Below are 49,888 nucleotides of genomic sequence, written 5' to 3'. Positions count from 1 at the left end.
CAAGGGTGGGACTTTCACCCACATCCTGAGGATAGTTAGGATTTTTGAGGTTAGACCTCACGAATCCCCCTAATCATACCCCTTTCTATTACGAAAGGCTCCTATTAGGAACGAGCCGCACTACTACTGACGGAATGCCCTACCGCCAAATTTAATACATTGATCGCCGCATTCACATCCCTATCTGCTGTGTATCCACAATGAGGACAAGAATGAATGCGGTCTTTAAGTTTTTTTGGTACCTTTTTCCCACAATTTGAACAGTTTTGGCTAGTATTTCGAGGATTCACTGCAACTGTAAGTAACCCAGCATTTTCGGCTTTGGTTGACAGTATAGACAGGAATTGACCCCAGCCAGCGTCTAGTACAGACTTGGCCATTTTAGTCTTAGCCAAACCCTTAATATTTAACTTCTCATGAGCAACTAGGTCGTGATTGTCTAGTAAGTTTTTCGCTGTTTTGAAGTGAAAATATTTTCTAGTATCGGCAACTTTTTTATGAGCTTTCCCTAGTTTAATAACAGCCTTTTTTCTGTTGTTGCTACCTTTTTTGGATCTGCTAACGGCTTTTTGAATCTTCTTTAGTCGTTTTTGAGCTTTCCGATAGTATTGAGGAATTGGCACCTCAGAGCCATCCGACTTAACCAGAAAGGACTTAAGACCCATATCTATCCCAACAGGACTAGAGGCGCTATCTACTGGGATAATATTTGGAACAGAATCATCCTGAATAGATAGTGTGACGTAGTACCCGTCAGCTTTTCGGGTTATGGTAGCCGTTTTGACTTTAAACCCTTCGGGGATAGGCCGATGGTAAATCATTTTGACCTTCCCAAATTTAGGAAGAGTCAAAATACTCCCAGTTATCGGGTTCTTAGAAAGAGCGGGGAAAGTAAACGATTTGTATCTATTTTTACTTTTAAATCTTGGCCTGCCACTTTTCTTTCCGTTACTGTCTCCTTTCAGGAAACGTTTAAAGGCTAAGTCTACCCGTTTAACGCAATCTTGCAAAACTTGAGACTGAACTGCCCCGTACCAAGGTCTATCCTTTTTTAGTTGAGGTAAAGTCTTTTTCTGAGAAAAGTAATCAGGATTATTTCTTAGTTCTGGCAAGTGACACACCAAAGGACAGGAGTTTATAGAACAACGATTTTGCTCATACCAGCTAAACCGATCAGCCAATAAGTAGTTATATTGATGACGGAGCATATCCAACCATCTTTCTACTTCCGCTTCTTGTGGCTTTGTTAATCTTAACCGGTACTGATAAGCTGACCTCATTGTTGCTATCTCCTATTTTTCGACCTACTATAAAGGTAATAAATGTTATAACATTTGTCAATTCAAAAATAAAATATCAACAATTTGTAATCAGAATGAATAATTTTGAAAAACACCAGTTAAAACAGGAAGCCGACCGAAGGGGGATGACTTCATCTGAGTTGCTAAGAAGTTTAATAGCTCGTTTCCCTGAGCCAAAAAATACCTAGTCGGCAATTCCGTTTCACTTCATTGCCCCGCTATCATCCTAGGGACGAAACCTTAGAATAGTGGAGCCTTAATCAATAAGTTTTAACTCTTTTATGCATAGCCTGCCAACCATAAAGGCTCCACTATTCTTACGGTAACTTCAAGACGCTCACCTTATCAGGTAGAGCGCGGGGCTTCTCGCGGACTAGCTAATAATACGGTATTACAACTGGAATTGAATTTATAACTCAATAATTTGATATGATCAAGCCGATTGATAGGTTGGTTTGAAGGACAAAGCCCAACAAGACCCCAGCCATCCCTAGCCGTGTTAACAGGGTGACAATGGGCAGGTCGAAGCTGGAGATTATTATAGGGATTCCCAGTTATGCTCCCAGTTACCGCCTTTTTACTCCCCTTGAAAAATTGGTCACCAGTGGCTACTGTAGCATTAATCCTGTCACCTCAGCACTAGGGCAGAGGGACTTTCACCCTCACGGTTATTCAGTTACAAGGCGCAAGTCCTTGCAATTTTTCCCTAAGTCATAATAGCCTAATTTAGGATGAACGAATCGTACACACCTGGCTGCACCTGAAGCTTGGTATTTCAAGGCGTCCGGGCACATTTCTCAAACTTGTCCACCCAGGTAAACCCCATCGTTAGACGGAATGGCAGCGTAAGCATTCAGCACTCAGCCGTCAGCCGTCAGCCGTCAGCCTTGTGGCACAGGCTTTGGCCTTGGCCGTTGGCCACGCTACGCGAATGGCCACGCTGTGCGAACGATGCTGGGAGGTAACTCAGCATTATTCCAATGCTTACCGGTTTTATTCAAAAGCTGTTCGCTTAGCGTGCGAGGAGTAGCGCATTAGCTGATACGCGACACGCTGATAGCTGAATACTTACATGGCAGCAGATTTCCAAGCTGACAAAAGAGCGCCGCTAAATATTTGGCGTTTTGGTATATAATACAGAAATAAAACCTAATTTTCTGGAAAATTGTGTGTTTAAAGCTTAATGTATAACCTTAATGATTTTTTAAAATATGCTAATGTTTCACAGCGCCCAATCCTAGAAATTGCCTTGGAAGCTTTGAGGCTCCGATTCTCCTCCCCTTATCTCGATCTATCCGAGTATCTAGATTTTAAACTATACCTTAATGACCTTACTTTATCCGAAAAGGCAGCCTTTTGTGGACATCGCATGCAATCTACTCTTATAGAGATACTAGTCGATGAATACTCTAAATTTATGAGTATTGACAAGGTAACAATGTACTTATTGTTTCGTGCTAGTGGTTTTCCAACACCCGAGATTCATGCAATTTATCGGTCTCGTCGCCCAAGTGTTTTACTAAATATTGCTACACCACAAGACCTTGAAGACTACCTTAGAAAGCCAGGATCATTACCGATTTACTTTAAGCGGTCTTCAGGTTCCTATGGTCACGGTAATACCTTGGCTGATCACTTAAATGGCGACATGCTCCACCTTGGTACGGGTTCTTCAGAACCACTCAGGGATTTTTGTTGCTCCCTTGATGACGGAGGAACCCTGGGATGGATTTTGCAGGAACCTCTCACTGCTCATTCTGAAATTGCTGAGATTTCTGGTACAGAGAAAATTTCGAGCATCAGAATACACACTATTTTATTGGACTCTGGCCCGCAAATAATGAAAGCAATCTTTAAAGTAAATGTGGGCAATTTAGACTGTGACAATTTTCTGAATGGTACAAGTGGAAATCTGTTGGCGGCTGTAGATATCAAAACGGGTAAAATCTTCCGTATTATCTCTGGTACTGGCCTGGATCAAATTGAAAATCCTTTACATCCGAAAACTGGCAGGAATCTACTTGGATTTCAGATCCCCTACTGGAACAAGGTAGTCGAACTTGTAATCGAAGCACATCTGGCCTTTCCAGGCTATCTTTGTCCTTCTTGGGATGTTGCTATTTGTGAGACTGGACCAACAATACTTGAGCTTGGCTACTTTGGTGATGCTAACGTTTCTCAGCATGCCTATCGGCGTGGATTTATGGATCCAGAATTCATGAATTTTCTCCAGATTTGGAAAATTAATAAAATGCTCTACATGACACCAAAAAGAAGACGAAAACTCCTAGCTTCATCTGGGGCATCATCAATTAAGGGACATGTAGGCATAAAAAGATATCATTGGCAATGGTAATTAATAACAAATTTTCAGGTTAAAAAAAATCAACTAAACTAATACAATAAAATGAAAATTCTATCTCCAAAAGCGTCATTTGATGAGTATTATACCCTTTATTATCCTAAGCGTTATGTTCCTGCCTTGCTCAAAGAAAAAAATTATTACTTACCATTTTATGCTATGGAGCTTCTCGGAACCTATCTGAGACAGATGAACTCTCCAAAAATTTTGGAAACAGTCTTTCTTGGAAGTGGGCATGGCTTAGAGGTTACAGCATTAAAATAACGAATCGCACCCTAAACTATGCATCGCATCGCCGCAACTCCAGGAGGATGGAACCCTGAAGCTGAAGGGGTTATCTTCATCGAACAAACCCCAGCACCAATTATTTTCCTGACTGCTGCTGACACCGATATCCAAACCCTAGCCGCATCGGTATCCCAACTTCCCCCAGATTTCCCAGCTATCCGAGTCGCTAATCTGTTGCAGTTGCAGCAACAACTAACCATTGATACCTATGCTGAGGATATCTTGGGCAAAGCACGGATTATCATTATCAGATTATTGGGGGGACGCTCGTACTGGTCTTATGGCTTAGAAGTGGTGAAAGAAACAGTAGAACAAACTGGCGCTACATTATTTGTTTTACCAGGGGATGACCGACCAGATCCGACGTTAACTAGTCACTCCACAGAAACTATTCCGATAGTGAATCAATTATGGCGCTACTTTACAGAAGGCGGTGTTGAGAATTTCACTAACGCTCTGAAATTTGTAGCAGATGTATGCCTAGACCAAACTAATAATCCACCACCACCAAAACCTGTGCCTCGGGTTGGGGTTTATCCATGGAAATCGGAGATAACTGCAGAAGCTACTGGCAATGTTACAGGAAATTTCGCCCCCCTAGCCCCCCAGCGAGCAATCCCTCGCTGGGGGGAAATGAAGTTAAAGTCCCCCAGAATTGGGGGATTTAGGGGGCTTGCAGCTAAAGGTAGTGAGGTAAATTCATCTGAAAACGGCTGTAAAGCCAATCTTAAAGTAGGTATCCTGTTCTACCGTGCCCATTACTTAGCGGGAAATACAGCACCGATTGATGGGTTATGTCAGGCTTTGGTAGAACGGGGGTTGGAACCGGTGCCAGTATTTGTCTCTTCTCTACGGGATCTAGAGGTACAACGGGAATTGTTAGGCTATTTCCAAAATCCCGATAGCTCTAGTAGTGCGATTGAGCTTTGCTCACGCTACGCGATCGCAGTGTTGCTGAATACGACAAGTTTCTCGGTAGCTAAGTTGGATGCTGAGGTACATCAGTTGGAGTTGTGGGAAGGGCTGGATGTACCTGTGTTGCAGGTTATTTTAAGTAGTGGCACGGTGGAACAGTGGGAGTCTGGGTTTCAGGGATTGATGCCTAGGGATACTGCTATGAATGTGGCGTTGCCGGAAGTGGATGGGCGAATTATTAGCCGTGCGATTTCCTTTAAGTCGGCGCAACGGTGGAATCCTGCTCTGGAAACGGATGTGGTGGTTTATGAGCCGGTATGCGATCGCATTCAGTTCGTAGCAGATTTAGCCATGAATTGGCTACGGTTAGGGCAAACCCTACCGAATCAGAGAAAAGTTGCTCTGATTTTAGCTAATTATCCTAATCGAGATGGCAGGCTGGCCAATGGCGTAGGATTAGATACCCCGGCCAGTTGTGTAGAGATTTTAAAAGGGTTACGGGATGCTGGGTATTGGGTTGAGAAGATTCCGGAAAGTGGCGATGAGTTGATTGAGTGGTTAACCGCTGGGGTGACCAATGATCCGGAAGGATGGCAGTTACGTTTGGTACGACAAGAGTTGAGTTGGCAGGAGTATTGGGACTATTTTCAAGAGTTACCGATAGCGGTTCAAAAAGGAATCCGTGAGCGTTGGGGAGAGTTTGATCTTAACGGTAATGACAACAAAGATGGCCAGGGAGAGATAACAGAGATTTCAGCATTTCCCATTTCAGGGATTCAGTTGGGAAATGTGTTTGTAGGGATTCAACCCTCTCGGGGTTATGATATTGACCCAGCTTTGAATTATCATGCTCCCGATTTGGAACCAACTGATGGGTATTTGGCATTTTATTATTGGTTGCGGAAGTGTTTTGGTGCCCAAGCGATTGTTCATGTGGGCAAGCATGGGAATTTAGAGTGGTTACCGGGTAAGAGTGTGGCCTTGTCAGAGTGCTGTTATCCAGAAGTCGCCTTAGCAGCCATGCCTCATTTGTATCCATTTATTGTTAATGATCCCGGAGAGGGAGCTCAAGCAAAGCGTCGCGCTCAAGGGGTGATTATTGATCATTTAACCCCTCCCATGACTCGTGCTGAACTTTATGGTCCTCTGCAACAGTTGGAGGGATTGGTTGATGAGTATTATGAAGCGCAGAGTTTGGATTTGTCTCGGTTACCAATTATTCGCGTCCGCATTGTTAAACTTATCCTTGATGAGCACTTGCACGAAGATTTGGGGATTGCAGTAGATGACATCGAAGCTGGAGAATCGGAAATTACTAATCAAATTGATGCTTATCTTTGTGAATTGAAAGAAGCTCAGATTCGAGATGGTTTACATGTGTTTAGTCAATGTCCCCAAGGACGTCAATTGCAGGATTTAATAGTAGCAATTGCTCGTCATCCAGGAAAGAATCGCATCGGCTTAACTCGTGCTTTGGCTCAGGATTTAGGTTGGGATTTTGACCCCCTAACGGAAGAGTTTTCAGTGGTTAAGGATATCGCAAGAAGTAGTATAGATTCGATATCAAAATTAATGACAAGGGAAGAGGCAACAGAGGAATGCTATACTGGGAAATATACTGTTGGTGATTTGGTTGAAGTATTGGAAGAAGAAGCATCTGAATTAGTAGAACAAATCATCACTAATTCCCCAATAGCGATTACTGATTACCGATTACCGATTAGTAAAACAACAAAACAAGAATTAGATTGGATACGCGATCGCCTGTTACCAGCACTGCAACAAACTAATCAAGAACTCACCCAATTGTTAAGGGGATTAGATGGGAGATATGTACCCAGTGGGCCATCTGGTGCGCCGACTAGAGGACGACCGGACGTTCTGCCCACAGGTCGCAATTTTTACTCTGTTGATATCCGTGCCATACCCACAGAAACAGCGTGGGATGTGGGCAGAAAGGCAGCTGAAGTGCTAGTGGAGCGCTATACCCAGGAAAATGGTGAGTATCCCAAAACCCTAGGGATTTCCGTATGGGGCACATCTACCATGCGTACCGGGGGAGATGATATTTCCGAAGCCCTGGCGTTGTTGGGAGTGCGACCGATTTGGGATGGGTCCTCACGGCGGGTGGTAGACTTTGAAATATTGCCAGTGTCTGTGTTACAACGTCCCCGGGTGGATGTGACCCTGCGCATTTCTGGCTTCTTTAGAGATAGTTTCCCCAATTTAATCGACCTATTTCACAATGCAGTAGTTGCTGTGGCAAGCCTGGATGAATCACCATCAGACAATCCTCTAGCAGCCCAGGTGAAACAGGAAACAGACTCTTGGTTACAGGTAGGGTTGAGTCAGTCCCAAGCCCAAATGCGATCGCACTACCGCATCTTTGGCTCAAAACCAGGAGCCTATGGTGCCGGGTTACAAGGTTTGATTGAATCTCAAAACTGGCAAGATGAGCAGGATTTAGCTCGCGCTTACATTAACTGGAGTAGTTACGCCTACAGCTCATCTTCCCCCAAAGGAGCCCCAGAAGCCTTTGAGCAGCGTCTCAAACAGATGCAAATTGTATTACACAATCAGGATAATCGGGAACATGATTTACTTGATTCAGATGATTATTACCAGTTTCAGGGGGGGTTAACCGTAGCGGTGCGGGGGTTGACTGGCAAAAATCCTCAAACCTACTTTGGGGATAATTCTATCCCTGAAAAGCCCAAAGTTCGACAGCTAAAGGAAGAGATTGCCCGAGTGTACCGTTCTCGTGTCGTGAATCCTAAGTGGATTGAGGGAGTGATGCGCCATGGTTACAAAGGAGCATTTGAAATGGCAGCAACAGTAGATTATTTGTTTGCCTATGATGCTACCGCTAATTGTGTGGCAGACCATATGTATCAAGGAGTAGCTCAAGGGTATTTATTTGACCCAGATGTCCAAGAGTTTGTCCAACAAAAGAATCCATGGGCATTGCGAGATATGGCAGAACGGTTACTGGAAGCCAATCAGCGGGGATTGTGGCAGTCAGTTGAACCAGATACTTTAGAAAAATTGAGAGCGATCGCATTAGAAGCAGAAGCAGTGATTGAAGGGGAAAATTTTGGCATTGTATAGCTCCGGAAGTCTAGTTAGATGCTTAGTAAGCATTCAGCCGTGAGCCAAAGCTCACCCTACTTGAGGTGCGGTCAGCCGTCAGCTTATTTTATTCAAAGGTGCGCTTGCGCGTAGCCCATTAGCTGATAGCTGATAGCTGATAGCTGATTGCTGATAGCTGATAGCTGATTGCTGATAGCTGATTGCTGATTGCTGATAGCTGATTGCTGATAGCTGATAGCTGATTGCTTACGACGCTTACATCTATTTAACATAAAATTGTTTTAACTTAGAAGCTACGTCTTCTGGATTTGTCCGATCAGGAAACACTAAAATAGCCTTAATTTTATTATTAGCCACTATTTCTGGCAAGCGATGGAATTGTTGATCAGTAATAGCAATTCCATCATAGGTTTCGGCATAATCTACTTCTTTGGTAAAATTTTTATCATTATAAGCTTGAATAAAAACTCGATCTACATTCCATTTTGGCCAGTCGGCAGCAAAATATTTTTTAGCCCAATAAGGATTATGATGACAAAGATCAAAACTAACCTTTGGGTTAGCTTGTTTCATAGCACCGATCATTTCTTGTGAAAAAGTGGTTAGCTTCTTAGTGCGATTTACTTTCCCTGGTAACTCGGCATGGTAACCCAGATAATCGTCCCATTGGACTGCATCAATTTTAGGATATTTTTGGACAAATTCCACTAAAATATCTCTAAAGAAATTAGCAACTTCAGGAATTTCTACATCCAGAATATAATGCTCGATTCCTGGATAGGTGCGGTCAACGCCAGGTACAACCCATTTGCGTTCAATAGCTAAATCAAAAATCGGGCTATTTTTATCTATTTTGATACCTTTTTCAAAGTAAGCATGAACTTCCATGCCGTGTTTGTGTGCTTCATCAATTAGCCAAGTTAACCAGCGGTCGCGAAACTGATTGGGACAACTTTTATAACCGAAAGTTTTTTGCATCACTTCACTAGTGTACATAGGACAAATATTACCCCATACACCATGAATAATCGTATTAATTCCTTGAGAGTGATAATGACGAACTTGTTTTCTAATTTTCTCTTCACTAGCATTATTAGTTACGTTATAACGACTTATATAAATTCCTCTGATTGCTTTTTTCTCCAAAGGAGTTTGAGTTGTTGGTGATGCTGGCTGATGATTAGGTTTAACAATTGGTGTTTTTAATTTTTGAGCTGTTTGAGGTTTTTGAGGTTTTTGAGCTGTTATTGGTGTTGGTGAAGGTGGCTGATGATTAGGTTTAACAATTGGCGAATTTGGGAAGGAAGGTGCAGTGGTTACAGAAGGCTTAGTAGGAGCCGAAGGTTGTGGTTCGGCTGGTGTCGAATTTAAACCAGGAATAGCTATTGGTAGATTTTGAGGAATAGCTATGGGGAGATTTTGAGGTAATTTGCTAATAATAGCGAAACCTCCTTGATGGTTCAACCACCAATAACCACCGCCTAAAACCAGTAAGATTACAGAAATGGGAATATTTGCGCATCCACATCCACTGTTTTCCTTTGACTTTTTATTAGACATGGTGAAATTCTTGCCTAGCAAGAGTTTGGGACATTAGTTTAAGTTAGTTTAAGCGGCTGAAGCAAAAAATCGTAAGCATTCAGCCGTCAGCCGTCAGCCGTCAGCCGTTGGCCACAGGCCCAAAGCTGATACGCGACACGCTGATAGCACCTCAAGTAGCGTGGCACAGGCTTTGGCCTTGGCCGTTGGCCACGCTACGCGAATGGCCACGCTGTGCGAACGACGCTGGGAAGTAGCTCATTAGCTGATAGCTGATACGCGACACGCTGATAGCTGAATGCTTACAAAAAATCGAGATATAGCTAGGGTTTTAGTCGCTTAAACTAACAGTATATAATACTAAGTCAGGAATAGCAAAATTGTTTACTATCGGGACGCAGATTCTCTAGTTGTTTGGTAACCCATTCACGATTAAAAATTGCTTTGTATATAGGGTTGTTCACCCTTAGCCGTCCTTGTTGATTAACCACCAAACCCGATAGCAACAATTCGTTGCACTCTTCGCTGTTATCCATCGGTACATCATCTCCAGCTAAAATCTGCTGATAACGTCCCAGCAATTTGTCAGCATAATATTTATTACTCAAATTATTACTCAAAAGGCGAGCCGAGATACTTCGTAAATGCTCGGGTTCATCCTGGGATTCCCAATGATCAATAATTTGATTATGTACGATTTGGCTAACCCAAGATTCCTCATTACCAGGAGCAATAGTCAACCCGACCCTTACTGAGTCTACTACCAACTGACATAGTTTTTGGGTCAGAAAGGGTTGTCCTCCTGTCCAAGCCAGTATCTCCTTGAGAATCCTTGTAGGGTTACCCCCTGTTCCCTCTAATCCCTTGGCAAGGGGATATGCTTCATGGAATTCAAAGCCATGTAGTTCTATGGCTTTCCCGATATTAAACAGTGTCCGCTTTTTGCCAGTAATCAAATCCCTTGGCTTAGCTACTCCGAACAAAGCAAAGACAATGCGATTATAGTCGGGATTAGTTGCTCTTTGGTTATAGCAGAATCGGATCAGGGCCAAAAAATCCTCAACCGGAAAAGGTAAGTTGAGAATAGTATCAATTTCATCAATGAAGATAACAATTCGTTCAGTAGTAAATTTTACCAGCAGGATATCTTCCAGGAAATTACTCAATCGCTGAAGCAGTGAAAGATACTTTTCCTGGTGCCACCAGGATTGGAAATTAAAGTGACCGAATAACTTCAACCCTCGTACTAACTCAGCCACCACTCCTTTGTACCACTGAGTTGGGGTAATTATTTCGCTACCGATGCGCGTCATATCAATAGTACTGCATTTAAATCCTTCTTGTTCTAGCTGATGTCTGATTCGCACCGCTAGAGAAGACTTACCCATTTGTCGGGGAGCCATAACATAACAAAACTCACCCCTTTTTAAGGCGTTATAGAGTTGGACATCTGCTTGTCTTTCTACATAGCTAGGCGAATCACTGGCTAGACTACCACCGACTTGGTATCGAGGGTAATTATTAATCATATTGTTTTATTAATTATGGTCTGTTATTCCGACATAAATCAAAGGATTTTACTTTGATCAAAAAAATAACTCATAACCAGATTACTATAACGTTACTAGATAAAAAATATAATCATAGCTTGTGAATAAAGTGTGAAAATACCGTAGTAATTGGAATTGTAAAGTTTACTATTTTAGGGAACGGGGAACTTAATATCGGCGAAAATAGAATTATATCAAGTCCGGTTAATCATTTGGAAAATAGCCGATTTAGCAGCAATAGCAATCAAGAGGTTAGATTATCCGGAATAGACCCACAACGTAACGAAAAAATATTTAACAAAGGAATTTAACTGGGCTTTCCCTAGGTCGAGCTTAGATCAAATCCGGTTGACTAATCATCCTATGGCTGACCGGGTAGAGTGCATCTCATTAAAGCTGTTTGACCCGGTGAGTGGAACCGGCATCTTTTAGGTGCGCTTTCCGCATCTAATTATTAAATTCGCCACGGGTCGCACCTGTGGAACGGGCATCAGGCGTGGAACGGGCATCTTGCCCGTTTCAATTTCCGGGCAGCAACCTAACACTGGCGGTGCGTTACGGGGCGGACTATCCCAAGGCTGGCGGTCGAGGCGAACAATAAGGGCAAGTCCGCTCCTAACACACCCTACGCACCCTACGCAACTAATTACCAACATTTAATAACAAGAAATTATGTATCAGCGCATCAATAACACCGTTTTCTTAGCTTTAGTGTCCAGCATTATGGCACTCACCAATCCAACTAAAGATGCTTATCTTGATCATGCGTCATGGCACTTACACGATACTTACTGCCAGCAGAAATCCCTTCCTCTTGGGGTAAAAGCAGCTTGTTTTGTCGGTAAACCTTTACCACCTGGTGCAGTTAAGCCAGTGATCGAAAGCTACACTCGTCACCAAAACTATTTTCTTTTCAGTATCTATACCACCAACTTCTGGGGGAAAAAATTCCACACTGTTGGGCTAGGGGGCAAATTTTTTGTGTTTTAATTATATAAGCATTCAGCTATCAGCTATCAGCTATCAGCTATCAGCTATCAGCTATCAGTTATCAGCTATCAGCTATCAGCTATCAGCTATCAGTTATCAGCATATGCCCTAGGCGCATATGCTTACTTAATTCTATCAGAATTGCAGCCCTATAAGAAACTATGATCGTGGAAAATCTTCTATATCAAGGGATTCATAGTCTAAATCAGAGGCTGTAAACCGATATCTTTTACCTCGTTCTAAACTCCTGGTTTTGATAGTACATTCTTTAGCCTTGCTTCCATCCTCGGTTCCTACAGAGCAAGATTCAAACTTTATGTTTAAAAAGTTATTGGTATAGATTTTATCGCTTCCTGATGACAATTTTTGTATCCTATCATTGATCCAATACTTTACCGAGTAGGGAGTCTGATTGGATATAAGTGTAGCAACTTCAGGGGTATTTGGCATGAGAAAGCTTCGGAGAACCCAGTTGCTCCGACATTTGTACTTAGTAAGAGTCCTGATATCAGCACACAAAGACATAGGAACTTCTGAGTTCATACAAACTGATTTGGTAATAGGATACGAATCTCTTTGTCTGACATCCACATTTCTTTTAATTACAGCAGTGAAAACTCCAGACTCAAGTACACGATCGCGTTCTTTAATCTCGTACTCAAATGTATTCTCTCCGTCTAAAACGTGAAATTCTTTACTATCATGTCTTGTTCCAAAACTCATCCGTGTCCCTTCTGAAGATCTACCCTCATCGTACTCTCTGTCAGTGTAAGGAAATGGGTCACTAGCTACTCCTCTGGTAATATTTTTAACAATTACACGTCTTTTACGAGCTGGTGGAGTAGTACTGGAAGTAAACCGGGCTTCCCGAGAAGACCAGCTGTAACCTGGGCACTCACCTTTATACTTAGTTTCGTGAATTTCTACTTGATTGAGTTCTCGGCTACCTAAGAACTCCCATCCGATTTCAGGTGCAGGTTGTATTTCCGAACCCTCTTCAATTCCTATTTCAGGTGCAGATTGTGTTTCCGAACCCTCTTCAATTCCGATTTCAGGTGCAGGTTGTATTTCCGAACCCTCTTCAATTCCTATTTCCGGTGCAGGTTGTGTTTCCGAATCCTCTTCAATTCCTATTTCCGGTGCAGGTTGTGTTTCCGAATCCTCTTCAATGGGCAATTGTTTTAGTGGCGGCAACTGTGCTAGTGAGGGTGCTCTAAAAAACGTCAAAACCAGACTAATGCTCAAAGCAGTGAGCAACAAAAATTTGCTATTTGATGTGATTTTATTAACTATTTTGTTCCATAATCGATTGATTTTAAGCATCAGAAAAATTTAATTTTGTTAATGTATTTAAATGTCAAAAAATACGTGTTAGAGTTTGCAATTCCACTTATCGTATCAATTAGATCTGAATTTAAAGTTCGATCATTTCCTTGAGTGTGTTAAGACTAAAACCAGCAAGACGCTGAGCCTCACCCAGATCAGAAAAGCCATGCTTATGATACAAGTTGAGGTCAAAGTTTCCGACAATTGCTCAAATCTTTAGCAGTGCAATACTAGCAGGGCAGATCACTGGCGCAATCAGAATGAAATAGCCCTGAATGATCAGCAATAGTTAGGAAAGTGGTTTACCATCTTCCTGAGCTATCTAATAATTAGCGAAGAGGATGGTAAGTTGCTTGAGGAGCTATCTGTTGAATACTGCTATCTACCTGCGGTATTGATGCAATTAAGCCATCGAAAACGGCAAGTAAAAACATAAAAAACAAGAAACTCATGGGAATCGAAATAATAACTCCGATCAGTGTCTGTCCTAAATAATTCCTAATGGCTAGCCCCATCAGATGATCAACTCCATAGTCGATCTGCCAATTTCCTTGTTCATCTTGATAGACGTCTTTAACTTTCATAAGTTTCCTCACTCATTCAATAAAGTATAAAAATAACTACAAAGCTTATAGGTGATATTCCGCAAGTTAAACCAAAAATAATTTTATAAAGTCACTAATCGTAGGGTGGGCAGTGCCTAGCAACGTGGTTTGCAAGCTTCATTATCTGTCTGATGCACTGCCCACCCTAAATGAACCTTACTCATCCTACAAAGCTTATAGATAAAATTCCGCAATTCAAAACAAGGTATTTTTATTTAATTGAATCCCTGGCTATTTAAGGGGTAATCGATCATTTAAACTACTCATTTACTATAATCATTATAAGAGAGCCATTTTCTTGAGGAACTATCTGTTGAATACTGGTATCTACCTGCGGGATTAATTCAATTAAGGCATCGAAAACGGAAAGTAAAAACATAAAAAACAAGAAACTCATGGGAATCGAAATAATAAATTGGGTCAGTGTCTGTCCTAAATCATTCCTAATGGCTAGCCCCATCAGATGATCAACTCCATAGTCGATCTGCCAATTTCCTTGTTCATCTTGATAGACGTCTTTAACTTTCATGATTAGCCTCGCTCATCCAATAACTTAAAAAAAAAAACAAATCCACAAAATTTCTACATCACATGGCGCTATAATCGAAGATGCTACCCTTTAGAAACTAAAGGTTTATCGCTATCAAGAGTTACAGGTGGCGTAGTATCTAGTCACGGAGCTGCTCCCCAAATTGATTCGTTAAGGCTTGTGACAGTTAACAAAAACCTCCACTAATCTACCACTTACTATTAAATTATGGTAGATTAAGGAGATGGCATTAATACCACTCCGTAAGGCGGTCGAACTTACGGGACTCTCCAAGAACACACTAAAGAAGTATGCAGACAATGGGACACTCAGATGCGAAAGGACACCAGGAGGGACTAGACTCTTTGACTCAACAGATCTTCTCCGTTTTGGAAAAGCTCCAAAGTCTGACAAATTGCGCTGTTACACCATCTGTTATTGCCGAGTCAGTAGTACAAAACAGCGAGACGATCTTGCCCGCCAAGTCGCTTACCTCCACTCTCTCTTCCCGGAAGCAGACATCATCTTTGACATCGGTTCCGGTCTCAATTACAACAGGAAAGGGCTTAGAACCATACTGGAACGAGTCGTGTCTGGAGATCAGCTCACGGTTGTTGTTACCTGTAGAGACCGACTTACCCGTTTCGGGTTTGAACTCATTGAGTACTTGGTCGGTCTCAACGGTGGAAAAATCCTGGTTCTCGACCAACCTGAAAGTTGTCTTTGATCAGAACTTACCGCAGATATTATCTCCATCATTCACGTCTTATCCTGCCGGGTTCACGGACTCAGAAAGTACGGTAAAAAAATCAAAGAAGATTCATCTGTTCCTAAACCCTGAACAGCGAGCAATTATCCGTAAGTGGTTTGGAGTGTCCCGTTATGTGTTCAATAAAACCATCAAAATCCTCCAGGATGGCGAAACAAAAGCTAACTGGAAAGCCATTAAAACTGGCATTTTGAATGACCTACCCGAATGGTGCAAGGAAGTCCCTTATCAAATTAAATCGATAGCGATAAAGGATGCTTGCACCGCTGTTAGGGAGGCCAAGAAAAAGTACAAGAAAACGTTTCAAATTCAGCGAGTAAGGTTTAGGTCTCGCAAAAATCCCATTCAATCTTGCTATATACCCAAGTCAGCAGTTTCGACCTTGGGGATATATCACACTAAATTAGGAGAGATAGGATACACTGAAAGCCTTCCTGATCAGGTATGCGATAGTAGGCTAACCAGTAACAACGGGAATTACTACCTAGTTGTCCCCTATAAAGAGACTAAAAAGAAAACCGAAAACCAAGGTAGAGTAGTCGCTTTAGATCCTGGAGTCAGAACTTTTATTACTTTCTTTAGTGAGACATCTGTAGGAAAAATTGGAAATGGAGACTTTTCTCGTATCCAACGATTATGTCAACATCTAGACAATTTGCTATCAAAGATCAGTAAATCTAGTGGTGGACAGAAACGCCGAATGAGAAAAGCGGCTAGGAGAATGATCGTCAAAGTTCAGAACCTAATTAATGAACTTCATCACAAAACAGCTAGGTTTTTGGTTGACAACTTTGACGTAATTCTGCTTCCAACTTTTGAGACCTCTCAGATGTCTAAAAGAAAGAACAGAAAAATCCGATCTAAAACTGTCCGTAATATGTTGAGTTTTGCTCACTATCGTTTTCAGGAATTTTTGAAGCATAAGGCAATAGAAGCTGGGAAGATAGTAGTAGATGTCTGTGAAGCTTATACCAGTAAAACGGTTAGCTGGACAGGTGAATTAGTCAACATTGGCGGCGGTCGAATAATTAGATCAAAAGTTGATGGTCGATCTATGGATCGAGACATTAACGGCGCTCGTGGGATATTCCTACGAGCCTTGGTAGATACACCCTGGTTGAGAAATCAACTTGCATTAGTGAGCCAAAATTTTCCCTTGAGAGATTCTGGTAGCTAAAAAGTATCGGTCTATATACTAATCAGGGCTAGCTCAGAAATTTATGCAATCGGATCTTTTTTCCGTAAGGGCAGTGGGCGGGAATGCTTTTGCTTAGCGGCTCCTAGGTCTCATCCCATCCTCGTTAAGTGATCAGCTGTGTTAACGGTGTAGTTGTTGATCAGATCACAACCATGGTGGCTTAATCATCAAAAATATCCAACTGCTCGATGGTCACCCTTTGGTCTGTCACCTTTTGGCCAGTTGTATTCCTAGCTGACAATTGTTTGCCAATCCCCTTGCGCAACCCCAGGGCAATTTTACTGTGCTTCTCAATTTGCTTCATCACCTGTTTCGCCCGATTAATCACTGAGGTTGGTAAACCCGCTAAACGTCCTGCCTCAATCCCATAAGAACGGTTAGCTCCTCCTGGCTGTACCTGATGCAAAAAGATGATTTCATTCGCTAACTCTTTTACGGTCACCTGATAATTAGCTACATTGGGCAAAATCGAGGCTAACTCATTCAACTCATGATAATGGGTGGCAAAAATCGTCCGTGCCTTAATTTCCATGGCCAGATACTCCCCGACCGCCCAAGCGATGGAAAGACCATCAAAGGTTGCTGTGCCTCGACCAATCTCATCCAACAACACTAAAGACTTATCCGTAGCATGATTGAGAATATTCGCTGTCTCGTTCATTTCCACCATAAACGTAGACTGGCCTGTTGCTAAATCATCCACCGCACCGACTCTGGTAAAAATGCGATCGCATATCCCCAAACTTGCTTCTGATGCTGGCACAAAACTTCCCACCTGTGCCATCAACTGAATCAATCCTACCTGACGCAAATAACAACTCTTCCCACTGGCGTTAGGTCCGGTCAGAATAATCAAATCAGGAATATCCGTTTCGGTTGAAGCTTGAAGGTTAGCAGGTTGAAGGTTAGCAGGTTGAAGGTTAGCAGGTTGAAGGTTAGAAGGTTGAAGGTTAGAAGGTTGAAGGTTAGAAGGTTGAAGGTTAGAAGGTTGAAGGTTAGAAGGTTGAAGGTTAGAAGGTTGAAGGTTAGAAGGTTGAAGGTTAGCAGGTTGAAGGTTAGCAGGTTGCTCGTTATCGGGTTGCTCGTTATCGGGTTGCTGGTTAGAAGGTTGCTCGTTAGAATTTTCAACGTTCAACTCCCCGTCAACCTTCAACTCCCCGTCAACCTTCAACTCCCCGTCAACCTTCAACTCCCCGTCAACCTTCAACTCCCCGTCAACCTTTAACTTGTTTTGACCTAAAGACGCGGAATTCGGGACAAACAAGCCACTGGGCAAGGACTGTTCCACCACTGGATGCCGTCCATCTATAATCCGAATTTCCCGGCTTTGATCCATATCGGGACGACAATATCCCTGATAAACAGCGACCTCTGCTAATCCACACAACACATCCAATGCTGCTACCGCCCGAGACACACCCCGAATCCTGTCAGCTTCCAGCCCTACCTCATGGCGCAAGCCCACAAAAATTTCATACTCTAAACGATTCAAATCCTCCCGGGCCGTGAGAATCCGTGCTTCCCGTTCCTTCAGCTCTGGGGTTATATAGCGCTCTTCATTAACTAACGTCTGCTTCCGAATATAATCATCTGGTACCTGAGCTGTCTTAGCACGAGGTACACTAATGTAATATCCAAAGGTCTTATTAAACCCTACCTTCAGCTTGGGAATATCTGTCTTTTCCCGCTCCGTTACTTCCAAATTAGCAATCCACTGCTGATCCTCCTCGGCTTGAGCACGCATTTCATCCAACTGCTGATTGACCTGAGGCCGAATTAATTTTCCCTCAGTCAGATGCAAGGGTGGTGACTCTACCAGATGCTCCTGCAGTGTGTGCCCTAACTCTTCCAATTGTGGCGGTACATTCTGCATCACTTTCAGATAGGGAGAAGAGCCATAAGCCGCTAGGTCAGCTAATTCCGGTAACCTCAACAGAGAATCCCCTAAGGCTACTAAATCTCTGGCATTAGCTCTACCAGAACTTGCTTTCCCTGTCAACCGATCCAAGTCATAAATTTTCCGAAGCAGCTGCTGTAAGTCCTGGCGCAGTCCAGTATTGTCCACTAATTCCGCGATGGTATCATGTCGCGCCCGGATTCCCTTAATCTCTAGTAATGGTTGGAGTAGCCAGCGCCGCAATGCTCTACCTCCCATGGCTGTACTGGTTCGATCTAGAGCCCAAAGCAGGGAACCGTTAAAGGTGTTATCTCGGACAGTAGCAGTAATTTCGAGATTGCGACGAGTCTGGTGGTCGAGAATTAAATAATCAGCAATGGTATAGGTCCGTAATATCTGTAACGCTACATAATTTTCTTTTTGGGTATCTTTCAGATATTCCAACAACCCACCAGCAGCACGGACACCAAGGGGCAGATGTTCACACCCTAACCCTTCAAGCGATCGCACTCTGAACTGTTCCAACAGTCGCTGTCGGGCTTCTGCCAAGGTAAAGTGTCGTTGGGGACGGAGTGCATAACAAAATGAATTTGGTAAACAATCCGGTAAACTCTCAGAGGTCTGACCAGGTCGTAGCATACTCCCCAAATCGGGAGCATTGGTGGGAATTAATACCTCCGACGGCTGCAAGCGCATCAATTCCTGAACCAGCAGGTCTAAATCTCGGTCTTGAGTAGTCAGAAATTCCCCAGTGGAAATATCTGCATAGGCTAAACCCCAATGATTCTTAGCAATTACTACTGCTGCCAAGAAATTGTTACGACGAGCATGGAGCATCTCCTCTTCCATCAAGGTACCGGGGGTAAGGACACGGGTGACTTCCCGGCGCACCTGACGTCCTTCTTTGGCTGCTACTGAGGCATCTTCCACTTGGTCACAAATTGCGATCGCATAGCCTTTTTCCACTAGCATGGTGCTGTAGCGGTCCAAAGCATGGTGAGGAACCCCTGTCATTGGCACCCGTCCCACTCCCTTACCAGCTTCTTTGCTGGTTAAGACCAGTTCCAGGGCTTCAGAAATTATCCTGGCATCCTGAAAGAAGGTTTCATAGAAGTCCCCAACTCTGTAGAGCAGCACAGCATGGGAATACTGGTCTTTTAGTTCAGCAAAATGGTGCATCATCGGTGTCAGCTTACTGCGGTCCACTGTCCGATGGTCAGTATTCTCAGGCGCAACTTTCCTTGCTGCTTCAGTTGCCCTTTTGGGAAGGTTATCGTTGGATTCGGGAGTAGATGCTTGAGGGGATCTGCTCATTTACTAAGCTAGAAATACCAATACTCTATATTAAGAGGTAAATCCAACTCACCCTCGGTTTGTTAGATTCATTTCCACTAAGGGTTTATTACTATATCGCAATATTTTTATCAAGACTAGGCAGCAGAGTAAACACATCTAATTGATTGATTCATACATATAGTGTTTATTGATTTCCATAAACACTATATGTATAAAATATCTTGTCAATAAGCACAATAACACCGGGTTTATTGAGAACTACCCCCAGTTTGTTGACAAGATGCGCTTACCCTGGCATTGTATAGCCTAGCCAGAATGTCTAAATTATTCTAAATCATTCTTAATTATTATTAATTTTTTATAACTTTGCTAACTAAACTATTCTCAATTGTGCTAACTAAATTATTATCAATTATGTGTATGTTTAATACTTAGCAATTCCCTTGCTGATGCCCCTATAAAGTGGAATAAATTAAACAGCTGTTGATGACAGTATTGTGTTTATTTAAAATATTCTAAATTATAGCTTGGGAGGGAATCGAATCACATTTATTCACATGAAACGGCGTATAACAAATGAAAAGTGTCATCAGACGTCGAATGTTTTTGGTTGTACTCGCTACCATGACCGGGCTATTTACAACCTTGACCCCTGTTTTGACTGAAGGTAAGTCTGGTTTTCACATTCTTTATGCCTTGAAGCCCAACGGTCAACTGTCCTACTATAGCTATAGTGGTCTACCGAATCCTAATAACTTTCAGAATCAGGGTGCGGAGACGGTTATTTCAAACGGTTGGAACGAATATAGTAAAGTTTTTTCCGGAGGTTGTGGAGTTTTGTTTGCTCTAAAGCCCAACGGTCAACTGTCCTACTATAGCTATAGTAGTCTACCGAATCCTAATAACTTTCAGAATCAGGGTGCGGAGACGGTTATTTCAAACGGTTGGAACGAATATAGTAGAGTTTTTTCCGGAGGTTGTGGAGTTTTGTTTGCTCTAAAGCCCAACGGTCAACTGTCCTACTATAGCTATAGTGGTCTACCGGATCCTAATAACTTTCAGAATCAGGGTGCGGAGACGGTTATTTCAAACGGTTGGAACGAATATGGTAAAGTTTTTTCCGGAGGTTCTGGAGTTTTGTTTGCTCTAAAGCCCAACGGCCAACTGTCCTACTATAGCTATATTGGTCTACCGGATCCTAATAACTTTCAGAATCAGGGTGCGGAGAAGGTTATTTCAGACGGTTGGAACGAATATAGTAGAGTTTTTTCCGGAGGTTGTGGAGTTCTGTTTGCTCTAAAGCCCAACGGCCAACTGTCCTACTATAGCTATATTGGTCTACCGGATCCTAATAACTTTCAGAATCAGGGTGCGGAGAAGGTTATTTCAAACGGTTGGAACGAATACCAGAATATCTTCTAGGGTCAGCCAGGTTTATAGCTCAGGGTAAGAGCATCTCAATCACGCTTGACAAAAGGAACTAGGGCAAACGCATCTAAATTGCAAAACCCTTATCCAGTAAGGATTTAATCAATTGATTTCAAACAGAACTCGATCGCTGAAATCCTGACCCCGCCAGCATGTACAAAAATAAGATGCGTTTCCCCTGGACTAGGGAGTTGATCAATCTAGTCAAATATGTCACTTAAGTTTTACAATACATCTGAATTAGGGTCAATACTCCTAGTTTAAGCCTTGGTAATTCCCGGTAACTCCTGGAATTGCCAACTAGGATGCAGGCTAAGGATTGAGTCCTACGTTGATTTGGTTATGACACCTAGGAATGACCTCCAGTTCCTGGCTCTGTCGCTAATCATTAAAGTGAAGGCAAAATGTGTGGTTAGCCTAACAAGCCATTTCAACATTGCCGTTCGCGCAAGCGTGTGCGAAGCACTTGGAACACATAACCGACTTGAGACGCACTAAAAATGCAAAATTACGTATTTATCATTGACACGAACAAACGACCACTAAATCCCATTTCGCCAAAGAAAGCACGCCGATTATTGAAAAAAGGTAAAGCGGCGGTCTTTAGGATGTATCCATTCACAATCATCCTAAAAACAGGGATTCGGCAAAGCCGACGCTGCGCGAACGATGATCCAACTATCTCACCCTGTCAAATCAAGATCGATCCTGGCAGCAAGGTAACTGGATTTGCCTTAGTCCAAAATGATCAAGTTATTTGGGGGATGGAATTAGAACACAGAGGAGGATTAATCAAGAAAAAACTAGAGTCTAGAAGAGCTGTAAGAAGCGGAAGGCGCAATCGCCACACCCGCTACAGAAAACCTCGATTCCTTAACCGTAGACGCCCACAGGGATGGCTGCCCCCTAGCCTAGAGCACAGAATTCTGACTACCTACCCAGACTTGGGTAAAACGATTGATAAAATTCTGCCCGGTCAATGAGATTTGGCTTGAAAAAGTTAAGTTTGATACCCAAAAAATGCAGAATCCAGAAATTAGTGGCGTTGAGTATCAGCAGGGGGAACTAGCTGGCTATGAAGTCAGAGAGTATTTGCTTGAAAAATGGGAAAGGGAATGTACCTATTGTGGAAAGCAAAATGTCCCCTTGCAGATTGAACATATCCATCCAAAATCGAAAGGAGGAAGCGATTGCGTAAGTAATCTTTGTTTGGCTTGCGAAAAGTGCAACCAACGAAAAGGAAATAAGCCTATAGAAGATTTTCTAAAAAATAAGCCAAGTCTACTTCAGAAGATTAAGACTAAAGCTAAACAGCCATTAAAGGATGCGGCGGCGGTTAATGCAACCCGTAAAAAGCTAGTAAAAATGCTCCAAAGTGTAAGACCAGTAGTAACTGGGACGGGAGCACAAACTAAGTACAACCGAACGAAGCTAGGACTCCCTAAACAGCACTGGATTGATGCCGCTTGTGTTGGGGATATTGAGACTTTAACTTTGATAACCTCTCAACCTCTTCTAGTAACCTGCTTTGGGCAAGGAGGAAGGCAAAAAGCGGCACTCAACAAGTACGGCTACCCCATTAGACATAACCCATTGAAGCCGATTAAAGGCTGGGTAACCGGAGACATAGCCAAACATCAAAAACTAGGGATAGGCAAAGTTACTCCCAGAAGTAAAGGAAGTTTTGGATTTACCCCGTTAGGAATGAAAGGCTACAAAAGCTGTAAACCTCAAGATATATCGGCAATACACCGAAAAGATGGATACACTTACGGCTTTTGTCAATAAATACCGGAACTTGCCTTGTAATAGCTGTCCTAAACTTACCTGCTGTGATCATGACGGTGCATCTATTTACTTCGATCTAATTTTGTCAAGTATAGTGCCAAGGGTATCAGTCTAGCCAGGCAGACTAAAATTAAACAGAACCAAATATAATAAAACAGAATAAAATAGAATAAAAGAGCTTGAACCCAAATTAATCTATGTCTGAACCATCAATTACTGTTACAGTCAAGCTTTTTGCTGCCTATCAAGAAACCTATGGCTTGCCAGAACTCCAGTTGGGATTTCCCCCTCAAACATCAGTATCAGCGGTGTTAGACCGTTTACTGAGTGAACACCCAGAGCTGGAGCAATGGCGTGAAGTGACCCGCTTTGGCATCAATCTACAATTTGTTCCCCCCGATACCCCCTTGCAAGATGGGGATGAAGTGGTTCTGATTCCTCCTGTTAGCGGTGGCTAATCGATTATTGTGCCTGCAAGCCTTTTGCCTCCAAGGGTCATATTTCTCAGAAAAATTGACTGATATGCAGCGTTGCTTCACCATGATCAGGAATCCAGGATACCCACTGGTCTTCTGAAACCTGGCACAGCAGCAGCGCTTCATCAAAGCTATAGGGAGTGACATCCTCCTACACTATACGCGAAGCGTATAGTGTAGGCTTCCCATTCTCACAAATAGGTATTCCTGCCCAAAGCCACTTATCTAGGATTTCTCCCCCGACAGATCGACTACTTGACAGGCTGTTTCCATTTCCCGAATTGTCCTGAGGTACATTCAATTTTATTACCGCTACTCCCTACTCCCTACTCCCTACTCCCTACTCCCTACTCCCTACTCCCTACTCCCTACTCCCTACTCCCTACTCCCTACTCCCTACTCCCTACTCCCTACTCCCTACTCCCTAAAACCGAAGACTTTGTAGCTCACCCAATTGATAACTGCTATAGTAGGTAATACTTCAAACAACGGCTATCTTCACCCAACTATTTTCAAATAAAGCGTTTCGCTCAAATTTCGGATGAATCCGAACAATATAAATAGACTTCTGCTCACTAGCAGATGTTCTATGTTCCCCTTCAGTAATTTTGTACCAATCTAGCGGAAAGCATTCACGGCTGTACAAGCTGTAGTAAAGATCATGGCTTGTTAACAAGGATGGTGCTAGTTTAAATTGAATCGATTCTCCCTTTTTCAAGGCACCATAGTAAAATTTGGTTTCTGGATTCGGTACAGGTAAGAATACTTTTTTAACAAATGCCTGGGGTAACCATTGCTTAAAGTGCAACAGGTTGAAGACATAATAATTTAACCAGACATGAAGCCAATTTTTTCGTTTAATTAGGTCACGGTAAAAGCTGTTGATATCAGTAGGGGCGTGAATTTGCTTGGCATCTACGACTTTAACACCATCTGCTTTAACAGTAGGTTGCTCTACTGTCTCTGACCAGTGATAATACCGCAAACCTAATAAGTATTTACCTGGTTTTAAGATCACGGATTCCCATTGGTTTTCTCCGGATACGGTCAGGGAGCTGATATTAGTGATGGTTTCAAAATCTGGTAGACTGTAAACTACTAATGTCCAGGATTGGGCTGATTGTTTAGCTGCACTGGCATCAAAGCTAATTAGCTCTTTGACCTGAATCGGTCCAACTAGAGAAATAATAGCGTGAAGATTCCAACGAGCTCGACTCATTGCCCAAATTAATTTGATGGGCTTTTTTAAAAACTCGGCTGATACGAGTTGCCACTGGAGATTTTTAGTGTTTTTTTTGGAGGTAAAGTATCCTCCGATGGTTTGCATCACAAATCTTAGGATGCGGGAAAATATGAAAGAGAGTATGGATAAGGGTATTTCCCAGAAAAGCTCTAAATTAGTCATTTGTTAGTATAGCGGAGGGAGCAGGGAGCAGGGAAGAGGCAATAGGCAAGAGGCAATAGGCAATAGGCAAGAGGCAAGAGGCAATAGGGAAAAAATAATGTGTACCTCATAGCTATGAAAAATGCTATAGTTGGTAATGGATATTGTTAAATTTAGCTGTTACCTTTTACCTGTTACTTGTTACCTTTTCAATTTTTAATTTTTCAGGTTTAATCGCTTTTCGGCGATAATTGCAACTATAGCATCTGGTGCATCGACATGGAGGTTATGTCCTCCTGATAGTTTGACTGTTTTAGCGTGAGGTATTGCAGCTTGTTGTAAGGCTAGGTCTTCGGGTCGGTTAAAGTTGCTATTATTGCCATAAACTAAGGTAGTGGGAGCTTTAATTTGACTCAGTAGCTGTGTGTATTTATCCCGATTAAAACCTGTTCCACTTAAACCAATTCCCGTACGAATTTGCAGTCTTGGATCCCAGCGCCAACGTACACCACCATCAAAAGGTTCGGTAAGTCGCTGAGCATGTTTTAAAGCTAATTCTTCAGAGAGGTTGGGGGTTAAGCGGCGCAGACGATTAGCAGCAGCTTCGATATCCGCAAAGACCTGGTGTTGGGGTGGGGATGCTAGATAATCTAAGTGGGTTGCTATATTTTGAGCGGTTTGATCGTCCTTCTGTTCTCCTGGTAGCACGGGCTCCAGCAATAGTAAGGATTTGACCTTTTCCGGTCTGACACTGGCAAAGGTGGCAGCAACTACAGCCCCCATGGAATGACCGACTAGAATAAATGGCTGGTCTGTCAGTGCCTTTGCGTTCGGCTCTGCCGTGCCAAAGGCGATCGCATCCAAATCCCCTAAGTAGTCAATTAATTGATAAGACCCTCCCATACCTACATGCTGGGAAAGTCCATGGCCTCGCTGGTCAGGTGCAACGACTCGATATCCCATACTTGCTAAGGGACGGGCAATTTCTTCCCAAGCCGCTCCATGTTCTAACACACCATGGACACATAGGATTAATTCTCCATCCGCCGGACCCCAACTACACAGACAAAGCTGTAAACCCCGCACGTCTAGATAAGACTCTTGCATCGGTTCAAGTTCTTCGCGTAGCGTGGCCTTTTGGCCAAGGTTAGGAGGTTGAAGGTTAGAAGGTTGAAGGTTAGAAGGTTGAAGGTTAGAAGGTTGAAGGTTAGAAGGTTGTTCGCCCTTCGGGTTCGAGTCGGGTAGGTTGGCTGGTTGGGCTGAAGGTTCAACCAGTAACGGCAATTGATAATCTAACCGTGTCGCCACCTCTTCCGCAAATTTCCCCAAAGGCCGGGGCAACTGGATTTGCCGCCAAACTTCTCCCAAAGTCGAATCAATTTGGTTATGGTTGCGGAAATTGGGGTCATCTACCGGTAGGGATTGGGGATGAACGCCATCGGTCATCCGCTGACCTTGATAGGGTTCTAAAACCGCCTCATCAAAAGGAATACCCAGAAACTCACACAACTTTGCCATCACCAAAGCAGGTTGCTTGACTAGTTCCTCGTAATACACTAAATGATGATTAGATGGTGCAATTTCCTCGAAGAAGTCTAGGATATTACGGTTACAGGTTGTCCAAACTTGCTCTGCTAGCCAATAAGGGTCCACCTCATCAAAACCAAGGATTTTATCCATCCGATTTTTCACGAACGAATCAATTACAGCATAGGGATGACGTACCAGATGAATATACTTCGCTTCTTCAAATAAATCTTCCGCGTGCCTTAGGGTTTCCAGACTGCCAGCATAGGTAGGAGACTTATCCACAAGAGTACGTTTACCCGTTAGTTCCTGTAACCTGCCATAAACCTTCTGAATTGACCAATCTTGCTCCGTTATCTCCTCTACCAGTGTTGTACTTGCTTCGGCATCTAGGTTCATGATTTCCATGAAAGCTCGCGCTAACCCTTCTCCTAAGTGAGTTGAACCTAGGGATTGATTGCGCTCAGCCATAGTGTCAAAGGGCAATAGGTGTAATTCTGGTGGACAGAATAAATCCCGATGACCAGCTAGCATCACCCGCAGTAACGTAGAGCCTGACCGAGGGCTACAGAGCAAAAACACCATGCTCCGATTGCGCTGGCTGGGTTTGGTAAAATTGCGTTCGCTATTGTTATTCCATGCCCAAGGATTAGCCCAATTCTTAATATCTGAGAGACTAGTAGTGGTCAATGAGGTTTGGGTTGGCTGGGGCTGATGAAGCCGTTCCATCTCCAAAGCCAAGTACTCAGCTAGAGCCGTAATCGTTGGTCGCTCATAAAACTCCCTAGGATAAAGAGTTATCTTCAGGTCTTTCTTACAAGAATTGAGTACCTCTACAATCATTAAGGAATCAGCACCCAAATCCATCAGGTTGCTCGACCCTGAGATTTCCCGACTTATCCCTAAAGCCTTAGCAATCTGTTGCTTAAGGTAATCTTTTAATAACTCTTCCCGTTGGGTTGTTGTACTGGCGAGCAGTTGATCAAAAATCCCAGAATTGTCGTTTTCCCCATCCCCCTGAGGCGGTAGTGTTTCTGTTGTGATTACCTCTGATAGGAATAACGGTAACTCTATCGGTAGTCGTTGTTTTAAAGTTGACCACTCCACCGGTAATACCCCCACCTGAGCAACATCTTGTGCCAGAAGTTGTTCGAGTATCTGTAATCCCTGTGGTGATTGAATCGGTTCTATGCCCAGCATTGTCATCCGTTTACCGACGCCAGCGGCTAAACCCATCTCAGCCCAAGGCCCCCAATTAATACTTAAAGCGTTTGCACCTTGCCCTTTTCGATAATGGCTGAGGCTATCTAAAAATCCGTTAGCTGCGGAATAGTTTCCTTGACCAGGGGTACCTAGGATAGAAGTAGCGGAGGAAAATAGTACAAATAAGTCTAGGGCCATCTCCTGAGTCAACCTGTGTAAATTCCAGGCTCCCTCAACTTTCGGCTTCATCACCTTCGCAAATTTTGCCCAATCTTGATGCAGCAGCACCCCATCCTCTAGGACCCCTGCACCATGGATAATTCCTTTGAGGGGGGGTAGGGAAACCTGAATTCTCTTGAGACAGTCCCTAACTTGTGCTTCCTGGGATACATCCACCTGCTCAAGGACTACCATCACACCTTGTTCTTCTAATTTCCCTATTATTTCTGACGCCCTAGGATTTGGTTGGCTTCGTCCTACCAGGACTAAATACCTTGCGCCCTTATCTACCATCCATTCAGCTATCTTTAACCCCAGTGACCCCAAACCACCGGTAATTAAATAGGTGCTATCTGGTTTTAGCTGCAATGGTAAGCTCCCACTTTGGGACTGTTGCTGTTGATGAATCAGGCGAGGCACATAGGCTTGTCCTCCCCTCAATGCAATTTGGTTTTCTCCCTCTGGCCGTAATATCTGGTTGAGCACCATTAATGATTGCTCTTGGTAGTGCTGCTGGGTTCCCTCACTTGGTTCTATGTCTATTATCCCTGCCCACAGTTCTGGATGTTCTTGGGCAATAACTGCCCCTAAACCCCATAGGGGAGACTGGGCAATCCGTAAGGATTTTTTCGTCTTACCTACCGGTTGTGTGGCCTCGGTAACTAACCACAGACGAGGGGGTTGAGCTAATTCTGCTTTGACTAACGCTTGCAGCAGATGCAATACACTACCACAACCGTTTTCTAAGGTTACATCTAGGGGAAATGTTTGGAACTGCTCCAGTGCGGGAGTATCTAAACTCCACATATGAACCACAATCACAGATGTTGCGTTTAGGGATTCGACTTGTTGAGCTAACAGACGCTGAAACTGTTGCGGTTGTGCTGGGTTAATTTGATAATGGTTTGCTTGTAATTGTTCATAACTTGAGCCAGGGGAAATTAGCAAAATTCGGTCGGGTGTTGCTTCCAGCTGCTGTTGAACTAATGTTTCTCTAAATGTTTCTCCAAAGCCCCCTTTATCGGCAAAAATCAACCAAGTTGTAGTAGATGTAGATATATCAGTAGATACATCAGATCCATCTATATCCTTGGGTCGCCATGCTATCTCATACAACCAATCCCCATAGGAGGCAGTGGAGAGTTGACCATAGGAAATCGGGGATAATTGTTTTACTGAAGTGGTATCTAGCCAATACCGTTGCCGTTCAAATGGATAAGTGGGTAGGGAAACTAGACGACCGGGGTTATCCTGATGGAATCTTCCCCAGTCTACTGATGCGCCATGTTTATATAGGCTTGCCAAACTTTCCAGCATTTGCTGACTATCTGGTTTTCCTGGGCGCAAACTGGGTATAGCCGTGAGCTTTCCTTTGGGTAAACACTGCCGACCCATTCCCAATAGGCTAGGCTTTGGTCCTACTTCCACACACAGATGATAACCCTGTTGATAAAGGGTTTCCATGCTCTGGTAAAATTTCACGGACCCACGGACATGGTCACACCAATACTCGGTCGTAGCTATTTCAGCAGTCGCTAATTTTCCAGTTAAATTCGAGATTATCTCTATTTGGGGAGGATGTAAGGATATTTCCGATAATACCTGGGCAAAATCTGCCACCATTGGTTGCATGAGGGCAGAATGGAAGGCATGAGAGACTGGCAACTTTAGTGATTTGACCTTTTGAGAGCGTAGTCGGGCTATCACTGTTTGAACGGCCTGACTTTCCCCAGAAATCACAATATTTTCCGGACCGTTAATGGCAGCGATTGAGACTTTGTCGGATATGGCTTGAATTGCCTCAGTCACCTGCTGCTCATTGGTCAAAACCACCGCCATCTCACCACCTTCTGGCAACTGTTGCATCAAACGCGCTCTTTGGGCAATTAGCTTTAGCCCATCTTCTAAGCTAAAGACTCCTGCTACAGTTGCTGCCACATATTCCCCAACACTATGACCCATCACCACAGTTGGTTCGATGCCCCAAGACCGCCATAACTGAGCCAGGGAGTATTCTAGAGCAAACAATGCCGGTTGGGTGTAGGCGGTTTGATTTAATGTTGAGTTGTCACTGTTGTCGCTGAAGATTTCCCCATACAGGACATCCAGTAACGGCTGTTCTAAATAGGTTTGCAGAATTTCGGCGCATTGGTCGAGATAGCCGGCAAATATTGGTTGGGTTTCGTAGAGTTGCCGTCCCATACCACTATACTGAGAGCCTTGACCGGTAAAGAGGAAAACGATTTCGGGGGGAGTAGGGCTATTTTGTGCTATTTTCTCCGAAATCGTTTCGCTTTCTGTCAACTTGGTCAGTTGTTGCTGTAACTGGTCAGTGGATTTGACTAGGAGGGCTAGACGATAGTTAAAATGCGATCGCCCTTTATTGCTGGTCAAACAAATATCTGCCAGTGTGCTTGATGGCTCAGATGCTATAAAGTCTATGTATCGCTTTCCTAGGGCTTGCAGGGCGGTTGCTGTTTTGGCAGACAAGGTAAATAGATGATAGTTTTCACCTTGATAGTTTTCACCTTGATATTTTTTTTCTATATCATTACTTGTCGCTTTTGTCAAGTCTGGCGCTCCTTGTAGCACCACATGAGCATTGGTTCCTCCAAAACCGAAAGAGCTGACACCAGCAAATGGGGGAATCACATCCCATGGCCAAGGCTCCCACTGCTGCTGTACTCGCAGGGGCAGTTCATCAAAGGGAATGTGGGGATTTGGATCCTGGAAATGGAGGCTTGGTAAAAGTTCTTGGTGCTTGAGGGATAGGGCGACTTTGATTAAACTAGCAATACCAGCAGCTGCTTCTAGATGACCGATATTAGATTTGACCGAGCCAATCGCAACAGGCTTCGTAGGGTGCGTTAATAACGCACCGGATAACGCACCGGATAACGCACCGTAGTTATCAGAGTTGTTATCAGAGTTGTTATCAGAGTTATGATCACAGCGATGTTCCAAAAGAACCGCTTCGCGATCGGCGAAGCCGCGCCAAAGGCGATCGCGTTTTAGGACATTTCCCAAGGCCATCGCTTCAATCGGGTCTCCCAGTAGGGTTCCGGTTCCATGGGTTTCTACATACTGCACATCTGACGGTGAAATGCCCGCTTGCTGGTAGGCCGAGACTAGAACAGCTTCCTGAGCATCTCTACTAGGAGCCGTTAGCCCATTGGTGCGACCATCTTGGTTAACCGCACTGCCTCGAATCACAGCATAAATTGGATCTTTATCGATCAGGGCTTTGGATAGGGGCTTTACTACTATCACCCCAGCCCCCTCGCCCCTGACAAAGCCATTGGCACGGGAATCAAATGCCTTACAGCGACCATCAGGAGATAAAGCCGTTAACTTACTCAACCCAACCGTCACCACTGGGGTTAGCATCAAATTCACTCCCCCTGCTATGGCTACGCTTGACTCACCATTCCAGATACTCTGACAAGCCAAATGAACAGCAACTAGGGATGAGGAGCAAGCGGTATCAACCGTTAGACTTGGCCCTTTTAAATTCAGTAGGTAGGAAATGCGATTAGCTGCCATAGTGGAAGCTACACCAGTATTGGTATATCTATCCACCACCTCTGGACTTTGGAGGAGCAGCTGACCATAATCATTAGTGGAAATGCCAACAAAGACCCCCGTTTGGCTTCCACTGATTTGGCTAGGCACTTGGCCTGCATCCTCTAGTGCTTCCCAAATTACTTCCAACAGTAGTCGCTGCTGGGGGTCGATATAGGTAGCTTCCCGAGGAGCAATGCCAAAGAATTCTGGATCAAATTGATCAACATGCCCTAGGAAACCACCATAACGGCAATACATTTTGCCTGGTGCGGTGGGATCCCCGTCGTAAAATTTCTGGATATCCCAACGGTCTGGTGGCACTTCAGTAATAGCATCCACACCATTTTTGAGCAGTTGCCAGAAGGAGTTTGGGGAAGAGGCACCTGGAAAGCGGCAGCCAATCCCGATAATAGCAATAGGTTCTTTTAACCCTTTCCTCTTTTGCAGCTGCAACTCAAGAAGGGCGCGTTTTTCGGGGGAGAGATTGGCAATCCGCTTAGCAATATCATCCACTGGCAACATAGATCGAAACATAGATCTAGGAACTATTTGATGGGTTTTCCCAGAATTTCTTGGATTTGTGCTTCTGAAAGCATTTCCAACTCAGCTAAGAGTTGGTCTACCTCTTGATCACCACTGGAGGAAATCGATTGAACCGTCACCGGTGAACGATAAAAGGGTGTCGAGGTGAACCGATCCAGATTCTGGAACTGTGCCTCCCATAATTGTTGCATCTCACTACCTGCACTCGACACTCTCGGTTCGATTTTTCTTGGGCTGTCCCCCTGGTTTGAGTTGCTTTGTTGACTTACTGTGGCCAGATATTGGCCAAGGGACTCGATATTGGGATAATCATAAGCCAGTGTAGGAGACAGAGGCACCCCTAACCATTCTTCGAGATCATTAGCTAGTTCGACTGCTGTTACTGAATCTAGACCATAATCAGCAAAAGACTTGCTGATGTTAATAGACCTGGCAGGAAGTTTTGTTTCTCGCGCTAGCCAATCTACTATCCACTTTTGAAGTGTATGGCGGGTTTGCTGAAGGCCGATAGTATTAGTAGTGGGTTCTTTTTCTGGTTTGGTTGGGGCAATCGTTGGCTGTTGCGCCAAGCTCGATTGCCCTACAACTGTCAAGCTATTGTTTAGAAATCCAGCTCGACAAGCATGGCGCTGTACTTTGCCACTGGATGTCTTGGGAATACTATTGGTCTTGAGCAATAACACAGCATAGACTTGAAGCTGGTATTCTTGGGAGATGGCACTGCGGATGGCTTCAACCACTTGATCTACATCTAGTTTCCGCAGGTAATTCCTGGAGACTTCTTGGACAATCACCAATTGCTCAGCCTCTTCCACTTCCACAGAAAAAGCTGCACCATAGGCAGGCCGAAGGGCCCGATGACTAGTTTCTACGGTCAATTCTATGTCTTGGGGATAATGGTTGCGACCCCGGATAATAATTAAATCCTTGAGACGACCTGTTACAAACAACTCACCATCCTGGATAAATCCTAAGTCACCAGTGCGCAGCCATGGTCCTGAACCGGTATCAGCTAGATAGGCATTAAAGGTTTTTTCCGTCACCTCTGGTTGATTCCAATAGCCTTGAGCAACGCTTGGCCCTTTTACCCAAATCTCTCCGACAGCACCGGCTTCGACTTGGGTGAGGGATTGGGGGTGTGCGATCGCAATTTTTTCATTTAACCAAGTCCGCCCACACCCGACCAGGATTCGAGTCGGCACACTACCATTAGACTGACCATTAGACTGACCATTAGACTGATTGAGACGATTTTCTGGCACGGGAACCACTCGATTTTGTTCAAGAGCTTCCCCTTCAAATTCCCTTACCACTGGAGGTTGGTCTTTCAAGCCCCCAGTGACTAATAATGTGGTTTCTGCCATGCCATAACAGGGGTAAAATGCTTCCCGACGGAAGCCACAAGGGGCAAATTTTTGAGCAAATCGCTCTAATGTCGAGGCTCGAACCGGCTCTGCACCAGTAAAGGCCGTTTGCCAACTGCTCAGGTCTAGGGTTTCTAATTGCTTAGCTGTAATTTTCTGCACACACAGCTCATAGGCAAAATTCGGAGCACCACTGGTAGTCACCTGATATTTTGAAATTGCTTTTAGCCAGCGGTAAGGCTTGCGGAGGAAATCTACTGGAGCCATCAGGATGATGGGAAGACCAACATAAAGGGGTTGTAGGATGCCACCAATCAGTCCCATATCATGGTAAGCGGGTAACCAAGATAATCCTCTGCTTTCGGGTGTATCTTGGAAACACTGATTAATCAAAGCTGAGTTATATAGCAAATTCCCGTGGCTAACCATCACTCCTTTGGGTTTACCCGTTGAACCAGAGGTGTACTGTAGAAAAGCCAGGGTGTTGCTTGTTTGGCGCGCGGGCGGTTGTGTCTTGGCGCGCGGGTCACGCGCGACGCGACCCTTAGAGTCCGGGTGCTGCCAATCGGATTCCTGGTGCGTAGGCAGATTGTCAGTAGCCAGCCACTTCAGTTGCTTGTTGGCGGAATTTTCAGCTAGCTGAGTCTCTATTTTCTCTAATAGAGGGGTAGTAGTGAGGGCAAATTTGGCCTGAGCATCTGCCACAATTGCCTCTAGCCTGGACAAATTTTGATTGGAGCGGGGGGGATAAGCGGGAACGGCTAACACTCCCGCATACAAGCAGCCGAAGAAGGCTGTGATAAACTCTAAACCGGGTGGATAGAGTAGCAACGCTCGCTCCCCTTTAGCGTTCTGGTGTAGAAGCTCGGATGCGATCGCTTGGGCTTGGTTGTCTAACTGTTTATGGGTAAGGTAGCGGTCTGGGGTTTCCCCGTTCAGTAGAAATGTATAAATTATCTGATCCGGCTGGTGTATTGCTCGGTAACGTAGCAGGTCCACTAAGGTAGAAAATTTTTGTATATTCTCGCTCATCTGATCTAAACTGTCTTTCATCCCTGCACGCCTTATTTTCACAGCCAAATCGTCGCCCATCCCCTGATCGATAGATTTCTTCAGCCTTTTTCTAGACTACAACAATCGTTTATTATCTATTAAGATGGGCATTATTGGCCAATAGCTTAATGAAATACCAATTCCCCTTAGTCATTGGAGGTAAGCATTCCGCTATCAGCATTCCGCTATCAGCATTCCGCTATCAGCATTCCGCTATCAGCATTCCGCTATCAGCATTCCGCTATCAGCATTCTGTTATCAGCATTCCGCTATCAGCATTCCGCTATCAGCATTCCGTTACCAGCATTCCGCTATCAGCATTCCGCCAAGGACTTGTGTCCACGCTACTTGATGTGATTTTGAATAAAAGAGGTAAGCTAAGGCCAAAGGCAGCGCTACGCGAACGTAAGGTCTGAGTTACGGCTGACGGCTGACAGCTGATTGCTGATAGCTTACGTTTCAGTCATGACTTTCAGCCGAATCAGCTGCTCTCCACTCTCGTCCAAAGGAACTTCAATCACGTCACCCGCTAGACGATCCATACAGGTCAGCAGCAATCGCAAGTGGGGAGTACTTGACCCGGTATCCACATACAATCGGTCTGACAGACTACCTAAACGCTTCCAGGTGGTATAGAGTTTGCCAACAGTCTTTTCTAGTGCCAAGGCTTGTTTCACTAAATCAGCAGCAGTGTTTAAACACTCAAGCCGTAGCGCTTCATCTAAAGCCAGTTCCATATCCAAGGATGTGTGATTGATAGCTTGGACTTGGGCAGATGCATCTAGATACTTGGCTAAGCAACGGGCATCTGAGGTCACGTGTTTAACTGTGTCCACATCTGGGTTAGTAGCAATTGCCTCTTGTAATGGAATCAGGTGGATTTCTGGCAGCTTTTCCATCTCTTTGACCAATGGGGCTAGGTAACTGGATGGGAGACCCCCTTCAGCGGATTTTTCTTTAACTTCCTCTGGTAGTAATTCTGAGGACATGGCAGTCCATTGATCAGATGCCTGTTTGACCTCCCGGCGGGTGATGCGATCGCCTTGTTGAGCTCGTTCTGTCACCAGCTGCTGGACTTCGGGAGCCGACTTAGCTGTTTCCACAAATGCCCGTTTACTGAAGTTATTAATGGCATCATGACTAAGCTGACCCTCGATTAACAGAGTATCGGCACTGTTAGCCAGTTCAATCAGGGAGTAAGCCTGACTCTTGCCGATTTCCCGACTTTTGAGCCAATTTAAAAATCCAGCTCCCCTTCCTTCACCCCCTTTTTTCTCCCTGTCTCTTACTACTCGTAGAATCCGTCCCCGCCAGATATCGGTCTGTAAGTCAAAGCGATCGCATACTCGCCAAGCGTAATCCACTAGCTGTTCAAAGTCGGTTTCCTGAATTTCTTCATCCTCTGGGTCCGGGAGTTGGAAATCCAGATCCATGGGTTCGTTGAGCAGGGCAGCGAGTTCGGCGGTAGAGTCAGGCACTTGCACCATAGGGAAAGATTATCCAGTCACGGTAAACACGATTATTGCACGGTTTCCGAATTATAGGACTGTACGCTACCCCTAGATGAGTGTGAATTTATTGTCTGGCATAATACACCAGATGTATAGGTTATTAGTCGTTAGTCATTAGTTTGGTTGCTTTTAAGATCCGAGTTTGACCGTAAACCTAGTTAATGGGATTTAATGCGATCGCACAACTAGTCTGGAATCTTCTAGGCTACTCAATCACTAAAATTTTTACGCCATCACTAGTTTTTTCAAGCCTTGTAAAAATTTTATTATAATCCTTACTAAGTATTGCTTTTTTACGGCAATTTATCCTCTCATTAACTATTTTTTTTGTCGTAAATTTACATTAACTTAAATCTATTTACGAATATTTATAATAATTATTATAACCTCAATCAATTACATAAATTAATTTTAAGGGCTTACATTGTGCGCCCTTACTCGTCTAATCAGCATCAACTTATAACCGCTATAATGCAAAATAGATAAAATCGAAAAAAGACTACAAAAGACTACTATAGCGTTTCCTAGTAAGCCTGAGGTACATCTAAATTAAATTATTGTTACCTATTTCCTACTCCCTAAAAACCAGTACAAAATTTCCTCACCCACATGTACTTTTATTAAGCCTGAAATAATTGGCAACAAAGGTGGTAAATTATAGCCAACATAGCAAGAGTATGAGAGGTGCATCAAGATGGCTCAAAAGAAAACTACCGACAATAAATTAATCCCAGGGAGCTTGGCATTAGCATTTGCTTTACTCATCGGTGCTGCCTGGTGGGTAACTAACTCTAACTCTCGCTCCTTGCAATTAAACCGTATTAGTACACCACCTATAGAAAATGCCAACTCTTCTACTACATCTTCTACGACAACAGAGAATGCAAGCGAGAATGCTGATGCTCAAACAAACCTTAACCTTAAGGGATTAGGGGATACTGACGGTGGTTATTCAATCCTCAGTAGTGCTAACTTCCGAGACGCTCTGGTTAAGCGGGGGATTGGTTTCAATTATGCTAAAGAGTCAGACCAGGAAGCTCGTGCAACAGCTCTCGGTCAGGAACAAGCTGATCTAATTGGCACTAGCTTAGACCAATTCCTGACTCACAAGCCTAACGGGAAAATAGTTGCTCTGTTGAACCGAACAGAGGAAATAGATGGTACTCAACCCAACTTAGATGTAGTAGTGGCCTCTGAGCGTATCCTGAAATCCAATCCCAAAGAGATAAAAGATTTTGTAGAAACATACTACGACCAGGTAGAGAAAGGTAATCTCACGGATGAAGAAACTGCCAGTAACGGAATGCAGTTTTTTACAGCAACTGAGGCGAAAGATTGGATGAAATCAGGAACTTTTGCAACAATAATAGGGGAAACTGCGGGAGTGTTGGTAGCTTCGGGTAAAGCAAAAGATGTTCCTGTTAATACCACAGAACTGTTTACCGCTAACTATCTGCCCCCAACAGCTGAGCAAAGTATAGCTACAACCCTTCCCACTGATCAGAATCTGCCGGAAGTTGCGGCTCAACCTCAAGTAGATGATTCTACTGAAGCGGATCAAGCGCAGGGATCACAACCGGAAAAAACCGTTCTTGATACAATAGCGAGTGGGGAAACCCCCAAGACCGCGCTCCCTCCCCAAGACCGCGCTGTATCGCTTACTGAAGCAGAACAAAAACCTGACTCTACCGCCACTCAAGTAGCTGAGGCAGATAATAACACTGAGGCTTCAGTTCCAGGAAAAGGTGAGGAAAAGCCAGAAGTTGCGGCTAAATCTGAGGATTCCTCTAACACTGAAGCGGATCAAGCTAAGGAATCAGAACCGGAAAAAACCGTGACTGAACCAGAACAAAAACCTGACTCTACCGCCACTCAAGTGGCTGAGGCAGATGATAAAGCCAAGGAATCGCAACCAGAACAAAAATCTGAACCTAATCGGACTCAAGTGCCAGAGGCAGAGGGACAAAACCCCCAGCCCCTAACTAACTTAGAAGTTTTAGGTGAAGTCAAGTTTGCCAAGGCTTCGTTTCAATTAAGTCCGATACTTTTTAGCTACCAAAATCTACTTTGCAGATTTTAGCCCACTAATGCAAGCTGCTCTCGCAGCCAGGGGGTATCTCCCAAGGCCAAGATAGGTTTTGTTCCGCTCAAGGCGCATAAATCTGTGTTTAATAGAAAACGCAACCACTATCATTAAAGCTTTGGTTTTCGGCTTCAATTCAAGGAACCAGAATGTTTTCAATGACACTAGATTCTTAATCAAAGTCTAACATATTTTTGAAGATACTGCAAGATATTTGTAGAAAATCGTCAACAGTGGCTAGCCCTCCCATCAATTCGTTGTGGAAGGATTAGGTTTCTCTGAACCCCAACCTGGTACTGACCCGACTTCTCCTGTTAACCAACGTACTGTGATTAGTTTGGCACCGATTCAATCGGGCAATTAGTGACAGATCAAGGCTTGCCAAATTGTTGAAGACTTAAGGGTAATTGGTAATTGGTAATTGGTAATTGGTAATTGGTAATCGGTAATCGGTAATCGGTAATCGGTAATCAGTAATCGGTAATCGGTAATTAGTAACTTGCTCAACTATAGTTGATATGATTCTGATATTGAGCAACGCCCAAGCGACCCGGTCAATTACCCTACATTGCCCTTTAACTATTGGTGAATCGACTTTCTCAACCACAACCGACAGATAGTGATCAATCTCGATGGCATGGCAGCCTTGAATTACGCTTTGCCTATTGCCAGGGGAAAACTCAACCTATTCACACCTACGCCAAAGCTCCCTTGAAGGTACAGCGACCGTTTTATCCAGAAGGGCTAGGGGTTTGTCACAGTGTCGTACTTCATACCGCTGGAGGAATGGTAGCACGGGACAGACTGTCTCAAGATATCCACCTGGAATCGGGGACTCATGCTTTAATCACCACTGCTGCTGCTAGTAAAGCTTATGGTAGGGGCACTTCTAGCGCTAGTCTAAGAAACTATAGCACTAATCATGAAAAGCTTAGCAGTAGTCTAAACCAACCAGAAGCTAGACCAAATATCTCTAGCGCTAATCCTAATAACTATAGCGCTAGTATAAAACAGCCAGAAACTAGACAAATCATCCGGATCCAAGTAGAGACTGGTGCTTGTTTAGAATGGTTGCCCCAGGAAACGATTGTATTCAATGGTGCAGTTTACCGGCAGGATTTGCGGGTAGAATTAGCGCCGGGAGCCCGTTGGTTAGGCTGGGAAATTACCCGATTTGGACGGAGTGCTAGAGGAGAAAGGTTTGTGGAGGGAAATTGGCGATCGCATACGGAAGTTTGGCAGCAAGGACATCCCCAGTGGATTGACCGACAATGGTTACCAGCTAGCGAAGCCACCTTCTCTAGTCCTTATGGTTTAGCGGGACAACCAGTGGTAGGAACATTAGTTTTGGTAGGGGAAGCGCTATCATCAGAGATTATCGAACAAGCCAGGGAACTTTGGAATGCTAGGGAGTATGTAGGGGAAGCTGGGGTAACTCAGCTAATGCCAGGATTATTATGCCGCTATCGTGGTGCTTCGACTGAGGAGGTGAGACACTGGTTTACGGAGGTTTGGCAACTGTTGCGCGTTAATCTATTCGGGCGTCCTATTATTAAGCCACGAGTTTGGCCGTTGTAATATCAAAATTGCTACTAACCACAGGATAGGAGAATGCAACTGACACCCCAAGAAAAGGATAAACTACTAATTTTTACTGCCGCCTTATTGGCAGAACGCCGCAAGGAAAAGGGGTTGAAGCTGAATTACCCAGAAGCCGTTGCCTACATTTCTGCGGAAATTTTGGAAGGTGCGAGGGAAGGACGTCCAGTAGCTGATTTAATGAGTTACGGCACTACCCTGCTGACGCGGGATGATGTGATGGAAGGAGTCCCCGAAATGGTGAATGAAGTCCAGGTAGAAGCAACCTTTCCCGATGGGACTAAACTGGTTACTGTACATGACCCAATTCGTTAATCCCACAAAAAGCTTGATAAGTAACTGTTTAACTCATCTTAAATCATCAGAGGATTCACCGGAGTTGACGGAGTTCTTCTGTGAGATGGATAAGTTGGTTTCTGAGGTCATTGATTTGCTCACTGCTCAGTTGTGCAGTTCCTTGATGATCTACGATGTTATTCAGGCTATTCATACAGTCATTAATCGTATAAAGACAGTTATCAACAATCTGGATTCGTTTCGTCAAGATTTCTTTGAACTTAGGCTCATTTGATTCAAGAATCCTATTGTTGTTGGGTTGATATTCATTGAGTTGGAACTTTAAAATGTTCCATAATTGAACTAATGAACGGAGTCCCATAAGCACCAAACAATGGTAAAAAAACTTTAAAAGAAATCAAACACCAGACAAGAAAAATAAAAAAGTATGGATAGTAGTCATGACTAATTTAATATTGCGAATAGTTGCCAAAATAAATTTTTGAATAACCGGCTGCTGATCAAGCAAAATTTTTCCATAATTAGGATATTTTTGGCGATTAGTATAGCTTTAAAAGCAATGTAAGATGTCAGAGTTGACCAAAAAGGAATCATTAACTGTAGAAATATAACCATAAACTATTTAATAAATAAAAATTCAATAACACCTATATAGATTATTCAGAACAGACTATAGAAGTCAGGATTAATTGATTAAAGACTGTGTAAAGAAAAGATAAGCTAGAACAAAAAATATGGTAATGGTAATAGGTAATAAGCAATAAGTAATAGGTGATAAGCAATAAGTAGTAGGTAATAAGTAATAAGTAATAGGTAATAAGTAATAGGTACAAAAAAAAGCAGTTGACAGCCTCCGTGCTAAGATCGCGCAGCTTCATACCCCAGAATCCTAGAGCCATTCAATGTAGACCCCTTATGCCTAGAGCCTAGAACCTTAAAAAAAAACTAAACTCCACTTCCTATATACTTCAGTGTGTAAGTTAAGGCTACAAAAAAATCTAATTCACGAGATAATCAACTAATTCACCAGATAATGAAAAGCTAGTCAGGGTTTAAGGAGTTAGTTAGTGATTCCAGGCGAAATCATTCCCCAAACAGGGGAAATAGAACTCAATGCTGGTCGTACCACCATCAGAGTACGGGTAGCGAATACAGGCGATCGCCCTATTCAAGTAGGGTCTCACTTTCACTTCTTTGAAGTCAACGAAGCTCTCCAATTTGACCGGGAAGCTACTAAAGGCATGCGCTTAAATATTCCAGCTGGCACCGCTATCCGCTTTGAACCGGGAGACGAACGAGAGGTGGAATTAGTCACTCTTGTTGGTAGTCGTCAGGTGTACGGCTTCAATGGCAAAATTAATGGTCAACTTGATCGGTCAACTTGATATTGTCAACTTGATATACAGTTACTATTTTTTTTCTAAAGCAAGCGCTACCCAGAGGTAATCCCAGAGTTTGGCCGAGGGGATAAAATTCCCCATTACCCATTACCCATTACCCATTACCCATTACCCATTACCTATTACCCATTACCCATTACCTATTACCCTTAATCAAGGAGTTGTTGATGAGTTATCGTATGGATCGTCGTGCCTACGCCGAAACTTATGGTCCTACCGTAGGCGATCGCATCCGCTTGGCTGATACAGAACTAGTGATCGAAGTGGAACAGGACTACACCACCTATGGTGATGAAGTTAAATTCGGTGGTGGTAAAGTGATTAGAGATGGGATGGGACAATCCCCCATCTCCCGCGCCGAGGGTGCTGTGGATTTGGTGATCACTAACGCCCTAATCCTGGATTGGTGGGGTATTGTTAAAGCCGATATTGGTATTAAAGATGGCAAAATAGTTAACATTGGCAAAGCTGGAAATCCCTACATCCAGGACAATGTCACTATTATTATTGGTCCTAGCACCGAAGCAGTTGCTGGGGAAGGCATGATTGTCACAGCAGGGGGGATTGATGCTCACATTCACTTTATTTGTCCCCAACAGATTGAAACTGCGATCGCATCTGGTATCACTACTATGATCGGCGGTGGTACAGGTCCAGCCACTGGCACTAACGCCACAACCTGTACTCCTGGTGCTTGGAATATTCACCGGATGCTGCAAGCTGCGGATGCATTTCCTGTGAATCTAGGGTTTTTAGGGAAAGGCAATAGTGCTAAACCCGAGGGATTACAGGAACAAGTGATAGCAGGTGCCATGGGATTGAAGCTGCACGAAGACTGGGGCACTACTCCAGCGGCTATTGATACCTGTTTAAGTGTGGCGGATCAGTTTGATGTCCAGGTGGCAATTCATACCGATACCCTTAATGAAGCTGGGTTTGTGGAAAATACCATTGCTGCCTTCAAAAACCGAGTCATTCACACCTACCACACCGAAGGAGCAGGGGGCGGTCATGCTCCAGATATTATTAAAGTGTGTAGTGAAGCTAATGTATTGCCCTCTTCTACCAATCCTACCCGTCCCTATACCGTTAATACCCTAGAAGAACATCTCGATATGCTCATGGTGTGCCATCACCTAGACCGGGGGATTCCTGAAGATGTGGCCTTCGCTGAGTCCCGGATTCGTCGGGAAACTATTGCTGCTGAGGATATCCTTCATGATTTAGGGGCTTTTAGTATGATTGCCTCTGATTCTCAAGCCATGGGACGGGTGGGTGAAGTGATTATCCGTACCTGGCAGACAGCCCACAAAATGAAAGTGCAACGGGGAGTGTTATCCACCACTACTGGGGAAACTGGGGAAAATGACAATTTCCGAGCCAAGCGTTACGTTGCCAAGTATACGATTAATCCTGCGATCGCTCACGGAATTGCTAATTATGTCGGTTCCATCGCAGAAGGGAAGCTAGCGGATTTGTGTCTGTGGCGTCCAGCCATGTTTGGAGTCAAGCCAGAGATAGTGATTAAAGGTGGTGCGATCGCATGGTCCCAAATGGGTGATGCCAATGCTAGTATTCCCACACCCCAGCCGATTCATATGCGTCCGATGTTTGGTAGTTTTGGTGGTGCGATCGCAGCCACATCCGTTACCTTTGTGTCCCAAGCTGCCTTAGACCAAGACATCCCAGCTCAAATTGGCTTACAAAAATCCGCTGTTGCCGTTTCCAACACCCGCAACTTGAGCAAGACCGACATGAAACTCAACGATGCCTTGCCACAGATTGAGGTCAACCCAGAAACCTATGAAGTCAGAGCTGATGGGGAATTATTAACATGCGAGCCCGCAACGGTTTTACCCATGGCACAGCGTTACTTCTTATTTTGATTAGTTGCTAGTCAATCACTAGAGCATTTTTTAGATTAATGAGGTACACAATATTTTTTTTATGTTGCCTCTTGCCTCTTGCCTCTTGCCTCTTGCCTAAAATTAAAAATGTACCTCACCAAGTTCATGTAGGGTGGGCAGTGGATCAGACAGATTGACCAAGCTTGCCAATCCCGTTGCTAGGCACTGCCCACCCTAGGATTAATGACTGCATCCAATCTCCCTACTCCTGACATCTGGCACCAGTCTCAATCAGCTTGGTTCATGTAGGGTGGGCAGTGGATCAGACAGATTGACCAAGCTTGCCAATCCCGTTGCTAGGCACTGCCCACCCTACGATTAATGACTGCATCCAATCTCCCTACTCCCTACTCCCTACTCCCTACTCCCTAATGTTAAGTTTTCTGCTGACTTGACCAAAGAAGTATCGAGCTAGAGGTATAACTGAGTTCAGTTTGACAAAAAATTTAATGATGAATCTAAGTATTGCAGCAGTACTCTTATACGGCATCTTAGCCCTGATTGGGGGAATCATGGGCTATGCTAAAGCCAAAAGCAAAATATCTCTCATTTCTGGTGTAATTAGCGGTTTATTGCTAATATTTGCTGGAATAATGCAGCTTCAAGAACAACCCTGGGCACAAACCTTAGGGATAGCCGTAGCAGCTGCACTGGTGATTGTCTTTGCGATCCGGCTCGCTAAAACTCGCAAGTTTATGCCAGCTGGACTCATGATCATTGCTGGTGTGGTGTCTCTAGGGGTGATGCTTTATCCAGCTATGGCTTAAAACCATGCTTGGATAGTCCCCCCTGAATGCATTTGATCAACCAGAAAAGCACACCATGGGTTTTTACATACAGATACAGGATAGACTAACCGATAGACGTTCTCTGAGTCTATCCGGTATCTGTGTACATCGGTCTCGTGCTGATAAGTGCAAAATGCCAACAGTCTTAGTCCCTAAACTTCCTTTGAGCTTAGTTTTATTCCTGTCTTAGTTGTTCAGTATAAATCGTATCTATTAATCTTATCTATTAATGGTATGATTGGACTAGAAACCCCTATAGCCTAGGCGGTGCTTTACCTGTAACCTTAGTTATAGTACTACTTATTAGTCAAGTGTCTCTCACCACAGATATCTATTATAACTCAACCAGTCCAGCCATCGCCAGGACTGCTAACGGCACCCGTAACTTGGTTTTTGAAGAATTAGCCGAAGTGAGTCCGATGGCTCAAACTGTTTCTCTAGTGTTCATCAATCCCCAAGAGCCTAGTTATGAGCCTAGTTATTCTTATTTCCAAGAAGTCCAGTTTAACAATCCCATAAATCTGGAAAATGTGGTCAGACCGACAGTCAATTTTCTTGAAAACCCTCAATCTACCCTACCTGTCGAGAATCTCGTTATTGGTGTTGTCCTAATTTCCATCTTCTCTTTCATATTTATGAAGAGTTCTTGAAAGCTGAAAACCCCCGTGCTTGGCGCGGGGAAAAAAGCGACAACTCGATAGTTGACTTGGTCATAGTTGATCTTGATTTAATCTACACCATTGACGCAACGGTTTTTTGATTGACCCTCAACCGTCCACAAACCAGTGCGATCGCATTTCCCTATTCCCTCTTCTGACTTCCCGACTCCCGACTCCCGACTCCCGACTCCCTATTCCCTAATAATCCTGAAGCAACGGTTTTCCCTTGTGCTGCTGCTATGGAGTTCCCCTCCATCATCGCTACAACAATTGAGCCTTGCACAAGCAGTAAAAACTGTCGAGCCAATAATTCAGGATCAGTAATGCCTGTAGCTTGAGCCAGATCGAGAATATAGGCATAAACCGCTTGTTGGTGCTCCAAAGCCGCCTGATAACCTGGGTGATTGGGCTTGGCCAACTCTACAGTAGCGTTAATGAAAGCACAGCCGCGAAAATCTGGAGCCTCAAACCATAATTGAAGCACATCAAAGATTGCTAATAGACGCTCTTTGGGATCTGAACTATGTTGGGCAACAGTTTCTATAAACCAGGCACGCCAGCTCTCGCCCCGCTGTCGTAGGAATGCTTCAATCAGAGCATCCTTCGATTTGAAGTGGTTGTAAAGTGACATCTTGGCCACACCAGACTCGGAAATGATGCGATCAATCCCCACATTCTGAATACCCTCTTTGTAAAAGAGCTCAGAGGCTTTCTCTAAAATGCGATCGCGAACTGGTTTACGAGATGAAGTCAATTTGGTCATGGTTACTGAATCAGATTTGAATAGACAAGTCTGTCTAGTTTAGGCTAACACTTTCCCCTCCTCAGTGTCCTGTGACTATCGGGCACTGCTTAACAAAACTTTACAAAAAAATCAGCGGAAAATCCTTGACTTTATACAGACCTGTCTATTAACCTAAAAATAGACAGACCGGTCTACATAAATGCAGCTTACATAAATAACGGTCTAGATAAATAAGGGGATTTCTGATGGCACGACAATTTACCAATATTGCTTTTACCCCTGGAGTCAAAAACGCTCAAACCCGCTACGGCTCTCGGGAAATTTATGACCAATTCGCCAAACGAGGCATCAGCACAGATACTCTGACTGCTAAAGAAACAGAATTTATCGCTGCACGGGATAGTTTCTATATGGGTACGGTCAACAGTAACGGTTGGCCTTACATCCAGTTTCGTGGAGGGCCCAAAGGATTCCTCAAAGTTCTGGATGATAAAACCTTGGGTTTTGTGGATTTTCAAGGAAATCTGCAATACATCAGTGTCGGTAACTTGTCTGAAAGCGATCGCGTTTTTCTATTTTTGATGGATTACGCTCACCGTCGCCGATTAAAGATTTGGGGAAGGGCTCAAGTTATTGATAACGACCCACAACTGCTCAATCAATTAGCCGATCCTAATTATCAGGCGGAATTGGGACGAGTATTCATAATTAAAGTTGAGGCATTTGACTGGAATTGTCCCCAACATATCCCGATTCGTTATTCAGAAGAAGAATTTGCCCAAATGAAAGCTTCCCTAGAAGCTCGCATTCAAGAGTTAGAGAAACAACTAGCTCAACTTTCTCCCTAAAATTGAAGCTCTCCTCATCTAGTTTGAACTGTAAAAACTAAATCAATTATCACCAAGGAACGTAATCATCATGACTAACCTAAACACCACAATGCACAAAACTATTGAGATTGTTCGCGTAGCGTGGCCTTTTGGCCATGGACTTGATATTTTCTATCGGGAAGCTGGCTCCAAAAACGCCCCTACCATCCTCTTGTTACATGGATTTCCTACTTCCTCCCACATGTTCCGAAATCTAATTCCCGCCCTTGCAGACGAATTCCACCTGATTGCCCCAGATTATCCTGGTTTTGGTGCCAGTTCCATGCCGAAGGTTGATGAATTTGAATATAGCTTTGATAAATTGGCAGATATCGTCGAAAAGTTGACGATTAAATTGGATTTACAACAATACTTTCTCTATGTGATGGACTATGGCGCACCAGTAGGTTACCGTCTAGCTAGCAAATATCCCAACAAAGTGCTAGGGCGTGTCTTCAAACTCGGAGATCCCCCGTTGGTCCCCCTTAAAAAAGGGGGACTTTGAGTATGGCTCCCCCCTTTTTTAAGGGGGGCTGGGGGGGATCATAATCTTGCCGAAAACTTTGAAAACACGCCCTAGGGCTGATTGTGCAGAATGGTAATGCCTATGAAGAAGGTTTGCGAGAGTTTTGGGAACCACTCAAGGCTTACTGGCAGGACAAAACTCCTGAAAATGCTCAAGTTCTAGCGGATTTTCTAACCCTCGAATCGACTAAGTGGCAATACACTAATGGAGTGCGCAATCCAGAAACCATTGCTCCAGACAATTGGTTCCACGACCAATATTTGCTCGACCGTCCTGGCAACAAAGAAATTCAATTGGAACTGTTTTACAGCTATGGTACTAACCCGAGTCTCTACCCACAATGGCAGGAATATTTCCGTCAGTTTCAACCTCCAACCCTAATTGTTTGGGGCAAAGGTGACTACATCTTTCCCGAAGAAGGAGCCCATCCCTACAAGCGGGATCTCAAAAACCTCGAATTCCATATCCTAGATACCGGTCATTTTGCCCTTGAGGAAGATCTAGAGTTGATTGCTAATTACATTCGCAACTTTGTTCGTTCTAATTCCCCTAAGTAGTCAGGAAAATTAGTCCATAATTAGGTATAATGACAGTATAAGTAGTCGGACAAAAATTGTTAGCTCTGTCTAAAGTTTTGTCAACATTGGCAAAACTTTAGACAGAGCTAACAATTAGTCTTAGTTATTTCCCACTACTTAGCTGTCATGAGGTGTAAACCGATAAGAATCGTTGAACTAAATTGGAGGTAAATAGTATGGCCACTCAAACTGTTATTATTACAGGTGGCGCAACTGGCATAGGCTATGCAATTGCTGAAGGGTTTCTGAACACTGGGGCAAATGTAATGATCAATGGCAGAACTCTCTCAAAGCTTGAAAGTGCAGCCCAAAAGCTGAATCAGCCTGATCGCATCCAGATTATAGCAGGGGACATTACTGATCCTACATTCGCTCCTAAAATGGTTACTGAGACCGTTGCCAAGTTTGGTAGAGTTGATGTTTTGATTAATAATGCAGGCATCTTTGCCGTCAAGAACTTCACTGATTACACAATTGACGAGCTCTCACGGTACCTGGGATATGTAAGGGGTACTTTTGCACTAACCCAGGAAACCGTCAAACAGATGAGAAAGCAGGGGGATGGCGGCGCGGTCGTCAACATCAGTACAATACTTGCATTTAATGGGATTAAGGCTTTGCCGTCTTCTGCACCGATTATGGCGAAGGCTGCTATCACAGCAATGGTAAAAAACTTATCTGTGGAGCTAGCAGCAGACAAGATTCGGATTAATGCTGTAGCCCCTGGCATTGTTCTTACACCATTGCTGGGGGAAGTGAACCAAGAAACTGTGGATGATTTGAATCAGCAGCAGCCTCTTGGCAGAGTTGGCACACCGAAAGATATTGCTGATGCAGTGCTGTATCTGGCTAATGCCAATTGGGTTACCGGCGTGATTCTTCCTGTGGATGGTGGGGTTGATGCTGGTGGTGATGGTACTAGCAATCTCAAGCAATAATTAGAGATTCCAACAATAAACATAATGTCAGGAGGTTGCCATGCAGATTCATGCAGATTTAAGTCAACGAGTTGTTGTCTATAGCGAAGAGCTACCTTGGGTTGATTCTCCTATGGCCGGTGTACAGCGTCGGATGTTGGAAAGGGATGGAGAGGAAGTAGCTAGAGCAACCTCTCTGGTTCGCTATGAAACTGGTAGTTTCTTTTCTGCTCATACTCATGGTGGTGGTGAAGAATTTCTAGTTTTAGATGGCATATTTTCTGATGAAAAAGGAGATTATCCCTCTGGTACTTATGTCCGCAATCCCGTAGGTTCAAGCCATACTCCTAAAAGTGAATCAGGTTGTACGATTCTGGTGAAACTATGGCAAATGTCTCCTGACGATCAAGAGCGAGTAGTAATCGATACAACTAACAACTCTTGGGTTCCAGGTTTAGTTAAAGGATTACAGGTAATGCCCTTACATACTCATAGTACAGAGAATGTTGCTCTGGTCAAATGGGAACCTGGAACTGTTTTTAAACACCATAGTCATTTTGGTGGAGAAGAAATTTATGTGATTGAAGGGGTGTTTGAAGATGAACATGGAACTTATCCTAAAGGAACTTGGATACGCAATCCTCATGGCAGTACTCATACTCCCTTTAGTAAAGAAGGCTGTTTAATTTACGTTAAAACAGGACATCTCAATTAATTTCAAATTTCATTTGAATAGTTTAAGTATTCAGCTATCAGCTATCAGCTATCAGCTATCAGCTATCAGCTATCAGCTATCAGCTATCAGCTATTAGCTATCAGTTATCAGCTATCAGCTATCAGTTATCAGCTTTCAGCTAAAGGCTGACGGCTGACGCCTGACGCCTGAATGCTTACCTTTCAGCTTTTGAATAAAACAGGTAAGCATTGGCTTAATCTCTGTTACATCAGCTGACTGCTGAGCACTGAGCACTGAGCACTGACCGCTGAATGCTTACGATAGATTTTATTCCAACCCACTACAGAGGTAATATCATGAAACTCAAAAAACAAAATCTTCAAGAATCCACTGACAAAATTTACGACACGATTATTGTGGGAGGTGGCGCAGGAGGTCTCTCTGCTGGAATCTATCTCCAGCGTTACTTACTCAATACTTTGATTATTGATAAAGGCAAAGCCCGCTCTTTTTGGATGCAGGAACTCCACAATTACTTGGGTTTACCTCCCGATACTCCTGGTCGTTCTGTTCTTAGACAAGGTAAAGAGCATTATTTGTCTATCGGTGGCGATTTAATAGATGATTTTGTTGAAGAAGTAATTGATGAAGGTGAGACGTTTGCTGTACGAGTAAAAGTCGGTCGAAACAATAGTGAATACTATACCTTTCGGGCTAAATACCTGATTGCTGCTAGTGGCATTATTGACTATTTGCCAGCCTTGGAAAATATGCGAAATGTCTATGACTACGCAGGTTATAACCTCCATGTGTGTCTGATTTGTGATGGTTATGAAATGGCTGATAAAAAGGTGGGAGTATTTGCCAGCACGGCAGGTAATGCGGAAGTAGTTTTTCCTCTGGGTTGGTTTACTTCTGAAATTACTTTATTTACCCAAGGATTGTTCGAGGTCAATGATGAATTGCGACAAAAAATACAACAACAGGGTTATGAAATCATAGAAACCCCAGTTGAGCAATTTTTAGGGGAAGACCATCAGATGACTGGAGTAGAATTAACGGATGGTGGAGTAATTGAGTTGGAAGCTGGCTTGATTTCTATGGGCTCCAAATATCATGCCCAATATCT

Annotated in this window: 39 protein-coding genes and 3 pseudogenes (1 of these 42 running past the window's edge); 27 read left to right on the top strand and 15 right to left on the bottom strand. The window is 43.7% G+C overall.

Annotation, left to right across the window (positions count from 1 at the left end):
* Positions 1-104: 104 nt before the first annotated feature.
* Entirely contained in the window at positions 105-1,280 is a 1,176-nt protein-coding gene (locus F6K64_RS12580; RefSeq protein WP_009149317.1) for an RNA-guided endonuclease InsQ/TnpB family protein, read from the bottom strand.
* A gap of 824 nt (positions 1,281-2,104) precedes the next feature.
* Between F6K64_RS12580 and F6K64_RS12575 the strand changes: the two genes are divergently transcribed.
* The 4 genes from F6K64_RS12575 to cobN all read left to right on the top strand — a co-directional run bounded on the left by F6K64_RS12575 (position 2,105) and on the right by cobN (position 7,974).
* Entirely contained in the window at positions 2,105-2,266 is a 162-nt protein-coding gene (locus tag F6K64_RS12575; RefSeq protein ID WP_154659885.1) for a hypothetical protein, read from the top strand.
* A gap of 218 nt (positions 2,267-2,484) precedes the next feature.
* Positions 2,485-3,657, top strand: a complete 1,173-nt coding sequence (locus F6K64_RS12570; RefSeq protein WP_009149314.1) for a sugar-transfer associated ATP-grasp domain-containing protein — start codon at positions 2,485-2,487, stop codon at positions 3,655-3,657.
* Positions 3,658-3,708: 51 nt separating this feature from the next.
* On the top strand, positions 3,709-3,927 hold the full coding sequence (locus F6K64_RS12565; protein ID WP_009149312.1) for a hypothetical protein: 219 nt from the start codon (positions 3,709-3,711) through the stop codon (positions 3,925-3,927).
* A gap of 18 nt (positions 3,928-3,945) precedes the next feature.
* Positions 3,946-7,974 carry a cobaltochelatase subunit CobN gene (gene cobN / locus F6K64_RS12560; RefSeq protein WP_009149311.1) on the top strand — a complete coding sequence of 1,343 codons (4,029 nt, stop codon included), beginning with the start codon at positions 3,946-3,948 and terminating at the stop codon, positions 7,972-7,974.
* A gap of 92 nt (positions 7,975-8,066) precedes the next feature.
* On the opposite strand, the gene F6K64_RS12555 is transcribed toward cobN, so the two are convergent.
* From F6K64_RS12555 to F6K64_RS12545, 3 genes are all read right to left on the bottom strand, one after another.
* Positions 8,067-8,228, bottom strand: coding sequence for a hypothetical protein (locus tag F6K64_RS12555; protein ID WP_009149309.1), 162 nt, complete (start codon positions 8,226-8,228; stop codon positions 8,067-8,069).
* Positions 8,218-9,516, bottom strand: a complete 1,299-nt coding sequence (locus tag F6K64_RS12550) for a family 10 glycosylhydrolase (protein WP_009149307.1) — start codon at positions 9,514-9,516, stop codon at positions 8,218-8,220. The genes F6K64_RS12555 and F6K64_RS12550 overlap by 11 nt, the downstream gene beginning before the upstream one ends.
* Positions 9,517-9,860: 344 nt before the next feature.
* Positions 9,861-11,024: an AAA-like domain-containing protein gene (locus tag F6K64_RS12545; RefSeq protein ID WP_009149305.1), complete on the bottom strand. Its 1,164-nt coding sequence runs from the start codon at positions 11,022-11,024 to the stop codon at positions 9,861-9,863.
* Between the two features lie 499 nt (positions 11,025-11,523).
* Between F6K64_RS12545 and F6K64_RS12540 the strand changes: the two genes are divergently transcribed.
* The 3 genes from F6K64_RS12540 (at position 11,524) to F6K64_RS12530 (ending at position 12,147) form a co-directional block, all read left to right on the top strand.
* Positions 11,524-11,646 carry a hypothetical protein gene (locus F6K64_RS12540; RefSeq protein WP_267872079.1) on the top strand — a complete coding sequence of 41 codons (123 nt, stop codon included), beginning with the start codon at positions 11,524-11,526 and terminating at the stop codon, positions 11,644-11,646.
* A 71-nt stretch (positions 11,647-11,717) separates the two neighbouring features.
* The gene (locus F6K64_RS12535; protein WP_009149304.1) at positions 11,718-12,035 is read left to right on the top strand and encodes a DUF4359 domain-containing protein; all 318 of its coding nucleotides are present in this window, start codon (positions 11,718-11,720) and stop codon (positions 12,033-12,035) included.
* A complete protein-coding gene (locus F6K64_RS12530; protein WP_287265504.1) occupies positions 12,025-12,147 on the top strand; it encodes a hypothetical protein in 123 nt (40 codons plus the stop codon). The genes F6K64_RS12535 and F6K64_RS12530 overlap by 11 nt, the downstream gene beginning before the upstream one ends.
* Positions 12,148-12,194: 47 nt before the next feature.
* Here F6K64_RS12530 and F6K64_RS12525 read toward each other — a convergent pair whose 3' ends face one another.
* The 3 genes from F6K64_RS12525 to F6K64_RS12515 all read right to left on the bottom strand — a co-directional run bounded on the left by F6K64_RS12525 (position 12,195) and on the right by F6K64_RS12515 (position 14,495).
* Positions 12,195-13,358: a hypothetical protein gene (locus F6K64_RS12525; RefSeq protein ID WP_009149302.1), complete on the bottom strand. Its 1,164-nt coding sequence runs from the start codon at positions 13,356-13,358 to the stop codon at positions 12,195-12,197.
* A gap of 332 nt (positions 13,359-13,690) precedes the next feature.
* Positions 13,691-13,945 carry a hypothetical protein gene (locus F6K64_RS12520; RefSeq protein ID WP_009149299.1) on the bottom strand — a complete coding sequence of 85 codons (255 nt, stop codon included), beginning with the start codon at positions 13,943-13,945 and terminating at the stop codon, positions 13,691-13,693.
* A gap of 280 nt (positions 13,946-14,225) precedes the next feature.
* Positions 14,226-14,495: a hypothetical protein gene (locus F6K64_RS12515; RefSeq protein WP_009149298.1), complete on the bottom strand. Its 270-nt coding sequence runs from the start codon at positions 14,493-14,495 to the stop codon at positions 14,226-14,228.
* A gap of 244 nt (positions 14,496-14,739) precedes the next feature.
* Between F6K64_RS12515 and F6K64_RS12510 the strand changes: the two genes are divergently transcribed.
* Positions 14,740-15,222: an IS607 family transposase gene (locus tag F6K64_RS12510; RefSeq protein WP_044494422.1), complete on the top strand. Its 483-nt coding sequence runs from the start codon at positions 14,740-14,742 to the stop codon at positions 15,220-15,222.
* Entirely contained in the window at positions 15,179-16,441 is a 1,263-nt protein-coding gene (locus tag F6K64_RS12505; RefSeq protein ID WP_009149294.1) for an RNA-guided endonuclease InsQ/TnpB family protein, read from the top strand. The genes F6K64_RS12510 and F6K64_RS12505 overlap by 44 nt, the downstream gene beginning before the upstream one ends.
* A gap of 181 nt (positions 16,442-16,622) precedes the next feature.
* Here F6K64_RS12505 and mutS read toward each other — a convergent pair whose 3' ends face one another.
* Complete coding sequence (gene mutS / locus F6K64_RS38875; RefSeq protein WP_287265502.1) at positions 16,623-19,673, bottom strand: DNA mismatch repair protein MutS; 3,051 nt, start codon at positions 19,671-19,673, stop codon at positions 16,623-16,625.
* 558 nt (positions 19,674-20,231) lie between these two features.
* On the opposite strand from mutS, the gene F6K64_RS12495 reads away from it, so the two are divergent.
* The 4 genes and pseudogenes from F6K64_RS12495 to F6K64_RS12480 all read left to right on the top strand — a co-directional run bounded on the left by F6K64_RS12495 (position 20,232) and on the right by F6K64_RS12480 (position 23,824).
* Positions 20,232-21,077 (top strand): tachylectin-related carbohydrate-binding protein, encoded by an 846-nt coding sequence (locus F6K64_RS12495; RefSeq protein WP_271968844.1) that lies wholly within the window; start codon positions 20,232-20,234, stop codon positions 21,075-21,077.
* A 506-nt stretch (positions 21,078-21,583) separates the two neighbouring features.
* Positions 21,584-22,871 (top strand): annotated as a pseudogene (gene iscB / locus F6K64_RS38870) (RNA-guided endonuclease IscB).
* A 197-nt stretch (positions 22,872-23,068) separates the two neighbouring features.
* Positions 23,069-23,329: a MoaD/ThiS family protein gene (locus tag F6K64_RS12485; RefSeq protein WP_009149283.1), complete on the top strand. Its 261-nt coding sequence runs from the start codon at positions 23,069-23,071 to the stop codon at positions 23,327-23,329.
* 273 nt (positions 23,330-23,602) lie between these two features.
* Complete coding sequence (locus tag F6K64_RS12480; RefSeq protein ID WP_287265501.1) at positions 23,603-23,824, top strand: hypothetical protein; 222 nt, start codon at positions 23,603-23,605, stop codon at positions 23,822-23,824.
* 4 nt (positions 23,825-23,828) lie between these two features.
* On the opposite strand, the gene F6K64_RS12475 is transcribed toward F6K64_RS12480, so the two are convergent.
* The 3 genes from F6K64_RS12475 to F6K64_RS12465 form a co-directional block, all read right to left on the bottom strand.
* A complete protein-coding gene (locus tag F6K64_RS12475) occupies positions 23,829-24,752 on the bottom strand; it encodes a DUF6208 family protein (protein WP_044492189.1) in 924 nt (307 codons plus the stop codon).
* 195 nt (positions 24,753-24,947) lie between these two features.
* Positions 24,948-31,778, bottom strand: coding sequence for a type I polyketide synthase (locus tag F6K64_RS12470; protein WP_287265499.1), 6,831 nt, complete (start codon positions 31,776-31,778; stop codon positions 24,948-24,950).
* Between the two features lie 11 nt (positions 31,779-31,789).
* Positions 31,790-34,243 (bottom strand): AMP-binding protein, encoded by a 2,454-nt coding sequence (locus F6K64_RS12465; RefSeq protein ID WP_287265498.1) that lies wholly within the window; start codon positions 34,241-34,243, stop codon positions 31,790-31,792.
* An 89-nt stretch (positions 34,244-34,332) separates the two neighbouring features.
* Between F6K64_RS12465 and F6K64_RS12460 the strand changes: the two genes are divergently transcribed.
* On the top strand, positions 34,333-34,620 hold the full coding sequence (locus F6K64_RS12460; RefSeq protein ID WP_287265496.1) for a hypothetical protein: 288 nt from the start codon (positions 34,333-34,335) through the stop codon (positions 34,618-34,620).
* A gap of 36 nt (positions 34,621-34,656) precedes the next feature.
* Here the strand turns inward: F6K64_RS12460 and F6K64_RS12455 are convergent, their stop codons facing one another.
* Positions 34,657-35,691, bottom strand: coding sequence for a hypothetical protein (locus F6K64_RS12455; protein WP_008179432.1), 1,035 nt, complete (start codon positions 35,689-35,691; stop codon positions 34,657-34,659).
* A 718-nt stretch (positions 35,692-36,409) separates the two neighbouring features.
* On the opposite strand from F6K64_RS12455, the gene F6K64_RS12450 reads away from it, so the two are divergent.
* Positions 36,410-37,795 carry a hypothetical protein gene (locus F6K64_RS12450; RefSeq protein WP_287265495.1) on the top strand — a complete coding sequence of 462 codons (1,386 nt, stop codon included), beginning with the start codon at positions 36,410-36,412 and terminating at the stop codon, positions 37,793-37,795.
* Positions 37,796-38,158: 363 nt separating this feature from the next.
* Here F6K64_RS12450 and F6K64_RS12445 read toward each other — a convergent pair whose 3' ends face one another.
* Complete coding sequence (locus tag F6K64_RS12445; protein ID WP_008179427.1) at positions 38,159-38,305, bottom strand: hypothetical protein; 147 nt, start codon at positions 38,303-38,305, stop codon at positions 38,159-38,161.
* A 78-nt stretch (positions 38,306-38,383) separates the two neighbouring features.
* On the opposite strand from F6K64_RS12445, the gene F6K64_RS12440 reads away from it, so the two are divergent.
* Positions 38,384-39,376, top strand: coding sequence for an urease accessory protein UreD (locus F6K64_RS12440; protein ID WP_008179426.1), 993 nt, complete (start codon positions 38,384-38,386; stop codon positions 39,374-39,376).
* A gap of 33 nt (positions 39,377-39,409) precedes the next feature.
* Positions 39,410-39,712 carry an urease subunit gamma gene (ureA, locus tag F6K64_RS12435; protein ID WP_008179425.1) on the top strand — a complete coding sequence of 101 codons (303 nt, stop codon included), beginning with the start codon at positions 39,410-39,412 and terminating at the stop codon, positions 39,710-39,712.
* A gap of 55 nt (positions 39,713-39,767) precedes the next feature.
* Here the strand turns inward: ureA and F6K64_RS12430 are convergent, their stop codons facing one another.
* Entirely contained in the window at positions 39,768-39,941 is a 174-nt protein-coding gene (locus F6K64_RS12430) for a hypothetical protein (protein WP_154659670.1), read from the bottom strand.
* A gap of 820 nt (positions 39,942-40,761) precedes the next feature.
* On the opposite strand from F6K64_RS12430, the gene F6K64_RS12425 reads away from it, so the two are divergent.
* The 4 genes from F6K64_RS12425 to F6K64_RS12410 all read left to right on the top strand — a co-directional run bounded on the left by F6K64_RS12425 (position 40,762) and on the right by F6K64_RS12410 (position 44,439).
* Positions 40,762-41,079, top strand: a complete 318-nt coding sequence (locus F6K64_RS12425) for an urease subunit beta (RefSeq protein ID WP_008179421.1) — start codon at positions 40,762-40,764, stop codon at positions 41,077-41,079.
* Between the two features lie 182 nt (positions 41,080-41,261).
* Positions 41,262-42,980: an urease subunit alpha gene (gene ureC / locus F6K64_RS12420; RefSeq protein ID WP_044492188.1), complete on the top strand. Its 1,719-nt coding sequence runs from the start codon at positions 41,262-41,264 to the stop codon at positions 42,978-42,980.
* Between the two features lie 473 nt (positions 42,981-43,453).
* Positions 43,454-43,768, top strand: a complete 315-nt coding sequence (locus F6K64_RS12415) for a TMEM14 family protein (protein ID WP_008179418.1) — start codon at positions 43,454-43,456, stop codon at positions 43,766-43,768.
* Positions 43,769-44,100: 332 nt separating this feature from the next.
* On the top strand, positions 44,101-44,439 hold the full coding sequence (locus F6K64_RS12410; RefSeq protein WP_008179415.1) for a hypothetical protein: 339 nt from the start codon (positions 44,101-44,103) through the stop codon (positions 44,437-44,439).
* A 151-nt stretch (positions 44,440-44,590) separates the two neighbouring features.
* Here the strand turns inward: F6K64_RS12410 and F6K64_RS12405 are convergent, their stop codons facing one another.
* Positions 44,591-45,211, bottom strand: a complete 621-nt coding sequence (locus F6K64_RS12405; protein WP_008179412.1) for a TetR/AcrR family transcriptional regulator — start codon at positions 45,209-45,211, stop codon at positions 44,591-44,593.
* Between the two features lie 227 nt (positions 45,212-45,438).
* On the opposite strand from F6K64_RS12405, the gene F6K64_RS12400 reads away from it, so the two are divergent.
* The 6 genes and pseudogenes from F6K64_RS12400 to F6K64_RS12375 all read left to right on the top strand — a co-directional run.
* A complete protein-coding gene (locus tag F6K64_RS12400) occupies positions 45,439-46,041 on the top strand; it encodes a pyridoxamine 5'-phosphate oxidase family protein (RefSeq protein ID WP_008179410.1) in 603 nt (200 codons plus the stop codon).
* A gap of 91 nt (positions 46,042-46,132) precedes the next feature.
* Positions 46,133-46,504, top strand: a pseudogene (locus F6K64_RS12395) (alpha/beta fold hydrolase); the annotation flags it as partial.
* Between the two features lie 137 nt (positions 46,505-46,641).
* Positions 46,642-47,145: pseudogene (locus F6K64_RS12390) on the top strand (alpha/beta hydrolase); the annotation flags it as partial.
* A 197-nt stretch (positions 47,146-47,342) separates the two neighbouring features.
* The gene (locus F6K64_RS12385; protein WP_008179403.1) at positions 47,343-48,104 is read left to right on the top strand and encodes an SDR family NAD(P)-dependent oxidoreductase; all 762 of its coding nucleotides are present in this window, start codon (positions 47,343-47,345) and stop codon (positions 48,102-48,104) included.
* 40 nt (positions 48,105-48,144) lie between these two features.
* Entirely contained in the window at positions 48,145-48,798 is a 654-nt protein-coding gene (locus F6K64_RS12380; RefSeq protein ID WP_071103306.1) for a cupin domain-containing protein, read from the top strand.
* Positions 48,799-49,115: 317 nt separating this feature from the next.
* Positions 49,116-49,888 carry the 5' portion of an NAD(P)/FAD-dependent oxidoreductase gene (locus F6K64_RS12375; protein WP_287265494.1) on the top strand. The gene runs 220 nt beyond the window's last position, so the window shows 773 of its 993 coding nt (coding positions 1-773); it begins with the start codon at positions 49,116-49,118; its stop codon lies beyond the right edge, outside the window.

This window comes from Moorena sp. SIO3A2 (assembly GCF_010672265.1).
GTDB classification, from domain to species: domain Bacteria; phylum Cyanobacteriota; class Cyanobacteriia; order Cyanobacteriales; family Coleofasciculaceae; genus Moorena; species Moorena producens.
This window is presented reverse-complemented; position numbering and strand designations above follow the sequence as displayed.

Bases quoted from the DNA above. Each gene is read 5' to 3' on its own strand.
- F6K64_RS12520 (WP_009149299.1), bottom strand. From the start codon at position 13,945: ATGAAAGTTAAAGACGTCTATCAAGATGAACAAGGAAATTGGCAGATC.
- F6K64_RS12545 (WP_009149305.1), bottom strand. From the start codon at position 11,024: ATGATTAATAATTACCCTCGATACCAAGTCGGTGGTAGTCTAGCCAGT.
- F6K64_RS12380 (WP_071103306.1), top strand. From the start codon at position 48,145: ATGCAGATTCATGCAGATTTAAGTCAACGAGTTGTTGTCTATAGCGAA.
- F6K64_RS12385 (WP_008179403.1), top strand. From the start codon at position 47,343: ATGGCCACTCAAACTGTTATTATTACAGGTGGCGCAACTGGCATAGGC.
- F6K64_RS12415 (WP_008179418.1), top strand. From the start codon at position 43,454: ATGAATCTAAGTATTGCAGCAGTACTCTTATACGGCATCTTAGCCCTG.
- F6K64_RS12565 (WP_009149312.1), top strand. From the start codon at position 3,709: ATGAAAATTCTATCTCCAAAAGCGTCATTTGATGAGTATTATACCCTT.
- F6K64_RS12455 (WP_008179432.1), bottom strand. From the start codon at position 35,691: ATGGTGCAAGTGCCTGACTCTACCGCCGAACTCGCTGCCCTGCTCAAC.
- F6K64_RS12495 (WP_271968844.1), top strand. From the start codon at position 20,232: ATGAAAAGTGTCATCAGACGTCGAATGTTTTTGGTTGTACTCGCTACC.
- F6K64_RS12460 (WP_287265496.1), top strand. From the start codon at position 34,333: ATGAAATACCAATTCCCCTTAGTCATTGGAGGTAAGCATTCCGCTATC.
- cobN (WP_009149311.1), top strand. From the start codon at position 3,946: ATGCATCGCATCGCCGCAACTCCAGGAGGATGGAACCCTGAAGCTGAA.
- F6K64_RS12450 (WP_287265495.1), top strand. From the start codon at position 36,410: ATGGCTCAAAAGAAAACTACCGACAATAAATTAATCCCAGGGAGCTTG.
- F6K64_RS12485 (WP_009149283.1), top strand. From the start codon at position 23,069: ATGTCTGAACCATCAATTACTGTTACAGTCAAGCTTTTTGCTGCCTAT.
- F6K64_RS12515 (WP_009149298.1), bottom strand. From the start codon at position 14,495: ATGAAAGTTAAAGACGTCTATCAAGATGAACAAGGAAATTGGCAGATC.
- F6K64_RS12405 (WP_008179412.1), bottom strand. From the start codon at position 45,211: ATGACCAAATTGACTTCATCTCGTAAACCAGTTCGCGATCGCATTTTA.
- F6K64_RS12555 (WP_009149309.1), bottom strand. From the start codon at position 8,228: ATGTTAAATAGATGTAAGCGTCGTAAGCAATCAGCTATCAGCTATCAG.
- F6K64_RS12510 (WP_044494422.1), top strand. From the start codon at position 14,740: ATGGCATTAATACCACTCCGTAAGGCGGTCGAACTTACGGGACTCTCC.
- F6K64_RS12550 (WP_009149307.1), bottom strand. From the start codon at position 9,516: ATGTCTAATAAAAAGTCAAAGGAAAACAGTGGATGTGGATGCGCAAAT.
- ureA (WP_008179425.1), top strand. From the start codon at position 39,410: ATGCAACTGACACCCCAAGAAAAGGATAAACTACTAATTTTTACTGCC.
- F6K64_RS12580 (WP_009149317.1), bottom strand. From the start codon at position 1,280: ATGAGGTCAGCTTATCAGTACCGGTTAAGATTAACAAAGCCACAAGAA.
- F6K64_RS12525 (WP_009149302.1), bottom strand. From the start codon at position 13,358: ATGCTTAAAATCAATCGATTATGGAACAAAATAGTTAATAAAATCACA.
- F6K64_RS12400 (WP_008179410.1), top strand. From the start codon at position 45,439: ATGGCACGACAATTTACCAATATTGCTTTTACCCCTGGAGTCAAAAAC.
- mutS (WP_287265502.1), bottom strand. From the start codon at position 19,673: ATGAGCAGATCCCCTCAAGCATCTACTCCCGAATCCAACGATAACCTT.
- F6K64_RS12470 (WP_287265499.1), bottom strand. From the start codon at position 31,778: ATGTTTCGATCTATGTTGCCAGTGGATGATATTGCTAAGCGGATTGCC.
- F6K64_RS12535 (WP_009149304.1), top strand. From the start codon at position 11,718: ATGTATCAGCGCATCAATAACACCGTTTTCTTAGCTTTAGTGTCCAGC.
- F6K64_RS12475 (WP_044492189.1), bottom strand. From the start codon at position 24,752: ATGACTAATTTAGAGCTTTTCTGGGAAATACCCTTATCCATACTCTCT.
- F6K64_RS12570 (WP_009149314.1), top strand. From the start codon at position 2,485: ATGTATAACCTTAATGATTTTTTAAAATATGCTAATGTTTCACAGCGC.
- F6K64_RS12465 (WP_287265498.1), bottom strand. From the start codon at position 34,243: ATGGGCGACGATTTGGCTGTGAAAATAAGGCGTGCAGGGATGAAAGAC.
- ureC (WP_044492188.1), top strand. From the start codon at position 41,262: ATGAGTTATCGTATGGATCGTCGTGCCTACGCCGAAACTTATGGTCCT.